This is a genomic window from Marinomonas sp. CT5 (genome assembly GCF_018336975.1).
Classification (GTDB): domain Bacteria; phylum Pseudomonadota; class Gammaproteobacteria; order Pseudomonadales; family Marinomonadaceae; genus Marinomonas.
In genome coordinates this window covers 833,174-890,844 of sequence record NZ_CP025572.1, presented here as the reverse complement: position 1 = coordinate 890,844, position 57,671 = coordinate 833,174, and the positions used below count along the sequence as shown (strand labels likewise).

Below are 57,671 nucleotides of genomic sequence, written 5' to 3'. Positions count from 1 at the left end.
GCAGCACTAGCTAAAGCAATTTCAACGGCTTCGAAAATAACTTGTTTCGGAACATCTTTCTCGTTGGAAACGGCTTCCACTACCAAAAGAATTTCTTTGCTCATCCTTTTAGCCTCTCTTCAAGGTTAATTTTTAAAATTGTGGAACAACATTCGCCTTATCAATCAAATCGATAGGCAATAAGTATTCTTCTTGATCTACGCGAATAACAACATCTTCGCTTTCGATCCCCATTAGTTGCCCTTTAAACTTACGGCGACCATCAAAAGGCACACGTAAACGCAAAGAAACAATAGAACCGATATAAGCCTGATATTGAGCCAAACTAAATAAAGGCCGATCTAAACCTGGTGACGATACCTCTAGGTTGTATTCACCTGTGATTGGGTCTTCAACATCTAGAATAGAACTAACTTGACGGCTAACTCGGGCGCAATCTTCTACATCAATCCCTTTTTCATCATCCGTTTCAATATAAATGCGAAGTACAGAGTCCTTACCTAAAGATAAGTACTCCATACCCCAAAACTCAAACCCTAAACCTTCAACGACTGGTCGAATAAGTTCTTCTAAAATCGTATATTTTGCTGACAATCGTTTTCTCCGAAAACCAATTTTGTAAAACGCAGAAACAAAAAACGGGCTCTAGGCCCATTTCCATTTATAAACGTAACAGTACAGATAACAAAAAACCCCATATAGGGGTTCTCAGCACTCTACTCAAATCTTACTGAGAGAGTATCCTTCCAAAGAAGGCCGTCTATCCTGACATTAAACACTAAGAACAAACTGGTGCGAATACCTAAACTAGGAAAACCATAAGACCAACCTCTTCAGAAGAGACAAAATCTCGACAAACCAGATTACTCTGCATCAATATGTCGACATCATACACAAAACACGACATCAATTCAATATTGGTGCGGATGGGGGGACTCGAACCCCCACGAGCGATGCTCACCACCCCCTCAAGGTGGCGCGTCTACCAATTCCGCCACATCCGCAAATTCACTTCAAAAAACACACAGAACTTAAATAGCTTAATATTACTCAGTTACTGGTAGGTCAGATGATGTTTTTTTCTTTTCACCCAACTCAGGCAAATTCACTGTCTCTTCAACTTGAGGAGCAGAAGGAACAAAATCAACTGCGCCGGAAACACTTTTCGCTTTTTCACTCGCAAAAAAAGCCAAACCAAAGCTAGTTAGAAAAAACACCAAAGCAAATACAGCCGTCATTTTCCCAAAGAAACTACCACCACCTTGGCTACCAAATACGGTTTGAGATGCACCACCACCAAATGAAGCACCTGCATCTGCACCTTTACCTTGCTGCAGTAAAACGAGTGCAATAATTAGTACCGCTGCGAGTACATGCAAAACTAAAATTAGTGCTTCCATTAATTAACCTGCTGTCTTTACTATCGCTATAAATTCTTTAGCATCAAGAGATGCACCACCAACAAGAGCACCATCTACATCAGGCATTTTAAACAAAGCCGAGCTAGTTGATGCCTTCACACTTCCGCCATACAAGATCTGAACTTTTTCAGAAACTGATTCTGATGACTTAGCCAAAAAAGCCCTAATTGATTGATGCACTTCTTGAGCCTGATCAGCACTAGCCGATAAACCAGTACCAATTGCCCAAACCGGTTCATAAGCAATCGTCATTTTTGCAAATGATTCAACACCAACAACATCAATCACAGCCTGGATTTGACGTTCACAAACCTCAAGCGTTTTACCTGATTCGCGCTCTTCCAAGGTTTCACCTATACAAAGCATAGGAATCAAACCAAAACCCAATACCGTTTTTACCTTAGAAGCAACTACTTCATCCGTTTCGCCATAAAGAGAGCGCCTCTCTGAATGACCCAACAAGATATATTTAACCCCAAAGTCAGCCAACATAGAGACAGAAACTTCCCCTGTGAAGGCACCCTTTTCCTCTTGACTGGCATTCTGAGCAGCCATAACAAGATTACTACCATCTATCAGGTCATGGACCTGAGACAAATAAGGAAAAGAGGGAGCAATAACCACTTCCGAGTTAGAACCGTCCATATCAAGCAAGCCACTAATTAATGTCTGGATTGACTCCTTGGAGCCATTCATTTTCCAGTTACCAGCCACTATCTTTTGACGAATCATATTCTAACCCCTAAATTCGAGGCGCCCATTCTATGGAATGGACGCATTGGTTTCAAGTTTTTTATTTTCAGAGAGCAATAAATTATTATCAACTATTCATTTTTGCTGCCACTACCGAGTTAACCTCATCAACTAAATAATCAACAAGTTCATCAACCGTAGCATCATCACGCCCCTCTACCATCACTCGAATCAGAGGTTCAGTACCGGAAGCACGCAACAACACTCGCCCCAAACCATTCAAACGCTCATTAGCGATAGCTATAGCTTTCTGCAGCGCCGGCTCTTCATTTGGAACAAAGCGCTCTGCAACTCGAATATTCTTTAGTTTTTGTGGAAACTTAACCAAACCAACCAAAAGCTCATCAAGCGCCTGACCTTCTTCTACCATAGCCCTTAGCACCTGAAGAGCGGCAATGATACCATCACCAGTTGTTGTAATAGACCTACAAACAATATGCCCTGATGGCTCACCACCTAACACCCAACCATGCTGCATAAGTTTTTCGTTAACATACCTATCACCAACAGCAGCACGACTAAAGCCTATTCCGGTTTCTGAAAAGGCTAACTCCAACCCAAAATTACTCATCAAAGTCCCAACAACCCCGCCACTAAAACGGCCTGTTCGCATCAAATGATTAGCAATAATATAGAGAACATCATCACCGTCACGCACAACACCATGGCGATCAACCAAAATCAATCGATCCCCATCACCATCTAGCGCAATCCCTAAATCAGCCTGCTCAGCCAAAACATTCTTACACAGTAACTCAGGCTTAGTTGCCCCACTAAACTCATTGATATTCAAGCCATCAGGATTTACGCCAATCGGGATAACATCAGCCCCCAACTCACTAAAGACTCGTGGCGCAACGTGATAAGTAGCACCATCAGCACAATCAACAACTATTTTTAAACCACTTAACTGCAACCCAATAGGGAAAGTCCCTTTACAATATTCAATATAACGACCAGCAGCATCATCAATACGTTTTGCTCGACCAATCAAACTAGACTCCACCACTTCCATTGGCTGCTCTAGATAATATTCAATTCGCTCCTCTATTTCGTCTGAAACCTTACCACCTTCAGAGGAGAAAAATTTAATACCATTATCCGTATAAGGGTTATGAGATGCACTAATAACAATGCCCGCACTTGCTCGAAATGTTCGAGTAAGGTAAGCAATCGCAGGCGTTGGCATTGGACCAACCAAACGAACATCCGCACCAGCGGCAACAATGCCAGCTTCAAGGGCAGATTCAAACATATAACCAGAGATACGAGTATCTTTACCAATCAATATTTTTTTATCATTTTCTTTAAAAACTTGACCTGCAGCCCACCCCAATTTCAACATAAACTCAGGAGTAATGGGCGCGGTTCCTACCTTCCCACGAATCCCATCTGTACCAAAATATTTACGCATTAGCCCTCTCTCTCAATACGGGACATCAAAGCCAACATCTCAACATGAGGCTTAACATCATGAACTCTAAAAATACGAGCACCTTTTAAGTAAGCGGAAGCGTTTGCCCCCATCGTACCGTACAGCCGCTCCTCGACTGGCAAACCTAAAGCTTCTCCAATCATGGTCTTTCTCGAAAGCCCAATAAGAACCTCAAAACCCAAACTTTTAAATACTTCGGTATGATTTAGTAAAGATAAGTTATGAGACAGTGTCTTACCAAATCCAATACCTGGATCTAAAATCAATCGCGAACGAGAAATCCCAACAGATTCACACAATTCAACCCTAGAACTCAAATAACTCACCACGTCATCAACGACAGAAACATACTCTGCCTGACTCTGCATGGTCTGCGGCCCCCCTTTCATATGCATCAAGCAAATAGGCAAGCCTGTTTCAGCTGCAGCCTGCAAGGCACCATCACGCTCAAGCGCTCTTACATCATTGATTAGTCCAGCCCCTAAAGCAGCTGAGCCACGAATAACCTCAGGAGTACTTGTATCGACAGAAACAACAATATCAAAGCGTTTTTTTATTGCCTCAACAATAGGGAGGACACGATCCAGTTCCTGCTGAGTAGAAACAGGGGAAGCACCAGGTCGAGTTGATTCACCACCAACATCAATGATACTCCCCCCTTCTTGAATCATTTTTTCAGATTGACGTAACGCAGCGTCCAAAGAATTGAAAGCACCACCATCAGAAAAAGAGTCTGGCGTGACATTTAGAATCCCCATAACATGAGGAAGGGACAAGTCTAATGACTTGTCCCCAAAAAGCATTAATGACATGAAAAAACCATTTTCATTTTTAAAAAGTGATTTTCAAACTACTCTCCGGAAGGCTTGGGAGAAGCCTGTCCTGATGAGGAATCAGTATCTCCTGACTCAGATGAAAGGTCATGAGCATCATCACCTATCACAACATCCCCCTTCATCTCTTCCACATCACCTTCTTTAGGAGAGTTTGCACTTGGATCAGACCACCCTTCTGGTGCAGACGGTTTCTTTCCTTCCATAATCTCTTTAATTTGCTTAGCATCAATCGTTTCATATTGCATCAAAGCTTCTGCCATAACATCCAACTTAGAGCGGTTATCATGAAGAATCTGAGTCGCTTTTTCATAGCAACGATTAATAATATCCTGAACCTCAGCATCAATGGTTTTACCTGTCTCAGGAGAAAAATAGTTTGCCTTACTACCTGTAGGACCAGAAATATAGCTCCCACTATTATCATCTTCCTCGTAGGCAAATGGCCCTAATTTCTCCGACAACCCCCATTTCGTCACCATATTACGAGCAATACTGGTAGCTCGCTCTATGTCGTTAGAAGCACCTGTAGAAACCCCTTCAAAACCATGAATCATTTCTTCAGCAATACGACCGCCATACAAACTACAAACTTGACTTTCAAGCCCACGCTTACTAACGCTGTACTTATCTTCTTCAGGTAAATACATAGTCACACCAAGTGCACGACCTCGAGGAATAATAGAGACTTTATATACTGGATCATGCTCAGGCATTAAATAACCAATAATGGTATGACCCGCTTCATGGTAAGCCGTATTAAGCTTTTCCTTATCACTCATCACCATGGTTTTGCGTTCAGCCCCCATGAGAATTTTGTCTTTAGCTAGCTCAAGCTGTTCCATATTAACCAATCGACGATTAGAACGAGCTGCAAACAGAGCGGCCTCGTTAACTAGGTTCGCCAAATCAGCACCTGAGAAACCTGGTGTACCACGAGCAATGTTTTTTGGTTCCACATCATCATCGCAAGGCACTTTACGCAAATGCACTTTAAGAATCTGCTCACGACCACGAATATCTGGCAAACCAACTTGTACTTGACGGTCAAAACGACCAGGTCGAAGTAACGCAGGATCCAATACATCGGGACGGTTGGTTGCAGCAATAACGATAATACCTTCGTTACCTTCAAAGCCATCCATTTCCACTAGCAATTGGTTCAACGTCTGCTCACGTTCATCATTACCGCCGCCCATACCGGAACCACGATTACGACCAACCGCATCAATCTCATCGATAAAGATGATGCATGGTGCGTGCTTCTTCGCTTGTTCAAACATATCACGAACACGGGAAGCACCAACACCGACAAACATTTCAACAAAGTCTGAACCGGAAATGGTAAAGAATGGGACTTTTGCTTCGCCAGCAATGGCTTTAGCCAATAGGGTTTTACCTGTACCTGGAGGCCCGCACATCAAGATGCCGCGCGGAATTTTACCGCCAAGGCGTTGAAATTTGCTTGGCTCTCTCAAGAAGTCTACAAGCTCTTCTGTGTCTTCTTTCGCTTCATCACAACCAGCCACATCAGCAAAAGTTGTTTTAATTTGATCTTCTGGAAGCAGACGTGCCTTGGATTTACCAAAAGACATTGGACCACCTTTACCGCCACCGCCACCTTGCATCTGGCGCATAAAAAACATAAAGATGGCAAGAATCAGGAGAATAGGAAAGCTAGCAACAAGAAGTTGAGTCCAAATGCTTTGCTGTTCTGGCATACGCCCTTCAACAACAACATTATTTCGTAGCAAGTCATCCATAATTTTTGGATCAGCTGCAGCGGGACGAACAGTATCAAAAGTATCACCACTGGTTCGGCTACCACTAATGGTATATCCATCAACAACCACTTTAGCTATACGGCCATCTTGAACTTCTTTCACAAACTCAGAGTATGAGATGCGATTTGTATCAGGAGTCGTATTAAAATTATTAAACACAGTTAGTAGTACAGCAGCGATAACCAACCACAACAGTATATTTTTCAGCATATCGTTCAAGAGCACACCTCTTAACGGTTATTTAAAATGTTACTGGCAATCATACCAGAACATACCCCATTAACCTTTATATTGTCTTCCTAATAAGTAAACTTCGCGACTTCTTGCTCGCGATGCGTCTGGCTTACGCGTTACAACCGACCCAAATTGTGACCGCATGGTTTTAAGATATTCATCAAATCCCTCTCCCTGGAACACTTTTACCAGAAAGTTTCCACCCGGACGCAACACTTGAGTCGCCATATCCAAAGCAAGTTCAACAAGATACATAGCCTGCGGCTGATCAGAAGAACTATTCCCACTCATATTGGGGGCCATATCCGAAATTACAAGATCCGCTTTTTCATCTCCAACTTCTGTTAGAATTGCCTCATATACCTCTTGCTCAGTAAAATCTCCCTGAACAAAACTTACACCAGGCAGCGGCGCCATTTCCAATATATCAGAAGCCACAACAGTTCCCTTATCACCAACCAACTTTGCCGCCACTTGCGACCAACCACCGGGAGCAGCCCCTAAGTCTACAACACGTATTGCTGGTCTAAAAAGCTTATCCTTATCATTAATCTCTATCAGCTTATAGCTTGCCCTAGAGCGATAACCATCTTGCTGGGACTTTTTGACATAAGGATCGTCAAAATGTTCCTTCATCCAATTATTACTACTTTTTGATCTTGCCACGTTTTCATCATACCTAAATCAATCAATATTCCGCTATAATATCGCTTAACCTCTTAAGCCTCCAATAAAGAGGGTCAACTAATATGAGAAATTTTTACTATGAGTCTTACAAACGCCCAAAAAAAGCAATATCGCCTAATCGGCCACTCCCTTAATCCTGTGGTTATGATTGCGGGCAACGGTCTAACTGAACCAGTTTTAACCGAAATCGATCGCGCTCTTGAAGATCACGAACTGATAAAAATACGCATAAGCGTTGCTGACCGTGAAGTTCGTACCGCTTTAATTGAAGAAATCAGCAAAATAATGAAATGCGAAACCGTTCAAATCATTGGCAAAGTAGCACTTTTTTATCGAGCTGCATTAGAAGCCAACCCAAAGCTTTCCAATCTACTACGTTAAAAGCAAACAACAGAGATAGTCTATTTTTTGAACAAAAACTAGACTATCTCTAAACTCTTCACAATAATGGCCGATACCTTTGCACTAACAAAGGAGTCGTATCATGCTATTTATCGAGGCACTTAGCAGAGCCAGCACTCAGCCGAACGAGAGAAAGTTAATCTCTAGGGGCAAGTATCGCCCTAATATTAATAGCAAAGACTCGGTCGACTTAAGTTCTGCAGCTCATCAAGTAAAGGAAATACACTTAAATAGTCAATCCAAGACACCTCTTACCGCTTCTACAAGTGTTTTTGCCAATTTGATAGAGCATGCGCTAAGCCATATTTTAAACAGCAGCCTACATGTACATTCACCAGAAGAACTAAATCTAGATATAAAAGACTGGACCTTACCCTTACAAGTACCGCCTGTGGGAAACCAACAAAACAAGAGATTAGATGGTTATTTGGAACCAGAAATTCCTAGGCGACCACCAGCTAAACAACTAATATTCCACATACCAGTTAAACCATCTTATGGCATCCCTATAGATATGACTCTTTTAATATCGCCAAACAACGGTTCGCCTGAGGTCCCCAGCTTATTCCATACATTTCCAAAAGAAAGCTGGCTCCCCGTTTTACGCACACCTTATCCGCCAGATTTTCTCGAACAACAAATCACCCATCACCATATCTTGTTAGATCAAGACGGTGAGCCGGATCAGCTTTCGCCACTTTATGCTCATATCAACCAGAGCAGAATAATGAGTGAAGAAAGCGCCCTCCCCAGTCAAACCTTCGGTTTAAGGGTTTGGAGGACAAAAAACAACAACCTGACTCCCGTAATACTAGGAGACAACCGAATTGGACTACTGTTTGTTGGTCATTACAAACCTATCGAAGGCAACTCCATCAGCGAAGAAGAAAAGGCACGCCAAGCAAGCAACCTATACACTAAGGCATAACGCAAAAAACCTCTTGCACCCTGAAGCACAAGAGGTTTTACGTCATTTTTTACTAAACTAAATACTGAAACTCGCACCGCAACCACAAGTAGATGTGGCATTAGGGTTTTGCACAACAAAGCGCGAGCCTTCTAGGTTTTCTTTGTAATCCACTTCCGCCCCAACTAAGTATTGAAAACTTAATGGATCAACAACCAAAGTCACCCCGTTTCGCTTTACTTCGGTATCATCCTCTTGATGTTCTTCATCAAATGTAAAGCCGTACTGAAAGCCAGAACAACCGCCCCCTGTTACATACACACGCAACATGAGTCGATCATTCTCTTCTTCTTCGATTAAAGATTGCAGCTTCGCAGCCGCTGCGTCTGTAAATTCAATAGGATCAATCGATTCAACCATGCTCATTCCAATACCACTAAAGCCATTTCAATAGATGAATTATCCGCTTATCCGAGTAATTTAGTCAAGTATTGATCAATGTTCTCGCGTCGATCGGAAGCGAACATCAGGCCACTTCTCTTCTGCCATCATCAAGTTCACTCGCGTTGGCGCTAAATATGTTAAATGACCACCGCCATCAATCGCCAAGTTATCACGACACTTATTCTTGAACTCTTCAAATTTTTTCGGATCATCACACTCCACCCAACGAGCGGTGTTCACATTCACTGGCTCGTATATACATTCCACTTTGTATTCGTCTTTTAGACGGTACGCAACCACTTCATATTGCAACTGCCCCACGGCACCGACAATCAGTTCATTGTTACGCTGCGGCATAAACAATTGAGTTGAACCCTCTTCAGAAAGCTGCTGCAACCCCTTTTGTAGAGCCTTCATCTTCATAGGATCTTTTAAACGAACACGACGGAACAACTCAGGAGCAAAGTGAGGAATACCAGTGAATTTTAAATCTTCACCTTCTGTAAAAGTGTCGCCAATCTGAATGGTTCCATGATTATGCAAACCAATAATGTCACCCGAAAACGCCTCTTCTAGGCCTTCACGATCACCCGCTGTAAACGACACGGCATCCGTTACTTTAATGTCCTTACCAATACGACAATGGCGCATTTTCATGCCACGACTATAAGTACCAGAACACACCCGCATAAAAGCGATACGGTCACGGTGTTTAGGGTCCATATTGGCTTGTATTTTGAAAATAAAGCCCGAGAACTTTTCTTCTTTCGCTTCCACTGTCCGACTGTTGGTTTCACGATCAATAGGTGCAGGCGCCCACTGAACAAAACCGTCTAACATTTCACGAACACCAAAGTTAGATAAAGCAGTACCAAAAAATACAGGAGTCAGCTCACCTGCTAGATACGCCTCTTGATCAAACTCATGGCTTGCACCGCGCACCAGTTCAATTTCTTCTAAATAGTCATCCCAATCATCACCAAGCAACTCTTTCGCTTCATCAGAGTGCAAACCTTGGATTTGGATATCATCCATCAAAGTATGGCCACGACCTCGAACAAACACATGAATAGTGTCGGTATATAAGTTATAAACACCTTTGAAAAAGTCACTCATACCAATTGGCCAAGTAATCGGCGCGGCGGCAATCTTAAGAACGTCTTCCACTTCATCCAATAGCTCAATAGGATCACGAATATCTCGGTCCATTTTATTGATAAAGGTTAGGATAGGAGTGTCTCGCAAGCGACAAACGTCCATCAATTTGATGGTACGATCCTCTACCCCTTTTGCTCCGTCAATAATCATCAATACAGAGTCAACAGCCGTCAGTGTTCGATAGGTATCTTCAGAGAAGTCTTCGTGTCCAGGTGTATCTAGCAAATTGACGATACGATCTTTATAGGGAAACTGCATGACAGAAGACGTAATAGAAATACCACGCTGTTGCTCCATCGCCATCCAGTCAGATGTTGCATGCTTATCACCTTTACGCCCCTTTACAGAACCTGCAGTTTGTATCAACTGACCAAGCAGCAAAAGTTTTTCAGTGATGGTTGTTTTACCGGCATCTGGGTGGGATATGATCGCGAAAGTTCGTCTTTCACTTACTTGATTTATAAAATTCTGATCTGCCATTTAAAGTGTTCTTTTAAGTTATACGCGGATTCTAAAACACTCGACAAAAAAGCCTGCGTTCAACCCCGTTATGTTAATCGTGATTTCGTTGCCGACTATTTTCGCTGATCTGAACTTTATAAACAATCAATGCCTAAGGAATTAATCACTATTTAAACTCTCAACAGGTTTAACAGGCTCTTTCAACAGAATGCCAAAAAAACAATCATTTTTGCAAATGATTTGCATTAACATTACCAATAGCAATAAAATACACCTCCATTTGATGTTTTCGTACAAACACTCAAGATGGTTTTAATCACTTTCAAGCTTTGATTCGAAAAAATGGTAGAACCTTAAGAATGATAGAGTCTAAAGAACTGCAGTTTAGTATCGGTGACCACACCTTATTAACAAATTTTTCCATGGCCTTTGAACCAGGAAAAATCTACGCTCTGGTGGGTCATAATGGTTCAGGAAAATCTACGCTCTTAAAACTACTTGCCCAACAACAGAAGCCAACAACGGGCAATATTTTCCTAAATAGCCAACCTATTTCCTCTTGGCCTCAAAAAAAGTTTGCTCAGCAAGTGGCATATCTCCCTCAACAAACTCCTGATACAGACAGTCTTTCAGGAAGGGATCTTGTCAGCTTTGGTCGCTACCCTTGGCATGGGCTCTTAGGTCGATTAAATAAACAAGATCAGCAATACATCGACGAAGCGATGTCACTAACCGATACTCACCACTACGCCAATCGACTGGTCGACACATTATCTGGAGGCGAACGCCAACGCTTATGGTTGGCCATGTTATTAGCTCAACGAACGCAATACCTTCTCCTTGATGAACCTCTCTCAGCTCTTGATATTGCGCATCAAGTGGACATGCTTAATCTCATCAAAAAACTCAGTAAGAAACTCAATTTAGGCGTCATTATTGTCATCCACGATATTAATATGGCAGCTCGTTTTTGCGATCACATTGTGGCACTACACAGTGGAGAAATGATTGCTGCTGGCTCTGTAGAAAGCATTTTCAATCAGAATCAATTGCAGCAGATTTATGGCATCAAAATGCACGTATCTAAACACCCAGCGGGTTACCCCGTCGCCATACCTTATTAATCAGAAATCAAATGGTCGTTATGAAAGCTTATCTTTCTTATTTATTGATACTTTTTGCCTGTTCTACCAGTGATATTGCAATGGCTGAACAAGAGCAAGCCCTTCCACTAAAAGTGGCAACCATTGACTGGACGCAAACTGAAACTTTATTAGCGCTTGGACTTCCCCCAGTTGCAGCGGCACAAGTAGCCGATTATAACTCCTGGGTTAAAGCCCCCGTAATTCCATCGAATACAGTTGATCTTGGTCTACGTACACAGCCAAATTTGGAGCGCTTATCGGAACTAAAACCAGATCGTATTTTTATATCCCCAATGTTCCAATCCCTTGAGCCTCAACTATCACGTATCGCAGCCGTCACAAACCTTGCACTCTATAAAAAAAATGATATTTCATGGCAAGCCTTAAAAGACTACACACGCTCAATTGCAGCACAGACTGAAACAGAGAACGCGGCTGAACGATTAATCAAACAATCAGAAATAAAATTGGCTCAACTGGCACAAGAAGTCCCAACAAGCACACCAGAACTAATCATGATCCAATTTATGGATGCTCGCCACGTGCGGGTATTCGGTGAAAACAGCATGTATCAAGTAGCAGCGAATGAAATTGGCTTAGACAGCGCTTGGCATAACAAAACCAATGTTTGGGGTTTTTCTTTAGTTGGCATAGACAAATTGAATGGTATCAAAGGCCAAATAGTGATTATCGACCCTCTCCCCGCTGGAGTAGAACAACATCTTAAAAATGACCAATACTGGCAATATCTCATCAAACAAACAGGCTACCCCGTTTTAAATATCGCACCAGTATGGAGTTTTGGCGCAATACCATCAGCGGTAAGATTTGCCACTTTACTGACAAATAAACTCACTAAGGAGACAGAATAATGCGCTTACTCCCCGTGAGTCTTATCAGTCTATTGGCTGCATTCGTTTTACTTCTAATAGGTTGGCAGCTATCAAGCAGTGGAAACCTTACCCAAAATATCTTCAGCCTATTTGAGACAAATTGGCAATCGAATACTTCAGTCACTCTTTCTCTAACTTGGTGGCCACGTCTATTTACCACACTCCTATGTGGAGCAGCATTAGCGGTAGCAGGTCTATTGATGCAACAGGTCCTTCGCAACCCTATTGCCTCCCCCTCGACTCTAGGCATTGCCAGCGGCGCCAGCTTTAGCCTAATGCTAGCGACCATTTATACTCCATGGCTTATTGAGCTGTCTCACAGTTTGGTCGCTCTAGCAGGCGGTTTGATTACTATGGGCTTGGTCTTTGCGCTGTCTTGGCGAAGGGCTTTATCTCCAACCATTGTCGTCATTTCAGGCTTAGTCATTAATTTATACTTCAGCGCCTTTAGCACTGTTTTGTTGATGCTAAATCAAGAGAAATTATCTGGTTTGATGATTTGGGGAGCTGGATCTTTGGTGCAAACAGGCTGGGATAATGTTCATTATTTGCTCCCAAGAATTCTTATTGCAGTCATTATTGCTTTTATTTTTCTCAAGCCATTAAGACTTTTAGAGCTAACCGAATCGGGAGCAAAAAGCCTAGGAGTTTCATTAGCTAAACTGCGCTTTGTTTGTCTTGGTCTAGCAGTGCTACTTACTTCATGGGTTGTCGCCAGTGTTGGAATAATTGGCTTTATTGGTCTTGCCGCGCCTGCCATCACTCGTTTAGCAGGCATCCGTCGATTAGCCCCACGACTCATCTCCTCGATGATCATTGGCGCACTTTTACTGACCTTAGCAGATTTACTAGTGCAACAATTACCTGGTGTTATGGCGATGGCCATTCAAACCGGTGCAGCCACCGCGGCACTTGGCGCTCCTTTGATGTTATGGCTTCTTCCAAAATTACCAATACGAAGCCAAACACAAGTCGAAACAGTCTTAACTAGACATACAAACCAAATAAAAAGGCTAAACAAATCTGCCATCCTATGGACATGCGGTGTACTCATGATTGGCCTGTTTATTTTTTCTAGCGTCTCTATACAAAATAATGGTTGGCAATGGCTACTATTAAACGGTGACTGGTCAATGTTGGAATGGCGACTTCCAAGACTGACAACGGCATTACTAGCTGGAGCTATGCTCGCCGTTGCTGGAACAATTATTCAACGCCTCAGTGGAAATCCTATGGCGAGCCCAGAAGTCATTGGCATAAGCTCTGGCACAGCAATTGGTTTAATTGTGACGCTTTATGCAGGCTTAGCCAGCAGCACTATGGGTCTTTATGTTGGAGGCTTATTGGGTGCTTTAACGACCATGGGATTAATTATTCTATTAAACAGAAAATCTGGTTTTCAACCTGAACGCGTACTCTTAACTGGTGTTGCTATCACTGCCTTAATGAACGCAATACAGAGTCTAATTTTAGCTGGCGGAGATCCTCGCAGTTATGAATTTCTTGCGTGGCTTGCAGGTTCAACATATTACGTGACTGCCAGTACATTATTTCCACTTGTAATCATTACAGCGGCACTGACCAGTATCACATTTGGATTATCCAAATGGCTAGACATTCTTCCTTTAGGGCAAGCGACCGCCAGCTCTCTAGGTTTACGGACTGCTGCATCACGATTAACACTGTTGCTCTTGGCTGCCTGTTTAACCGTCTCAGCAACTCTTGTTGTTGGCCCATTAAGTTTTGTTGGATTAATGGCCCCTCATTTAGCCCGCCTCTTCGGCTTTAGTCGCGCCAAAGAACATCTTATTGCTGCAGCATTAGTAGGAAGTTTTCTGATGCTCTTATCCGATTGGCTTGGCCGACAATGGCTATATCCACAGGAAATCCCCGCTGGCATGGTCGCCTCAATCATCGGTGGGTTGTATTTAATGTGGGGATTACGCCGACTCTAGACCATTACTCTAGAAAAACGAGATATAAAACACACATCAAATGAGAATGGTAATACAAATCAAAAATCTTAACTAAAGAGATGTTATGAATTTACTTCGACAATTAGCCAACAAACAACTTAAGGCATTATCTTTTGTCGTATTGCTTAGCTTTACTAGTGCTCTGCTTACTCTAGGCGTTATAGCGTTTATCCAATACAGGTTATTAGACACCAATAACTTAACACCAAAAGTAATGTGGCAATTTTTATTGCTCTTAGTGATATTACTTATCATAACAACATGGGCTCAAATCGCACTGCATAAACTAGGGCATCAATTTGTCTACTTAAAGCGCTGCCAACTCATTAAACAGTTAATTAACACCGACATTGAACAAGTCGATAATATTGGTAGCGCCCGCCTTCTAGCTTCATTAAGCACTGACATCCGCAATGTCACAGTTGGATTTGTCCATCTTCCCCAGCTGATTTACGGCATAGTTCTGTCCACCGCAGCGATGATCTATCTTGCTTTACTGTCAATTCCACTATTTGTTATCAGCTTAATAACACTGTCACTTACCGCCATAATGGGCGTTAGCCTGGTTGGTAAAATTACTTTTCATATCAAAAAAGTACGGGAATATGACGACAGACTCTATAAGGATTATCAAGCTATTATTGATGGTCGAAAAGAGCTCTCTCTTAACCCAAATAAAGCAAAACGCTACTTTGAAGAAGAATTTTCACCCAATGCACAACATTATCGAAACCAAATAACTCAAGCAGATACTTTTAACGGCTTTGCCGCAAATATGGCAAACACATTAATTCTGGCACTAGTTGGTCTGAACTATTACGCTGCCTTAGGATTTAACTGGGCAAGTATCGAAGTTGCCTCTGCTTTTGCTCTCGTCATTTTATTTATGCGCGCCCCTTTAATGACGGCAATTGCCGCTCTACCCACCTTAGTTACCGCAAGTGTTTCTAGCAAAAAACTCGAGTCTTTAGCACTCACCAATAACAATGAGCTAATCTCACAGAGACATCTGTTGCCGCCATTAAAAACACTCGACCTACAACAGGTTACTTATCAATATCAAACTGACTCATCAGAAAAAGCATTTCAAGTTGGCCCTATCAATTTTTCCGTCAAACAGGGAGAAACCATTTTTATTATTGGTGGTAATGGCAGCGGAAAATCTACTTTCGCTCGTTTACTGACTGGCCTCTATCGTCCTCACGCGGGACAAATACTGCTTAACGGTGAACGTATTAAATCAGAACAATGGCCAATATATCGGCAGCAGTTTGCTGCTGTCTTCAGTGATTATTACTTATTCCCACAAATCACCGATGGCTATGGTGAAAACATCGACGACAAGATAATCAATGAGTGGCTAGATCACCTAGAAATGTCCCATAAAGTTTCACATAACAAAGGACACTTATCAGACACTCGTTACTCCCAAGGCCAACGTAAACGACTCGCATTACTGATGGCGGTTATGGAACAACGTGGTTGCGTCCTACTCGATGAATGGGCGGCGGATCAAGACCCAAGATTCAGGAAAGTATTCTACCGCGAGCTATTACCACGACTTAAAGAACGTGGCGTTACCGTCATAGCAATCACCCATGATGACAAATACTTCGATGCTGCAGATCGAATTTACAAAATGGACATGGGTACCCTCATCGAACTCGAGATACCCGAACCACACAAAAATCACGCAATTTATTAGAAATCCCCTTCAACTTAAAAAAGGAAAGGTCATGAAACCACGATTTACACTTACCCCTTTATCATTGGCTGTTGCTTTAGCTTTATCAGCAAATATTGCTTATGCCGAGGAAATAAAAACACTCGTAATAGAAGGCAATACAGAACAAAGCTCTACATCAAATAATTTTAATTATGTGAGTAAGGTTGCTCAAACGGCAACAAAAACAGATGAACAAATCACTAAAATCCCTCGTGCCGTCTCTGTTGTTACTAGAGAGCATATGGATGATCGCGCACCTATTAGCATTTCCGACGCACTGCAATACACACCCAGTATCCAAACCAACTTTTACGGTGAAGACAATAAACAAGACTGGTTTGTGATTCGCGGATTTAAACAAGCAAATAACGGTTTATACCAAGACGGGACTCGCCTTTACTCCTCTGGTTTTTATAGCTGGCAAGTCGATCCCTTCATGCTGGAACGTATCGAAGTATTACGCGGACCGGCTTCCACACTGAATGGTCAAACCCCACCTGGTGGCGTGGTTAATGTGATCAGTAAACGCGCTCAACTTGAAGAAGATTTTGGCTCAGTGACAGGCACGATAGGCTCTTATGATCGTAAAGAAATTAACCTCGACGTTAATAAAGCCATTAATGACAAATTGGCTTTTCGAATGGTGGCGATCACCCGTGAAAACGGCACCAAGGTCGATAGCGTAGAAGCGAACCGCACACTACTTGCCCCTTCTTTAACTTGGAAAATAAGCGATGCTACCAAATTAACTGTATTAGCCAGTTACCAAAAAGACGACTCTGACCCTTACCTACAATTTTTACCGATGGAAGGCACACTCACTTCTAACCCTAATGGTAAAATTGGTTATGACACCGCCTTAGGAAATGCTGATTGGGAAACCTTCGAGCGAGAGCAGACATCTGTTGGCTACGAGTTGGAACATGCTTTCAATGACAGCTTAAGCTTCCAGCAGTCAGCGCGTTTTAGCCATATGGATATCAACTTGCGTCAAATGTACTTTGGCCAATATTCGGCCGATGTTCCTACTTACGGTTCTCTTCTTGACCCAACAAACAGTAGAAGCGATATTGTCAGATCAGCCTCCACCGCTGATGGTGATTCCGACGCATTCAATATTGATAACCGCTTTATTTATACATTTAACTCAGGCAAGACAAAACACACCTTGCTAGCAGGTATTGATTATCAAAGTATCGACATTAACAATAAAGACTATGCGTCTGATCCTGTTGTTGCTGATGGAAATAAGATAGTTAGCGGGCTTAACATTGCCGATCCTAGATTCAATATTTATAACCCAAGCTACAGCAGCAATATTGTTTTGCTAAACTCTAGAACATTTGCGACCCTGACAGATGCCGATCTACAAACCACAAAAACGAAGAATCGACAGCTTGGTTTCTATCTTCAAGATAAAGCCAATATCACAGATAAATTCACTGTAATTGCTGGCGCACGCTACGATGATACCAGTAACGAAACCAACAACACTTCAACCAATAAAAAAACAGACATAGACCTTCACCAGTGGACAGGGAACTTAGGCGCTTCATATCAGCTCAATAACGGCTTGGTGCCTTATGCTAATTACGCTCAGTCTTTCACCCCTATTCTTGCTTTAGATGCTAATAACAATCCAGCGAAACCAGAGAAAGCAGACAATTACGAAGTGGGTGTTAAATTCAAACCAAATAGTTTTGACGGTCAGTTTGGTATAGCGGCTTACCAGGTCACCAAAGAAAATCTAACCAGCGGATCCAGTGGTACAACCGACTTCCGTCAGCTAGGAGAAGTGCGCAACCGAGGCATTGAATTTGAAGCGGTTGCCAATCTAAATAGAGCCATCACGGTCGTTGGCACCTTGAGTTATGTTGACTCTGAAGTCATCAAAGACACAAATAGTGCTAACGTAGGAAAAACACCCGCTCAAATCGCGAGTAAGCTAGCTTCTGTCTGGGGTAACTACCGCTTCATTGACGGCATACTAGACGGTTTAAAAGTCGGCGCTGGTGTGCGTTATATCGGTGAAACCTACGCAGACAATACAGAAACCAACAAAGTACCGTCTTATGCGCTTGTTGATGCCATGGCAAGCTACCAAATTGATAACTATAAGTTCCAATTGGTCGCAAAAAACTTATTCGATAAAGAATACATAGCGACTTGTGATGCTACGCTTCTTAATAAAACTTGCTACTACGGAGACAGTCGTAACATCATGGCCAGCGTGACGTACGACTGGTAATCGTACCAATACTCTTTTAGCTTAAAAGAGCATTTCAAATCTAAGAGCCTCGTATTACATGATACGAGGCTCTTTTTTATCGATTCACTCAAGGCGTAAATTAGAGGGCTCAGGCACTCCAGAAGTCCAATTAGCAAGCTGAATATTCGACACTGATAAATCGGTAGACCACGCAAGTGTAATAACCCCCCAGTCAAAAGAAAAACTTTTCAGGGAGTATTGTTTGCCTTGCCAACGCAATAAATAACATTGATCACTCAATAAGCTTGGTAAACAGTTAATACTACTTAAGTCATTGATCAATCCACTTCCACAGGCTTTTAACAACGCTTCCTTTGCAGTCCATATCGTGAAAAATCCCTTATTTCGATTCTCACACAAATTAAGATGCTGCCTTTCATCAGGATGGCAAACTATCTCAATCATTGATTCAAGGTCAGCCATATCGCGAAAACATTCCATATCAACACCAATAGCATTTTTATCACTTGAATCGACAAGAGCAATCACAACAGAACTGATACTATGACTGAGATTAAAAGCAATATTTTCATTTATAAAAGGCTTACCAGATAGAGTGTGTTCAAAGCGCCATTTGGGCGCTTTTTTCAGAGGATAATAGTAACTTAGCATCTCTCGTTTAAATGCGTGAGCAAATGTATATTGCTCACGCAAATGCTCAAGGCGAAAAGCAGCAGCACGCTTTTTTTCAATATCATTAAGTGAATTAACAAGAGGAAAAATGTGCTCACTAAATGCAATGGTTAATCTCAATTTATGTCCAAGGTTGTAAGCCATCCTTTTGATTCCATTCAAAAGTATAATCCACAAAGGACTTACGTTTAGCGCGAGAAATTCGCTTTGGTGTCCCCAAAGATATAACGCCAAGTATCTGGTCGTCTTCACTCATTTGCAGCATTTGACGAAGAGCATCATCTGCTTCTTGAGTATGCCAGATACCACCAAAACCCATTGCATGAGCAGCCAATAATATATGCTCACAAGCCGCAGCCCCAGCCAACTGCTGATCCAAAACCGAAACACTCGTATCTTTATTTATCACGGAATACACACAAATCATCATAGGCGTATTGGTGATTTCTTGAATGAATCGATTAAAATAACTTTCATCTTCGACTTGCCCTTCGTACATTGTTCGAAGAACCGCCTCAAGATCTTTCATACCTTGATCTCGAATCACCACAAAACGCCAAGGCTTTAAATTACCATGATCAGGAACGGTCATCGCAGCCTGTAGGATCTGCGTTAACTCTCTGTGATTTGGCGCAGGCAATAAAAGACTACCTCGTGAATAAGAACGACGTGTCATCAGTAAATCAATAGCATCCATTTTGAATTTTTTTCCTTTTTAGAAAAACGCATCAAAGTTATGCGAGTTAAGAATCAAATTACAATAATAACACGCCAAAAATGAGATTGATTCCTATATAAAAGTGACTTTTAAACAAAAAAAGACCACGACACCTTAAGTCAGTGTCGTGGTCTTTTTTAAGATCAACAAAAAATTAGTTTTGGTTGATGAAGTAGTTAATCACGTAAGCTGGAAGTTCTGCTGCTGGAACAACAACTTGCTCCATAGTGTCACGATCGCGAACGGTTACTGGTGCACCTTCTTGCTCGATAGAATCAAAATCTACTGTTACGCAAATTGGCGTGCCCACTTCATCATGACGGCGGTAGCCTTTACCTACGTTACCTGTGTTTTCATAAAGAATACGACCAAGACCCAATTTCTGAAGCTTGTTCTTCAATTCTTTAGCAAGCGCAACGATTTCTGGCTTGTTCTTTTTCAGAGGCATGATAGCCACTTTAATTGGCGCTAGATGAGGCTTGAACTTCAAGACAGTACGAGTAGAACCATTTGGTAGTTCTTCTTCTGTATAAGCTTCTGTCATAACAGCCAATAAACCACGATCTAGACCCGCAGAAGGTTCAATACAGAAAGGGACTTCCCATTTGTTTGCTTCAAGGTCACGAATCGCCAACTTAGCGGTTGAGTGCTCATTCTGTTTCACTTTTGCAGAAAGGCCAAACTCTTCTTGGGCTTTGGTGTGAGAACCTAAATCGTAGTCTGTACGGTTAGCAACACCTTCTAACTCTTCAAAACCATGTGGAAACTTGTACAAGATATCCACAGTAGATTTTGAATAGTGAGCCAAGTCGTCGCCCGTTACATATTCAAATTCAATATTTTCTTCCGCTAAACCTTGGTCCAACCACCATTGCTTACGAGCACCAACCCAGAATTCATGCCATTTTTCATCTTCACCTGGCTTACAGAAGAATTCCAATTCCATTTGTTCAAATTCACGTACACGGAAAATGAAGTTACGTGGCGTGATTTCGTTTCGGAAAGATTTACCAATCTGTGCGATACCAAATGGCAAAGTACGAGAAGTAGAATCCACCACATTTTTGAAGTTAGTAAAAATACCTTGAGCGGTTTCAGGACGAAGGTAAGTATAAGACTCTTCGTTCACCATTGGGCCAACGTTGGTTTTAAACATTAGGTTAAAATCACGAGGCTCCGTCACATTAGTAGAACCACAGTTGTCGCAGACTTTAATGTCTTTCATGTGATCGGCACGCATACGAGATTTACACTCGTGGCAATCTACCATTGGGTCAGTAAAAGTATCTTCGTGACCAGAGTATTTGTAGACATGTTTGTTCTGGATAATAGCCGCATCCAAACCTTCTACGTCGTCGCGCTCATAAACCATTGAGCGCCACCAAGCCGCTTTAAGGTTGTTTTTTAATTCAATACCTAGCGGACCATAATCGTAAGCACCTTGCATACCACCGTAGATTTCACTGCCTTGGAAAATAAATCCGCGACGTTTACATAGGGAGACGAGTTCATCCATTGTTTTAGCTGGCATTTCTAAACACACCTTAAGCAAAAATTTGTTAATGAGGCCATAAAAACCAATCAGGCATTATGTTCAAGTAATAATAGCCGCTCATTGTACTCGTTGACCCTATTTCGCTCAATGGCGATTCCACCCAAGCTGTAAATAAGTCCATCCAACTCACCCTGAGACAAATTTCAGGTAAAGCAATAAGTACTTGTACATACCAAATGTACATAACAAAAAATTTACACTTTGAAGCACAAAAATAGTGCAAAAAGAGGAAGAAAAGTGATGTTTTAAAGTCTATTTTATTAGATAATTCGTATTGTTTTCACATTTCGTGTACATAGTATTTTTTAAAGGTAAAGGCATGCGCTCTTATAAGGCAGTAGTATCTGCATTAGCGATATTAGGTATTTTTCCATTTCTATTTGCTACCTATCTAAATTTAGCCAATGACACTTTCCTTGGTAAGTCAGGTGTCACGCTATTTGCTGCCTATGGTGCGGTTATCCTTAGCTTTCTTGGTGGGACCATCTGGGGAAGATTAATAGAATTACCTGAAAGTCGTAATGGCGCTAAACTGCTTATCTGCTCTTTCGTAATGGTATTTCTTGCTTGGTTTTCCTTGCTGCTAAAAACACCAGAACTATCCGTTGTTCTTTTGCTACTTAGCCTAATAAGCATCTTCTGGATTGATGCGCGTTGGTTAAAGCAAGCTAACAATCAAAAACCTTTCTACACATCACTAAACTTTGGCTTAACATCTGCTACGTCCATTATGCACTTGCTTGTGCTTTACCCTCATTATTGAGTTGCAGAGCACTTCAGACTGATCTATTTCACCTATTCATACGTATCATTACTCAACACTCACTTAATAGAGTAATGATACATGCTTACCGTATTTTATGATGGCCACTGCCCACTTTGTGCGGCGGAAATGCAGACACTTTACCAGCTCGACAAACAAAACCAGCTGCAACTTGAAGACATTCATGCAGAGGATTTTGCTAAGCGTTATCCACACATTGACCCTATTGAAGCGGATCGCTTACTGCATGGACAACTGGACGATGGCACCATAATTAAAGGCTTGGATGTCACTTGTCTCGCTTGGAAATTGGTTGGCAAACACAAATGGATGCAAGTTCTACGCTGGCCAGTCATTCGTGTGTTTGCAGATTTAGGCTATAGTTTTTTCGCACGATACCGTCACCCGATATCCGCCTTCATAACAGGAAAACCACGCTGCGAATCTTGCTTAAAAGATCGTTGTGATCTGTAACCCAACTGATTAATGCTTATTCGTGGAGTCTTAACATGCCCTCTTTCTATGCGTTGGTCATTGGCGCAAGCAGCGCTATTGCCCAAGCCGCTATTCAACAATTCGAAGCTGACCAAAATTGCCTTGGCGTCTTTGCCGTTACCCGAAGCACTTTAAGCACGGCAAACACCACAAAGACTCAATGGCTAACCTCGGATTACACAGAAGAAAGTATTCAGCAGATTATTAATGACTTGATGCCCTACGCAGGTAAGATCAACAAGGTATTGATTTGTAATGGCATCTTGCACAATGAAAGCATGATGCCCGAAAGAAAGTTAGAAGAGATGAAAGCCTCTCAAATGGAGGCTATTTTCCATAGCAACACCATAGTCCCCATGCTTTGGTTAAGTAGGCTCATACCAATATTACAGGGTAAAGAGGCCACTCAAGTGGCGTTATTCAGCGCTCGAATTGGCAGTATTTCAGACAATAAAACAGGCGGTTGGTACAGTTATCGAGCCTCTAAAGCAGCACTTAATATGCTGGTGCAAACCAGTTCAATTGAATACGCCAGAAGAGCAAAGAACGTCAAACTCATCGCCTTTCACCCTGGAACAACTGACACGCCGCTTTCTAAACCGTTCCAGCGTTCTGTTCCAAAAGACAAACTATTCAGTGCCGAGTTTGTAGCTACACAGCTGTTGTCCATCATGACAAACATCACCATGGACAATAAAGCCGCGTACCTTGATTGGAACAACCAAACAATCGAGTGGTAAGGCTTCAAATGGCGCTAAGGAAGCGCTAAATAATAAGTTAGATCATGTCCAAGCTCAAAAACAATCGCTTACGTTCGGGGCTGGCCGAAGGCGAACGATGCACTACCCCGCGACCCAATGATGTTGGCCATTCGTCTCCCTTCATCAAAGCCACATCTCCTGCATTTAATTGATTAATAATGCCTCTTTCCTTTAAGCCACTATTATAATCAGACACTTTTCCGCCCAATCCCAACTTATCCCTTGTTACATGAGCCTCATGTAACCATTCGCTGCCACTTCCAGCATAGGTCGATATTAATCGGCAGGGAATTTTGTCAACATGAAAACGTGGACACATAGCACTGGATAAAACATTAAGGCGCAGCCCCACTTCTTTTAGATCAAATAAACAAGCAAACATGTCGACCAGTAGCATAACATCCTCCACGAACGCATCTTTATGCTCAGCATCGGGCAGAAGCTTAGTGAGTGAAGTCTTAAGCTGCTCTAAGTTACCTTGAGATGTGAAAGCAAAATTCGGTGACGAAGTCATAACGGACTCAGCATATTGGGTTAATAAATCGAGCTTTCTTTGCCAAATCACCATGCTAATACTGTCTTGGTAGATATCAGCAAACACATCTTGATAAGCTGATTTGACCACAGCCATTAGTTGTGGCTTATCTTCTGAACTATCTTGGCCAACTTTTTCTGCATCAATAAAATTGAAACGTACACTATTTAAATCAACCGATTGAGGCATTTTTTGTACACTAAGATCCAACTTCAAACCAATACCCTCTTAAAATACATGCGCAGGAACCACATCAAAACAAACATGTTACGTTATAACATTTTATAAATAAAGTACTGAGCGAAAGTCTAGGAATGAATACATAACAGGCATTACTTCTTACAAGAAAAAATAAAGAGAATGCGTTGGACAAGAATGTTCTCTTGGTCAATAGATAAATACATTTGCAAGAAGATAAGAGAAGTGATGAATAGAGACGAGTTCGAGATAGCCATAACTGACTATCCCGATGAGGCAGAATCTTGGGGGTGTTGGATGAAATCCCCAAGTCTATTGTAGGATTTGAGAGGGATTATTTTAGCAAGGGATCATCTTTTGGCAGTAACTTTTGAATCCACAATGCTAGCTTGTGTTTCATACTTGGCAAATCTTCTTTGTCTGCTGGCAAAGCAACCACTAGCTTATCCAACACCAGCAAACGATATATCGCTTCCGTTTTTTCATTAGCCGACATGGTCGGAGAAAATCCTGCATAGCCGCGTTTTAGTGCGTAGTTCTCGCCCACTTGAATGGCTTTTTTGCTTAACGCCGCTTCGTTCTTTATTTTTTTCATAATTTTCCCCTATAGATTGGGCTGCTCTAAACATCGGCTAGCGAATACATCTATTCAGACAATTGTCGACACTCACGGCCAAAGTCATTTTTTAAATCATGTTCTCGACTGTATCAGTTTTTAACACTCAACCCAGCGTTTCCCTGCAATTAAATTAAAAAATCACTTAATAAACACAATGTTAGTGATTCAAAAGACTATCAGAGCGCTTTCAAATACGACTAAAGGATGAGATAAAAAAATAGAAAATTGTCGACAATATGACTTGATATCACCAAAAAATACGACTATAACTAGCAATATTGTCAACAATTTAGCCGCCTGACCTTTTATGAACAATCTAATTTCAATCAAATCTGCCACGCTATCTGAAGACATTGCTCAGCAGCTAAGCAACGCCATAGTGCAAGGCGATATCCCACAAGGCAGCAAAATTTCTGAGCCTGAACTGGCCAAACAATACGGCGTGTCTCGTGGCCCATTAAGAGAAGCCATAGTAAAGCTAGAAGGACTTGGTCTGGTCACACGCACGGCAAACGTGGGTGCTCGCGTTATTGAGCTAAACATTCAAGACATGCTCGATACCTTCACCATGCGCGAAGCACTAGAAGGCATGGCGGCGCGCTTAGTGGCAAGTACCATGTCATCAGATGAAGTAAGCAAACTCTACACCTTACTCGACAAGCACCAAGCCCATCTGGATGCCAACCAAGACGAACATTATGTACAGCAAGGCGGCAATGATGACTTCCACTTGCGCATTATCCACGCCAGCGGCAACAGCAAACTTATTCGCTTATTAACAGAAGAATTGTACGCAGTGATCCGCATGTATCGACGTCATACCGCCGATCAACGCAGTGACCCACGTCAAGCCTTGCGGGAGCATAGAGCCATTCTCGATGCCATTGCCAATCACGAAGGAGATCTCGCCGAACTCCTTATGCGCCGCCATATCAGCCGCGCGAGCCGGTTACTCAAGCAAGCGATGGAACATTCAGCCCTCGCTTCTCATAGTTAATGAAATGAACCGCTTCTAAAGAGAGGAAAACAATGACAATACTTTCAGCAGGCGCCCGTTTTAGACAAGCCGTTACTAGCCACTCACCCTTGCAGGTTGTCGGAGCCGTAAACGCTTATTGCGCTATGATGGCGGAACAAACGGGACATCACGCCATTTACTTGTCTGGCGGCGGCGTTGCCAACGCTTCCTATGGCTTGCCCGATCTTGGCATGACAGATTTACACGATGTTTTAGAGGATGTGCGGCGTATTACTTCCGCTTCGAATTTACCATTATTAGTGGATATCGATACGGGCTTTGGTGGCGCTTTTAATATTTCCCGCACTATTCAACAAATGGAAAAAGCGGGCGCGGCAGCGGTGCATATTGAAGACCAAGTACAACAAAAGCGCTGCGGACACCGCCCAAACAAAGCCATTGTCAGCCAAGAGGAAATGGTCGATCGCATCAAAGCTTGTGTCGACGCTCGTGTCGATGACAACTTTGTCATCATGGCACGAACCGACGCTTTGGCCGTGGAAGGGATGGAATCCGCCATAGAACGAGCCATCGCTTGTGTTGAAGCGGGTGCCGATATGATTTTCCCAGAGGCCATGATCACCCTAGAGCAATACCAAGAATTTGTCGACGCGGTGAAGGTTCCCGTATTGGCCAACATCACTGAATTTGGCGCCACACCACTCTTTAGCAAAGAGGAATTAGCCAGCGTCGGGGTGGGTTTGGTGTTGTATCCGCTAAGCGCTTTTCGCGCCATGAACAAAGCCGCTTTGAACGTCTATCAACACCTATTAAACGATGGCCACCAGCGCAATGTGATCGACACAATGCAAACCCGTAACGAGCTTTACGAGTTTCTCAACTACCATGAATACGAAGACAAACTAGACGTGCTCTTTTCTAAGAAATAAGAGCCTAAAATAAGAATCCCAAAATCAGAACACAAAAACAGCAAAGCACTTCTCTAAACAATAACAAAATGGAGTAGGAAAATGGCTAAAGTACTTTCTGGCGCTGGTCTACGCGGCCAAAGCGCAGGTGAAACCGCACTCTGTACCGTTGGCAAAGCAGCCTCCGGATTAACCTATCGTGGTTACGATATAGATGTCTTGGCAGACAAAGCCAGCTTTGAAGAAGTGGCTTACCTGTTACTGTACGGCAAATTACCCAACCGTACAGAATTGCATGATTACGAACAAAGATTAATGAGTTTACGTAGTCTGCCAGAAGAATTAAAAGCCGTTTTAGAACTGATTCCTGCTAGCGCTCACCCCATGGATGTCATGCGCACTGGCTGCTCATTTTTAGGCAACCTTGAACCAGAGCTGCCTTTTGAAAAGCAACCTTCCCTTGCCCTTCACAGCGCAGACCGTTTGCTTGCCACACTTCCGGCTATGGTGGTGTATTGGTATCGTTTCACCCACGATGGCGTGCGTGTTAATACACACAATGCCAACGTACCGTCGTTGGCTGGTCATTTCCTAACCATGCTGCACGACAAAGAACCCAGTGCGCTGCATACCCAAGTAATGAATGCGTCTTTGATTCTTTATGCCGAGCATGAATTCAACGCCTCTACCTTCACCGCTCGCGTCTGCGCTTCTACCTTGTCCGATATGTTTTCCTGTATCACTGGTGGTATTGGCAGCTTACGAGGTCCGCTTCATGGCGGTGCCAACGAAGCGGCGATGGACATGATTGAACCATGGAAAACCCCTGACGAAGCCGAAGCGGCTTTGATGCAAAAACTTGCCAATAAAGAAAAAGTTATGGGCTTTGGGCATGCCATTTACAGTGAACGAGACCCGCGTAACGACATCATCAAAAAATGGTCGAGAAAACTCAGCGAAGATGTAGGCGACGATCATTTGTATGCCGTATCAGAGCGCTGTGAAGAAGTCATGTGGCGCGAGAAAAAACTCTTTTGTAACGCGGACTTTTTCCACGCCAGCGCCTATCGATTTATGGGCATTCCCACCAAGTTATTTACGCCGATTTTTGTCTGTTCCCGCGTCACAGGCTGGGCGGCTCACGTTATGGAACAGCGCGCCAACAATCGCATTATTCGCCCCAGCGCAGATTACATCGGACCAGACCATTCTGAGTGGGTCGATATCGACGACCGCCATTAACCCAGAATCCGCCAACTTTCACGATTAAGGAAAAGAAATGAGTGCCAACGTAGATTTAAACAACCGCCCCGATTACGACCAAGTTATCCAAGACATCGCGGATTATGTGTTGAACTTTAAAGTAGAAAGCCAAGAAGCCTTAGATACGGCTCGTAACTGTTTAATGGACACCTTGGGGTGTGGTTTGCTCGCCCTGCGTTTTCCAGAATGTACCAAACACCTTGGCCCAATAGTACAAGGGACAGTGGTGCCAAATGGTGCTCGTGTTCCAGGGACTTCCCTTTCTCTTGATCCTGTCAAAGCCGCTTGGGACATCGGCTGTATTATTCGCTGGCTGGATTACAACGACACTTGGTTGGCGGCTGAATGGGGACACCCTTCTGATAACCTAGGTGGCATTTTGGCGGTCGCAGATCATTTATCTCAAGTTCGACTGTCAAACGGCGACAGTCCAATGACCATGCGAGAAGTCTTAGAAGCCATGGTCATGGCCCATGAAATCCAAGGCGTTATTGCCTTAGAAAACTCCTTTAACCGGGTGGGGCTGTGCCATGTGTTATTGGTACGCGTTGCCTCGGTTGCCGTGGTGACGAAGATGATGGGCGGCGACAGAGAACAAATCATGGCGGCCATCTCACAAGCTTGGGTCGATGGCTCCGCTCTACGTACTTATCGTCATGCCCCCAATGCTGGCTCTCGTAAGTCTTGGGCGGCGGGGGATGCAACCTCCCGCGCGGTTCGTTTGGCAGATATGTCCATGCGTGGTGAAATGGGAATCCCTGGCGTGCTGACAGCTGATCAGTGGGGTTTTTATGATGTGTCTTTCTCAAAGACCAATAAAGACCAAGCCATCAAACCTGACGATCAATGCCAATTTTCCTTCTCGCAAGGTTATGGCACTTATGTCATGGAAAATGTGCTCTTTAAGATCTCATTCCCAGCAGAATTCCATGCTCAAACCGCCGCAGAAGCCGCGGTGACATTGCACCCATTGGTGAAAGATCGTTTAGCTGAGATAGACAAGATAGTGATTCGTACCCACGAATCAGCCATTCGCATTATTTCCAAGTCTGGTCCATTGGCGAATGCCGCCGACCGCGACCATTGTTTGCAATACATGGCCGCTGTGCCTTTGGCGTTTGGTAACTTGGTCGCTGAACATTATGAAGATGACTTCCATGCCGCCAACCCCATCATTGATGAGTTGCGGGATAAGATGGAAATTGTCGAGGATAAACGCTTTACCGCCGAGTATTTAGAAGCTGATAAGCGCTCTATCGCCAACGCACTGCAAGTCTTTTTCAAGGATGGCACGAGCACAGAAGAAGTGGTGGTGGAATATCCTGTCGGACACCGTCGTCGTCGCGAAGAAGGTATTCCTTTGTTGGAGCAGAAGTTTAAAAATAACTTGGCAACCCGTTTCCCGAACCGTCAGTGCCAACAAATTTTCACTCTTTGTAAAGATCAAAAAAACCTAGAAAATACCCCGGTGAATCGCTTTATGGATTTATTTGTTATCGCGTAAAACCAGACTTTTCTTGCAAATAAGCGCCATTCTCTCGGCGCTTATTTTTCTTTATAAATACGATTTATAACCTGACTTCTTGATTTTAACTTGACAAAACTTAACCAATATTTTCATATTGTCACACGAATAATACTATCCCTTCCCCTTGGTTAGCATTTTTGAAATACGCCATCTCATTAAGGAAAATGACGATTGGTCACATTTCCAGCTTAAATTTTTCTCTACTCTCATTGCGTTATTGTAAGGAATGTACGTCCTATGTTGACCAAATTCAAAAAACTTCCTTTGCCACTACAACTTGGCTTAGGCTCATTTTTTTCGATTTTATCTATTTTCATTTTATTAATTGTAATAATAAGCGAACTATTTAATATCAAAATCAATGACATCATTACTCACCACCAACAAAAAGAAACGGATATCGTTACATCTCAGTTGGTAGAAAGGCATGATGTTTTAACAAAAACACTCATTCGACAAAGCAGTGTTTTTGATAATCAACTACAAGAGTCTATCGTAGACACAAGCGACACCGTTGACTTAAATGGTGTGGAGTTACCCTCGGTAAAACTTAATTATGAGGCGATTAACGGCAACAGCGAATACATGGTCAACTTTGCATCTGTTATCGAACTGAATGCCAGCCTGTTATATCAGCAAAATAATCAAGTCTATCGAACGGCCACTTCAAACGAAGCGCTTCCCTTCATTGTTGACAAGAATAACCCAGCCCTGCCGAGTTTGATGGACTTGAAAAACAATACGGACTTTATCGGCAAGGTCGCTATTGGCAACGAAGATTATTTTGCACTCTATAAAAAAGTCTCCAACAGAGACAACTTGTACATGGAGTTGCTGATTCCTTATAGCAATATCATTGCGCCATTAAGAGAATCATTAGGGAAAATGACGTTCGGCAAAGAAGGCTATCTTTACGTTACCGACACAGGTAAAAACAAAGGTAAGTTTATTATTCACCCAACACTGAATGGCAAAAATCTGTTCGATTTATCAGGTACAGCAGGCGCAACATTAGAAGAAATGTACCAAAAGCCGAAGGGATCACTTTATTACACCTTAAAAGTTGAGGGTAAAGACGATAAAACCCGTGAAGCAAAAGTTATCTTCCAAGAGGTGCCCGGCTGGAACTGGGTACTTACGCTCAAATCCTATTCAGATGAATACCAAGAAGAAATCAACAGCATCATTATCATTGTGGCGATAATTTGTGCTATTTCCACGCTTCTACTGACCGGCATTTTATGGGTATTTATTCGTAGAGCACTAGGACCGCTGAAACAAATTTCGACAGGCTTGAGTCAACTGGGTGCAGGAGATCTAACGGTTCAATTTAGCAACTTAAACAGACAAGACAGCAAAAATGAAATGGATTTATTGCAAGCGGATACGGTGCGTATGCGCGACAATTTAATTCAGCTAATCAATAATATCTTCACATCCAGCCAGCAATTATTGAAGTCTGCTGAATCTATTTCAAAATCGAACGCCGACCTACGCCACAGTGCTAACGATAGCCAAGACACCAGCATTCAAGTGAGTTCTGCTATTGCACAGATTTCTACCTCGATTGAAGAAATGGCGCAAAGTGCTAACGATGTCTCTAAAGAATCCGTTTCTGTGCGCCAAGCCACACAAGAAGGGAATGACGCGGTAAAACAAGTGGAACATACGATTAGCAATCTATCGTCCACCTTTGCCGATGCTTCTACTACCATTGAAACCGTAGAAAGCAGTTCGAAAAACATTGGTGAAGTGATCAATGTAATCAACAGCATTGCCGAACAAACTAACCTACTTGCACTAAATGCCGCCATTGAAGCCGCCCGCGCTGGCGAACAAGGACGAGGCTTTGCTGTGGTCGCAGATGAAGTGCGTGTATTGGCTCAACGAACTCAACAATCAACAGAAGAGATACAGAAAGTCGTCACTGACTTACAAAGCAATAGCCGAATAGCCGTGACAAAAATGTCGGAAGGTCGTGACCAAGTTGAAAACAGTGTCCAACAGGCTATTACAGCAGGGACATTATTAGACAAAATCTATCAGTCTATCCAAACCGTTGAAATGAGCATCAACGGTGTCGCCACTATGACCGAGGAGCAAAGCGTGGCGGCGTCTCAAATTCGTCAGAATACCGAGACACTTAAAGACGCCGCAACCGATACTTTACACCAAGCTGATATCTCGCAAGAACACAGCGATCAAATTCGCTCGCTAGCAAACAGCTTACAAACGGATTTATCAGCATTTAAACTGAAATAATAAACTGAATGGCAAGTGGCTCTTTTGACCTTTATTCTATCAAAAGACTCACTTGCCATTTAGACGTTACTTTTTTAAAGAAGCCTCTCTAAATAGCAAAGTCGCTATTCATAAAACACCAAGCCAACGTAAAGAAATTGTAAACTCCAAGCCTTACCTGTATCTTCTCTCTCGCCCCTATATAAATACTGCAAGGATTCTTTAATTTATGATTTCTGTTTTAAAAAAAGCATCATTACCAAAACAGCTTAGTCTTAGCACCTTTGTGAGTATCCTCATTATATTCACCTTGGTGGTTTTTATTATTGATAGATTATTTAGCTATGAAATCAATGACATTGTTAGCCACCACCAAGGAAAAGAAGCAGAACTTGTGGCTAAGCAACTGGAAAGCAAGTATCAACTTCTTATCAAGACAACGGATGGTTTTAGCGCAATCTTAGGCAACCAACTTAAATCAGTCACAATAGATACTCAAAACGCCACTCTAGTAAATAATCAACGCCTCCCTACTCTTACGTTGAATAATCAAGTAATCAATGGCCGTTCCGCACTCCTATCGGACTTTGCAAATGAAGCACAACTTGAAGCGAGCCTATTAGTAAAAACGGCACAGGGGTTAGTGAGGGTAAGCACTACATTAAAAAATCAGAGTGGCCAAATAGCGCTAGGCAGTGCTGTTGATTTCCCCGCGGCACTGAAAGCTCAACAAACCAGTACGACACAAATAGGTCAACCACGTTTTTGGAGCAAAAAATACATTGCCCATTATGAAACCGTTCCTAACCGCCCGAACCTAGTCATTGAGCTGCTTATTCCGTATTCCGCTATTATTGAGTCATCGGCAAAATCGATTAATGCCATGCAATTTGGAAAAACTGGCTACATTTATGTGACAGATACTGGAAGCAACGAAGCGAACATACTTATCCACCCAACATTGACTGGAAAAAACCTCTACACAGAATTCCCGACATTAAAAGATACCTTTAAAAAAATGTATCAAAACGACAGTGGTATCGTATCTTATTCACTGAAAATCGCAGGAAAAGACGACGCAGCCCGCTCTTCAAAAGCGATCTATCAGCATGTCAAAGGTTGGGACTGGGTCGTTACATTGAAGTCCTACAACGATGAGTACCAAGAAGAAATTAGTGGTGTGATTTCGGCGATCATCGGCGTCTGCGTCATCGCAGCATTGGTTTTGAGCTTCGTTTTATGGGCGGCTATCCGCTATTCATTAGCGCCATTGAAAGAAATGTCTTCCGCACTAAATCAATTAGGCAAGGGTAACCTTTCTTTCCGCTTCGAAACTAAAAAAGATCCAAACAGTAAAAATGAAATAGACCAATTACAAAACGACGCCATTCGAATGCGTGATAACTTAATCGCGCTTGTGAATAACATTTTACGCTCAAGCCAAGAGTTACTCACGTCAACACAAAGTATTTCAAACGCCAACCAAAACTTACGTCAAAGTGCGACTGAGAGCCAAGATTCAAGCGCTCAAGTGGGGTCTGCAATCACTCAAATTGCCGCTTCCATCCAAGAAGTCGCTCAAAGCTCTAATCAAGTTTCAGAAGAGTCAATTAACACAAGAAAACTCGCTGAAGATGGCAATAACGCAGTACAAACTGTAGAAAATACCGTAAGCGCTCTTTCTTCCGCATTTAGCCAAGCAGCGAACACCATTCAGGAAGTGGAAGAAAGTTCAAAAAATATCGGCGAAGTGGTCACCGTGATCAGCAACATTGCCGAACAAACCAATTTACTCGCCCTAAATGCAGCCATTGAAGCCGCCCGAGCGGGTGAGCAAGGTCGTGGGTTTGCTGTTGTTGCGGATGAGGTTCGAGTGCTTGCACAACGCACACAACAATCGACTGAAGAAATTCGCAATGTCGTAGAACGACTGCAAAACAACAGCCGCTCAGCAGTGAATGACATGGAAGAAGGACGCAACCAGGTCGATAACAGTGTAGAACAAGCGAAATTTGCGAATGATCTTTTGACACAAATTCATCAGTCAATGCAAAACGTTGAAATGGGCATCAATAGCGTTGCCGCCGCAACAGAAGAGCAGAGTGTCGCATCGACACAAATTAATCAAAACGCAGAAGAGCTTCAGCAGTCGGCTATTGCGACTCTGGATCTTGCGAATACATCGCAAGAGCACAGCGAGCATATTCGCGAATTGGCCGCTCAGCTACAAAAAGACTTGGCAATATTTACTCTAGACAAGGAGTCTACAGAAAAATAAACCATTTTGAATAATCCTTGATTGGCGCTTCCTTGTGGCCACAGTATGATAGAGGCATTTGCACGACAACACGTGTCATGCCGATGTCTCTGAATAGTGTGACCACAAGGAAATTTGATTTATATGTCTGACCATCACCGCCACTGTTTGCTTTTAAAAGGCTCACCCACCGAAGTATTGTCAGACTTCCTTCGCTTAACAGCTCATTTCACTACACCACTTATTGTGGCCCATGATGTTAGCCAATATGACGAGTTACTTGTTCCATCCTTAAAAACGACCACTTTTAAAACCCGCTCCTTCAAACAAACTCGACAAGAACTTGGCAGCAACCACGATGCTATTTTGGTTGATTTGACAAATGGCGTATCGGCCAGTGCATTGGCTATTTTGGCAGGCACAGTGCGTGGTGGTGGACTTTTTGCAATTGCTTTACCTGAAGACGACTGGTTATCCGTAACCGATCATGACTTATCGCGGTATTTACCTTGGCCTTATGAACCCGAGCAAGTGACCTCTCACTTTAAACGCTACTTGCTTAACTTATTAAGGGACAAACACTCCCCTTTTCAAACCATTCCATCCGCACAAATGAACCCATTACCGGCGTTACCGCCGATAGACCCTAATGCCCCGCTGACCCAAGAACAAATCGATGCCCAACGCGACCTATTTGAGCAAAAGGCGAAATCCTATGTGCTGATTGCCCCAAGGGGGCGAGGCAAATCAACACTCTTAGGAGACAGCTTGGCGAAGCTCCTTAAAGCAGGAAAACGAGTGGCGATCACCGTTCCCAACCAAGATGCGATCGTCAGTTTAAAATCTCGCTTCGAACACATTGCTCATCAAACACCTTGTTGCCAAAATACATTGGATCTGCCTTTTTGGGCACCAGATGCCCTGATAGACAGCTCCGAGCATTGGGACTTTCTCTTTGTTGATGAAGCATCGATGATTCCATTGCCTTTACTCATGGCCTTAAACGACAAAGCCGACCATTGTCTTTTTAGCACCACAGACTATGGCTATGAAGGTGCCGGAAAAGGCTTTGGCATTCGCTTTTGCCATTACTTAGCATCGCAAAAAGCCACACAATCCTTAGCTCTGCAGACACTGACTTTAAGCAAACCGATTCGATGGGGGGAAAGTGACCCACTTGAAAGTTGGATCAATGATTGTTTCTTTTTAGCCACTCCAGAACACTCCCTAAAGCCATCTGTTAACACAGCTCCTTCAGCAGAATTTCATCAACTTCATGGTGCGGACTGGCTGGAAAACACCCACTTACTTGCCGATACTTTTCAACTACTAGTTAGCGCTCATTATCAAACCTCACCCGATAACTTGCGGTGGGTACTGGACGACCCCTCCGTGTCGACCTACCTACAATTATCAGAAGGCCAAGTGCAAAGCGTGGCGATCATCACCGAAGAAGGCAACCTGCCAACCCCTCTCAGCCAGGAAGTCATGCAGGGAAAACGTCGCCCAAGAGGCCATTTAGTACCACAGTCTCTACTTGCTCATGAAGGCATTGAAGACGCAGGAATGTATCTTTATTGGCGGATTAGCCGCATTGCAACCGAGCCAAGCCAGCAAAATAAAGGTCATGCAAGTCAATTACTTAAACAGATAGAAAACCTTGCTACTGATCACTGCGACTTTCTGTGTGCGAGCTTCGCAGCCACTCCCGATGTCGTATCATTTTGGCTAAAGAATGGTTACCTGCCCGTTAGACTCGGAACGAGTAAAGACCAAGCCAGTGGCAGTTACTCTATCATGATGGTAAAACCTATAAATAAGCACTCAACAGAACTGGCGATTAACTGGCGAACACGTTTTATTGAACACTTTGTGATTAACCTACTGCTGCAATACGCTGATTTACCAACAGAATTAGTCATGCTTATTTTGGGGCTAAAACAGCACCAACAGAATGAGCTTCCGGCACTCGCTCAGCTTTCAAATCAAGAGCAGCAAGACCTCAATGTATTTGTAGAACACCACCGCCAATTTGATAGCATTCGTCCCATTTTTCTCAAGGCGACATTAAGACTTGCCCTAACAGGTCAACTCACCTCTAAAGATCCAACTCATCAACTGCTCATAGAAGCGGCTTTAGGCCGTAATACTGAGCAAACTCGACAAAAAGCGCACTTGTCAGGCAAAAAAGCCATGCACCAAACCTTCAAAAAACTGTTAGCAAAAACCTTCAACTCCAAATAGGCGGACATCCACCCATAGAGCAATATTCTATGTGTGCAATTCCCCCTATTTATTTATTTTTCATTACATCAAAAACTCTCAGAAAAATAATTTTCCATTAAAAATCATAAGGTTAAAAACATTTAAAAAACTTGGCACGCATTGTGTAAAGAGTATGAACAAGCACACCTGTTTTGCTTTGTCTGTCTCTGCAGCAAGATCCAGAGAAATATCAGGCCAAAATCAGGTAAACAATAATAAATTAGTTTTGGAGTCTTATAAAAATGAAAAAAATCAGCCTTGCTCTTACCTCTTTAGCTCTTACTCTTTCTGCTGGTACTGCAATTGCAAACTGTGACCCAGGTGAGCGTGTCGTTAAATTCAGTCACGTAACTGGTGGTACGACTCACCCTAAAGTCGTTGCTGCAAATAACTTCGCAGAACGCGTTAATAAAGAAATGAACGGCAAACTATGTATTGAGGTTTACCCTAACTCCACACTATTCGGCGACTCAAAAGAACTTGAAGCCCTATTATTAGGCGACGTCCAACTACTTGCCCCATCACTTTCTAAGTTTGGTTCTTACACCGACAAATACGGTGTATTTGACTTACCATTCATCTTCAAAGACATGGATCATGCTATCCGTTTCACAAAAACACCTGAAGGCAAAAAGCTTTTAACAGTAATGGATGATTATGCAGGCTTTGTTGGTTTAGGTTACTGGATGTCTGGTATGAAATATTTCTCTGCCAACAAACCACTGATCGTACCTAGCGATGCAAAAGGTTTGAAATTCCGTGTACAAACGTCTGACGTAGCAAAACAAATGATTGCGGCTATGGGCGCATCTCCACAAGCAATGGCGTTCTCTGAAGTATATGGCGCATTGCAAACAGGCGTAGTAGATGGTCAAGAAAACACTTGGTCCAACATCTACACCAAAAAATTCTACGAAGTGCAAGACAGCACAACAGAAACCAACCACCAATTATTGGCTTACCTATTCATGACATCGTCTGAATTCTTAAAGAGCCTTTCTCCAGAAGACCGCGCTCAGTTCGTTCAAATTGCGGATGAAGTAACACAAGCCGCAAACTTGAACGTAAAAGCAGCGGAAGCCGCTAACCGTCAAAATATCCTAAATGCCGGTGGCAAAATCAATGTGCTAACACCAGAGCAACGCCAAGAATGGGTAGATACTATGAAGCCTGTTTGGAAGCAGTTTGAAAGCTACATTGGTAAAGATTTGATTAACGCTGCCTCTGGCGCTTAATCAGCTTTTACCCCGCAGTGAGCTGGCCTTAATGGGTCAGCTCTTGTGGTTTTCCTGTGCTTTCTTGATTCGCAATCTTTCTATCAGTGATTGAAGCTTGAACCTACAAGATACAACACCACACTGCGCTCTAATTTGTACTGGTCCACTTAGTTAAGGAGACCCCCATGGCACATTGGCCGCATCTTTATTTACTTATTTTTATAATTGTTCTCTGGCTATTAGAAAAGCGCTTCCCAAAAGTCATGGAACGTGCAGAAGAAAACCTGCTGATCATCGTAATTTCTTCTATTATGGTGGTTTCTTTTGGACAGGTTATTGCTCGTTATGGGTTTAACACTGGTTGGGACGCAGCTCTTGAGTTCAATACTGTCGCCTTTTCATGGCTAATTCTTTTGGGCATGAGTTATGGCATCAAAACGGGTCTTCACCTAGGTGTCGACATTGTCTTGAATGCCGTGCCAAAGCGCATAACTAAAGCGTTGTCTTTATTTGGTGCTGCGGCGGCTATGATGTATGGACTTATCCTACTCGACTCTACATGGCTTGCCATGCTAGGCGTTGATGTGAGTGGTGGGGCCATCGAATATTGGTTAAAAATGTTCAAAATTGGTATAGGTTCAGAAGAACTCCGTTACCCTGAATTTGTACAAGAAATGTTTGGTTTACGCCCACGCGTTCACCGCTGGATTGTTCTGGTTATCCTGCCAATCAGCTTAGCTCTACTTTCTTATCGTTCTTTACAAGCATTTATCGATATTGCCCGTGGCAAACGTGACATGCTGATCAGCGGCCATGAGGCTCAAGATCTTGTTAAAGAAAACCAAAACGTCTTGAAAGACTAAAGCAGGAGCATCATTATGGAATCCATAATTCTATTTTCATTGGTACTGATCCTGCTATTTGTTGGCTTACCGGTCGGTATCTCGTTGGGCTTATCGTCCATCTTATTTATTACGTTCTTTTCCCATGACTCTTTGTCATCGGTGGCTATTTCATTGTTTGGAGCAGGTCAGCACTATACCTTGTTGGCCATCCCGTTTTTCATCATCGCCTCGTCGTACATGTCGACTGGCGGCGTAGCGAAACGCTTAATTAATTTTGCGATAGCCAGTGTTGGTCATTTCCGTGGTGGCTTGGCAATGGCATCCGTTTTGGCTTGTATGATGTTTGCGGCTTTATCTGGATCTTCTCCAGCGACGGTTGTGGCCATAGGTACAATTGCCATAGCGGGTATGACGCAAGTTGGTTACTCAAAAGAATTTGCGGCGGGCATTATCGCCAACGCGGGTACACTAGGAATTTTGATCCCACCTTCCATCGTAATGGTAGTATACGCAGCCTCTGTTGACGTATCTGTTGGCCGTATGTTCTTGGCAGGTGTTATTCCAGGTTTAATGGCAGGCGGTATGTTGATGTTGGCAATCTATGTGGTTGCGCGTATCAAAAAATTACCCGCTGAAGAATGGAAAGGCTTTGGTAACCTAATTCGTGGTGGTAAAGAAGCGGGCTGGGGCTTGTTCTTAGTCGTCATCATCATGGGTGGTATTTATGGTGGTGTGTTCACACCAACAGAAGCCGCTGTGGTTGCTGCCGTTTATTCTATGTTTATTGCCTTATTCGTTTACCGAGATATGGGGCCTCTAAAAGGCCAAACGTGGACCAATGACGACGATGCACCACATGCCCGTGTTGGTTTTAACGGTACAGTGTATGGCGTGTCTTTCTTCCTTGTATGGGAAATCATGTCCTTCTTTGTCTTTGCTAACAGCCATACTGTAACGGGTGGAGATCGTGCAATTTGGGGTCTGGTGATGTCCATTGCCCTCGCGATTTTCTATGTCTACAAACGCTCTAGCAAACTGGAAGAGTCTATCGGATCTTGTTTGGCTGCCGGTATGCCAATCTGGGGACGTAACTTATCTATGATGCTGCGTGGCTTCTTCCCTTCTTTGTTCGGTGAAGAATCTCGCAAAGTGATGCTAGAAGGTACGAAAACCACCATCATGCTGATGTTTATCATCGCTAATGCTCTGTTGTTCGCCCATACCTTGTCCGCTGAGCGTATTCCACAAATGATTACTGAGTGGATGTTAGGAGTTGGCTTCAACTGGTTCACATTCCTAATCGCCGTTAACATTTTGCTGTTAATCGGTGGTCAGTTCATGGAACCATCTGGCCTTTTGGTTATCGTCGCACCCGTTGTCTTCCCTATTGCCATGGAACTGGGCGTTGACCCAATTCACCTAGGCATCATCATGGTAGTTAACATGGAAATCGGAATGATCACACCACCAATTGGTTTGAACCTGTTCGTGACCTCTGGCATCACTGGCATGAGCTTAGCTCGTGTCGTCAAAGCTGCGATGCCATTCGTTGCCGTCCTGATGGTTTTCCTTATCATGGTGACTTACATCCCTGCTCTTTCTACAGCCCTTCCATACAGTATTATGGGACCTGAGATCGTTCAGTAATATTCGATCATTGCTTAACAATGCTCTATCAAACGCCCCTCGGGGCGTTTTTTATTTCACTGTATAAACTGAAAACATTTTTCACTTTCTTTGCGCCAAAATCACACCATTGTTTAATTTTTAGCTTCACTCAACGTCATATTTTTGTTTTGATGAAATAAGGCAATTCATTCATCAACAAGGATTTTAATGATGCTACCCACACGATGGTTAAAAACATTCAGTCTTATTCCTTTACTTGCTATGAGTCCTTTTACTTTGGCAACCGAACAAGCTGCCGACTCAATTGCACCTGAAGCGGCCAGTGGTATCGAGAAAAAGAAACTCGCTCACGCAAATCAATTCATGGTCGCCACTGCAAACCCAGAGGCCACCAAGGTGGGTTATGAAGTACTAAAATCGGGCGGTTCAGCGATCGATGCATTAGTCGCCGTGCAAATGGTGCTTGGCTTAGTTGAACCTCAATCTTCAGGTTTAGGCGGTGGCGCCTTCGCCGTATACTACGATGCGACAACTCATAAGCTCACTACTTTTGATGGAAGGGAAACTGCCCCTCAGGAAGTCACACCCGAGTTATTCCAAGATGAAAATGGTAAACCGCTAGCTTTCTATGATGCCGTCGTGGGAGGTCGTTCTGTCGGTACACCAGGTACAGTGAAGCTGATGGGAGAACTGCATAAGCGCTACGGCACCATGCTATGGAAAGATTTGCTGGCTCCCGCAACGAAACTTGCTCAAGAAGGTTTTATCGTCTCGCCTCGCCTCGCAAATGCGGTTAAAGGCAGTGCGGAAAGATTATCCCGTTTCCCATCAACAAAAGGCTATTTCTTTAACCTAGATGGCACACCGATTGAAGCGGGTAGCCAATTAAAAAACACCCAATACTATGAAACTTTGCGTTTCCTCGCCACCTACGGTGCTGACGAGTTTTATACAGGACAAATAGCAACAAATATTGTCTCGACAGTACGTGGCGCATTGGACAATCCGGGCGTTTTGTCTGAGCAAGACTTTCTTAGTTATCGTGTAAAAGAACGCTCACCAGTCTGTTTACCTTATAAAGAATATGACATTTGTGGCATGGGACCACCAAGCTCTGGTGCATTGACCGTTGGTCAGATCCTTGGCATTACCAAGCATTTTGGCCTTGCCAAGTTAGGTCCAAATTCCCCTGAAGCCTGGCAAATCATTGGCGATGCATCCCGTCTGGCTTTTGCAGACCGCGGCCGCTACATGGCTGATACCGACTTTGTTCCTATGCCACAAGGCCTATTAGACGAATCTTATTTAGCCGATCGAGCTAAATTGATTACAAAAGGCAAAGCGCTCAATAAAGTAGAAGCAGGGGAGCCTGAATGGCGTCATCCAATCAAACAAGCGGATGATATGGCCATTGAACTGCCTTCCACCAGCCATATTTCCATCGTCGATAAAGAAGGTAATGCGGTGTCTGTGACCACCACGATAGAAAATGGCTTTGGTTCGAATATGATGAGCAATGGCTTCTTATTGAATAACGAACTAACAGACTTTTCTTTCAAATCTCACCAGAACGGCTTTCCTATTGCTAACCGTGTCGAGCCAGGCAAGCGCCCTCGCTCTTCCATGTCACCAACCATCGTCATGAAAGACAACAAGCCATATTTGGTCGTCGGATCACCTGGTGGCTCTCGTATTATTGGCTATGTGGCTAAAACACTGATCGCCCATCTTGAGTGGGGAATGGATATTCAACAAGCGATTGATTACCCAAATATGATCAACCGCTTCGGTACTTTCGATCTTGAAAAAGGCACAGAAGCAGCAACCTACGAAAAAAGCCTTAAAGACATGGGATATAAAGTCTCTGTTCGAGATTTGAATTCCGGTGTACAAGGGATTGTGATTCAACCAAATGGCTTGGTCGGAGGAGCGGATCCAAGACGTGAAGGCTTAGTCCTAGGGGATTAAAGCAAACCGCATGATACGTTTAGTCAAATAGACTAAACGTATCATGAACCTTTACACAACATGAAAAACTGGTTGTCACCATTCGCTACTGTTTATAAATATCTTTATCAAGATCGTATTTACGCATTTTGTCATAAAGCGTTTTACGCGGCAGTCCCAAGGCATCCATAGTATCTTTGATCGAGCCTTTTTGGCGCATTAACTCTTGCTCTAATAACGTTTTTTCAAAGCGTTCTAACTGTTCAGGCAAGGTCATTACACCAGGATTATTTTCGTTGTTAATAATAATCTGATCAAACTCAAACGACCCTGCTTCCCCCATCAAAACATAACGCTCAGCAAGATTACGCAATTCACGAACATTACCCGGCCAATCATAACTCAATAAACTGTGCATACGCGCCGCAGAAAGAGGCTCCGCATCACGCTTATATTGCGCCGTTGCCACTAAGCAGAAATGCTGCCAAAGCAACGAAATATCATCCTTTCGATCACGTAATGGCGGAATATCCACACGTACCACATTAAGTCGATAATACAAATCCTCGCGAAATGTTCCACTCTCGCTGAGTTGTTTTAAATCCACCTTGGTGGCCGCCAAAATTCGCAAATCCAAATCAATCGCGGTATTGGAGCCCAACCGCTCTAAGCGCCGTTCTTCCAGAACACGCAACAAACGAATTTGCATCGACATGGGCATGCTTTCGATTTCATCAAGAAACAAAGTCCCGCCATTGGCGTGTTCAAGTTTACCAATGCGTTGCGTCTTAGCATCTGTAAAAGCGCCTTTTTCATGACCAAATAGTTCAGATTCCATAATAGAATCTGGCACAGCTCCACAGTTAATGGCCACAAAGGCATGACCTCGGCGAGAACTGTGCTCATGAATATAACGCGCAACGAGTTCTTTCCCGGTTCCCGTTTCCCCTTGAATCAGAATATCCGCACCGGTATCAGCCACATGAAGCAACGCCTGACGCAAACGGTGAATTCCCGATGTATTGCCGATAATTCTAGGGCCAGGCGCGTTTTGTGCTGCTAGTTCAAGACGCAGGTTGCGGTTTTCTAGGGTTAGCTGACGTTTTTCAGACGCACGACGCACCACATCCAAAAAGTCTTCATTAGAAAATGGCTTTTCAATAAAATCGTAAGCGCCATCACGAATAGCACTCACCGCCATGCTGATATCACCGTGACCCGTTATCAGAATAAAAGGAATTTCTGCATCGATTTTTTTAACATCTTCAAACAGCTCTAAGCCACTTTTGCCCGGCAAGTTAATATCGCTCACAATCACACCTGACCAGTCTAGCGACAGCTTTTCAGTCACACCTTGCGCCGAGGCAAACTCGGTAACGACAAAACCTTCAAGCTGTAATGTCTGAGAAATTGCCATACGAACCGCTTGCTCGTCGTCAATTAATATTACTTGCTTGCTGTCTGGCATTAGATTTCCTCTTTGGGAGCGTCAGAAATAGAGTGAGATAGTGGATGATTATAACGAGGTAGCCTAACACAAAATTCAGCGCCACCAGAATCCCGATTTTGTGCGCTAATTTGACCGCCCATGGCTTCAACAATACGCTGGCTAATCGACAAACCTAGCCCCAATCCGACACCAGAAGATTTAGAAGTGAAAAAAGGTTCAAAAAGATGTCGAATTGCATCATCACTTAAGCCACTTCCTGAGTCTTGAATACAAATAACGACCTGGTTTTTCTCTACCTTTTGCTCGATACAAACACGTCGTGGGTTTTCTGGCACTTCTAAAATCGCATCCGCCGCGTTGGCTAATAAATTGACCAGTACTTGTTCCAAAAAAACCATATCACCATTCACGAACAAGCCTTGATCTTCTGGCACCACCAACTCTATACCCACTTCCTTATAACGTGGGCTCATAATTCTTAACGCCCCCATGATGGCCGTCTGCACCGCAATAGGTCCTTGCTGTACATCACCTTTGCGAGCAAAGACCTTAAAGCGCGCGATAATATCGCCCATATGGTGACCTAGCTGACTGATATGCTGCAAGTTCGCATGAGCTTGTTCATACTGCCCGCGATCTAGGAACTTCAATCCATTGCCTGCAAACGCACGAATCGCCGTCAAAGGCTGATTCAGTTCATGATTTAGTCCCGCACTTAATTGGCCTAAAACCGCGAGTTTGGCCGTTTGAATTAGCTCTCGTTGCGTACCTTTATGTTCTTCTATTTCTTGACGAAGGCGAGTGTTCGCACCTTGCAATTCATAGGTCCGTTCTTTTACACGCTCTTCAAGCTCAATACGAGCCTGAGTAATCTCTTGTTCATAGCGCTTACGCTCAGTCATATCATGAAAAGTCACCAAATAACTTAAGCGATTTGGCAGCTGCATCTTACAAAGCGTCATTTCTACCGGCACCGTTTGATCGGAGTAACACAAGCGCCCTTCACGGGTTAGAACTTTAATCCCCAAATCATTGGTTGCTTCTAAAAAGTCATCATGGCCAGACTTGCCTGATGCACCATCTTCATCAGGCAGAAATAACACATTAAGCGGCTGCCCAACTAAAGGGGATAACGGCTGTCCAAGCAATTTTTCAACAGCGGGATTAAAAGACTCTATTTTGTGGCACTCATCCAAAGTCACCAAACCAGCTTGGGTATTTTGAATCACTTCGCGGATATAAGCCTGATTGTGACGGGTCATCTCATTGGCATCAAAACGTTCGCGCAACATGCGCCGGCGTAACATTGCCAACCCCAATAACAAAGCCGTAATCATCACCCCACCCGCAAAAATGGTACGCCATAACGAAATTTCTTCATTAATGGTTTTTAATGGTGCGAGAATGGAAATTTGGAAGCCTAATAAGCGAATTGGACGGCTCATTTTTAAAAATGACAGCCGTTCTAATTCTTCTCTACCGTCTATAACGGTATTTTCTAACACATCCACTATTTGTGATTTTTCATCGAAGGGCTTTTGATAAACAATGGCGAGCTTTTCAATGGATTTACCAAAATAGCGTTGAGAATCGGCAATACGCTGTAACTCAGTATGAGACAATTCACCCAGCACTCGATACAACCATGACTGACGAGAACTACTAAAAACGATGCCATCCGGATCCAGTAACAAAAACTCATAATGCTGATTAGCAAAGCGTTTTTCAAATTGAGTGAGATCCACTTTGACGACAGCAACACCAATAATAGAGTCACCTTCGTAAACAGGATAAGAAAAGTAATAACCACGGCGATTTGACGTGGTGCCTAAGGCATAATAACGCCCCGGTTTTCCTTGGATCGCTTCCTTAAAATAAGGTCGAAAGGCAAAATTTCGGCCCACAAAGCTCGCCTTTTCACGATAATTAGACGCCGCTATCGTTAATCCGTCTGTATCTAAAATATAGCTGTCTGACGCTTCCGTGATGCGGTTGATCTGTTCAAGTTCACGGTTAAGCTGATTAATATCGGACTCAAAGCCGTCACGCAAGGCTTTTCTTACCCTATCATTCGATGCTAATAAAGTAGGCATATGCTGATACTTAGCAATTGCACTTTCTAACACACTAGCAAGCTGATTCAACTGTTCAAAGGAATCAATACGCAGTGCTTTAATCTGTTGATTTCGTAGGGCTTCTCCACCTTTCCAAATTAACAGCACAGCCACAAAGAAGACGCCAACATACAACCAAACTATCTGCTTAGAAGAAAAAAGCCATTTTATGCTAAAACCATACTTTTCTTTCAATGCACTCACCTAAATGACCTTGTTATTATTATCGTCGTTCTCTTTTCATCATTTTTATATTGACGAAAAAAGAATAAAAGACCTGCTAAAAAAACAGAAAAATTACGCCCGAGAGTGAGCAAACGGTAATACCTCTGCGATATGTGACTTATGACACATTAACATTAGCAAGCGATCCACGCCTAACGCCACACCCGCACAATCCGGCAAGCCATGCTCCAAAGCGGCAATAAGTCGCTCATCAAACTGACGATCAAGCAAGCGCATATCCTTACGAGTCTGCTTATCTTCTGAAAAACGTCTTGCTTGTTCATTGGCATCGGTCAATTCATGATAGCCATTGGCCAACTCCATCCCCTGCCAATACAATTCGAAGCGCGCCGCCACTTGATGACCTTTTTCGTCAAGATGCGTCTTGGCAAGCGCCGCCTGAGAAGCCGGATAACTGTGTATAAAACAAGGAACATATTGACCAATAGCCGGTTCCACCACACTGGAAAAAAGCAGCTCGAGCAAGGTGTCACGATCCTCTTCCTGAAGGCCGTACTCTGTGTATTCATGAGCACATTCTTGCAACTGAAATAACGTCGCAGTAAAGGGATCCAATCCCGTATGACGTAAAAACGCCAATTGATAACTAAGGCGCTCGCACGTTAAAGAAACATCGTTTAAGAGCACCTTGAGTAAATCCTGAATCTCATCCATTAATTGCCAATGATCGAACCCCACTCTGTACCATTCAAGCATAGTAAATTCGATACTATGGCGACGGCCAACCTCCTCAGCACGAAACACCTTACCTAACTGATAAATAGACCCTGAGCCAGCACAAAGCAAACGCTTCATTGCAAATTCTGGGGAGGTTTGAAGGTAATAAGTCAGGTCTTCACCTTGTGAACGTGTCTTACTGGTTAAAACTTCAATATGTGGATCAGTGATACTACCAAGAGACAAGCATTGCGTGTCTACTTCCATCACTTCGCGTTCATCGAAAAAAGCTCGAATGGCTTTTAGTAGCTGCGCACGCTTTTGCAAAATAGAAAGATTCGCACTGGGTTGCCACAAAGAAGCCTCATACATAGAAAAACACTCTGAAAAATAAAGCTCATGATAACAAATATAGTGTTAAAAATGAGCTTATTTGATTTTCAGTAATCTATTTACCATCTTTGAGACAATTCTATATTGCTTAGCTAGACATAAAATAAATCGGCCTTTGTCATAACTGTTGGCCTCATAAAAGGCTTGTTCCTCACGCAACTGGACAGTCGGTGAGGCTTGAGGAAATGGAACATGCCCAATACCATTATAATGAGTCTTTCTTAGCTTGTTATCACGGTTATCATCCACCTGCTCTCCTCCCTCATAAAACTAAAGCTGAATGGCTATTGACTGCTTAATAGATTACGAGATATTTTCTTTTCAACAATAAAACAAAATAAAAAGAGCTTTTCATGAATGAAAAGAAAATAGATTGGAATGACCTGAAACTCTTCCTTGCTGTTGCACGAGAAGGCGGCCTTTCCGCGGCAGCACAATCGACTCAACGAAGCCCAGCAACATTGGGTAGAAGAATGTATGAGTTAGAGCGAAACATGGAACGTGAACTCTTTATTAGACATGACCGTGGTTATGAATTAACGACGGATGGCAAGACATTATTAAAAGAACTGACTCAAGTTGAAAGTCAAATCTATCGGCAAACCACCTCACCCAATAAAAGCTCCCGCCCCTTAGTTAAAATTTCTGCGGGCACTTGGACGACGCTTTCATTAATAAAAAACCTCGATCTGCTTGTAGGTTCACCAGCAGATATATTGCTACGCTTTATTTCAGCAGAAAAAGTTCTCGACATATCGCATCGTGAAATCGTTATAGGTATCCGCAATCAACGACCAAAAGAAGACTCTCTAGTATGCCGAAAGCTGGCACGAGTTGAGTTCGCGCCTTATGCAACAAAAAGCGCGCCAGACTCTTATATAAAAGTACTGGCTGATACCCCATCAGCGCGTTGGCTTCAGAATAATATCGCTAGCGATGATATTGCTTACGAAGTAAACAATCCAAGAAATAGCCTTGATTTGGCTCTTGAAAACAAGGGAATTGCGCTGCTTCCAACTTTTATTGGCGACAACCAAACAGCATTACAGCGCGTTGGAAATATCGTTGAGGAATTAGGCCACGACCAATGGCTGGTGACCCATCACGAAGACCGCTATTTGCCAGAGGTTCGCAAGTTAATCCAAAACATCGGCACAATATTAAAGCAATCATAAAACACCTAGGGAGCCAACTTACTCAGCAAAATTTTAAGACCTGCCACGCCAAACATCAGTGCGAAGACAGCATCAAAGCCGCGTTGCATTTTGAAATAACCTTGGCGAATTCTTGGATTTGAAAACAACACTGCGTAACCAAAATTTATGCAAGCACTCTGAATCGTTAATAAGATAATGACAGACAATAAGCCTTGTGTGGACACTGAACTCGGCATTCCCATGGCAAATAACGATCCTAAAAATAGAATCGCTTTAGGATTGGTTAAATGTATCGCCAAACCACGAAAGTAAGCGGAACGCAAAGTCATGTGTCTGCTCTCTAACGCAGACAGCATTTTATGTGTATTCGATTGATTCGCCATTACTGAACGACAAGATTTATAAGCCAAAAATAATAAATATACTGCACCAACATACCGTAAGCTTTCGAATAACCAGACATTTGCATACAACACAGCCCCTAAACCAAAGGCCGTCGAACAAGACCAAAAAACAGAGCCTGTGAGTATGCCTGATGCTAACGCCAAACCTTGCACTCGCCCCTGATTCATTGACGTCGATGCAATCGCCAAGGTCGCAGGCCCAGGACTTGCCATCGCGACAAAAGCGCCCATTAATATCAAGGTATAGTGGATTTCTTGCATCGCTAAATCTCTCTCAATCTTTTAAAGAAACTCAATTTTGGCATTGCCATTTGCCCGACAAATAACCCCAGTAAAATCAACCCGGCCGCGATAATTTGACTCATTACCAGAGGTTCATCGTAAAACCAATAGCCACCTAAAATACCAAACACAGGCACCAATAATGTCATAGGTGCGACCGTCGAAACAGAGTATTTCATGATCATCTTATTCCAAAACCAGTAACCCAAGAGCGTCGTTGGGTAAGCTTGAAATAAAACCGAAAATAGCGTCCATTGAGTAAATTGACTCGGCAATTCACTAATCACTTGCATGCCTTCGGAAATAACCGCCAAAAACAATAGAGGCAAAGGGGCAAAAAGCATTCCCCAAATATTAAAAGCAAATATAGCTTTGGTGTTCGCACGTTTGACGATCAAACCATTAACACTCCAACATACCGATGCCATTAATACTAAGACTAACCCCTTCCCAGTAACAGAACCGCCATCCGCGTACATAATCAAGGCAAGACCAAGTAAAGCCAATCCAGCACCAAGCAATTTATTACGAGTAATGGTTTCGTTTAGACACAGCCAGCCTACCAATAAGCTGCTAACGACACTCATATCCAACAATAAAGATGCCATGCCCGCCGAGACACCCGCGCCAATCGATAAGGTGGTTAACCCCCAAACACCGACACCAAAAGACAAGCCGTAAGCAATCAAATAACGCCACGGCACATCTGGTTTTTTAATAAAAAAGATCAAAGGAAACACCGCAAAACTAAATCGTAACGCAGTGAGCACTAAAGGATGGACGCTATTCACGCCAAGCTTGATCACACTGAAATTCAATCCCCACAACGCCATCAAGGCAAACAGCAAGCCAAAGTCTCGTAATTTCATCATTCGTTCCTAAATTTTCTAATAGTTGGTGAGCACCACAACATTCCAATAAACGCCGTGTTTCGATGAGGTAGGAACTAGTTTCGTAAAAAACATAGCGTTTATTGAAATAGTCCTATCTCAGCACCGCAATAAACTCTTATGTTGAGTCAGTGTGGTGATTCCTGAGGTAGGCGTTAGTTTCGAGAGGAAGCACCACACTGACTCAACACTGCCGCTAGTATCACTAGAAAACAAAAAAGAACACAGATTCAATTTTCAATAAAAATAAGAGTACAATTCAGGAGAAAGAAATATTTTTGGAGAGACTATGGCGCTTTATAAAACTTTGGCTCAACATTTTATCGACGACATACAAGCGCAGAGATTACCTGTGGGAAGTCGTTTACCTGCATTAAGAGCCATGGCAAAGCAGCATCAAGTCAGCATGACAACTGCCACAAAAACCTATGACTATCTTCAACAAACCGGTTGGATTTATGCGCAACCTCAGTCAGGGTATTTTGTTGCCAACCAAATAGAAACAACCAGCTTTCCAAGTCTAGACATCAAAAGCATTGAACAAAGAGACCCCAAACGCTTTGCCCCTTTAAATGGCTACAATCCAGCTTCATCACTTTTTAGCCCGCTTGGCACTTCGATGATTTCGCCAAGTTTACAGCCGAGCGTCGCTCTTCAGCGCAACATCAAACGCGTGACACGCAGAGCGGGAAATCATCTTTTTCAATACCCTGAAACACAAGGTGATCAAGGTCTTAGAAAAGCCCTTGCGGAACATTTACGCCACTATAACCTAGCCTTTTCGGCAGCCGACTTTGTGATTACCAATGGGTGTATTGATGCGGTAAGACTGGCCGTCGAAAGCGTTACCAAAGAAGGTGATACCATTGCCATAAGCTCTCCTTGTTTTAGTGGCTTGCTCGATTTGCTCAGCGCCCTTTCCCGCAAAGTGATTGAGATCCCTATTCACGATAATGGCTTGGATTTAGACCACTTAGAAACCTTATTACAACAAGGCTTGATCAAAGCTTCTCTGTTCAGTACATCAAATATGAATCCCACCGGCATGACGCTGCCTATTGAACAAAAACAAGCGCTAGCCAAACTCGCCGCGCAATACCAAACGCCCATGATAGAAGACGACGTCTATTTCGAATTAGGTCACCAGAAGCAACAATCTCTGCCAGCAAAATATTGGGATAAAGAAGGCTTTGTGATTTGGTGCGGTTCTTTTTCTAAAACCTTGGCGGCGGGATTGCGGCTTGGCTGGTGTCTTCCAGGACGATATTTATCGTCTTATCTTAATCAACACGCCTTAACCAGCTTTGGTGTGAATGGGCTTATACAGACTTGTTTGGCAGAATTTATTAACACGGGGGAATATCGCTCCCATGTGAATAGAATACGCACAGTGTTGAACCAACACATCCACAGTTATCAGCAATTTTTGATCGAACATTTACCCAGCAATGCCAAAATTAGCGCACCACAAGGCGGTATTGTCCTTTGGGTACAAATCCCCAGTCTTAATGCGCTACAGCTTGAAAAAGAAGCCAACAAGCAAGGTATCGACATCCGCAGCGGCGCATGTTTTAGCACCCATGATTTTTATCACGACTGCTTCCGTATCAACTGTGGCTGGCCACTCGAAAATACTGGGGATAAATACAGTACTTATCAACAATTAATCCGTTTATGTGAGTTAATCAACTCTTCCACTAAACCTTAGACAAGATAGCTTGAGGGAAATTGCACAATTACTCCTTTAATCCTAACCTTTAGATCAATAAAAAAAGCCCAAACTAGCTGTATAAACATGAAGAGGAATATTTGATATGTCTTACCGTTCCATAAAATTGATAAAACGCCCAGATTTAAAAATTACTGAAGATGTCTTTAACATTGTCACCCAAGACATTCCAACGCCAAAAGAAGGCGAAGTACTCGTTAAGCTTTCTCACATTTCATTAGATCCGGCCATGCGTGGTTGGATGAGCCCTGATGAGAACAGCTATATCCCACCAGTTAAATTAGGCGATACCATGCGTGCCAGTGGTATTGGTGAAGTTGTCGAATCTAATAATGAGAAATTCCCTGTTGGCTCACGAGTGATGGGTCTTATGGGACTCACTGAGTATGCTATTAGCGATGGCAATGGACTCAATATGATTCCAAAAGAATTACCAGCAGAAGCAATTTTGTCCGTCATTGCCCTACCCGGCATCACGGCCTACCACGGTGTATTCGAAGTTCTTAAACCTGAAGCGGGTCAAACACTTATCGTCACAGCGGCAGCGGGTTCTGTCGGCTCTTTGGTTGGGCAAATGGCGAAAAACCTTGGTCTAACTGTCATTGGTGTGGCGGGTTCTGATGATAAATGCCAATGGTTAACCAAGGAGTTGGGCTTCGATCACGCGATTAATTACAAAGACGCGGATTTTGTCGAGCAACTCACGCAAGCAACACCAAACGGTATCGATCTGTTTTTTGAAAACACTGGCGGCGTAGCTCAAGGGCCGATTTTTGAACGCATGAATCCACATGGGCGCATTGCCGTTTGTGGTCTTATTGCCGAATACCAAAAAGAAGAAGCCTCTCCTGGACCAAGCTGGATTGGCATCATTAAGCGCCGTTTAACTATCCAAGGCTTCACTATGCCAGATCATTTCCATCGTATTCCTGAATATGGTCAAGCATTGGGCGCGATGTTAAGTAAAGGTGAGCTACAGTACCGTGCTCACGTCATTGAAGGGATTGAAAGCGCAACCAGTGGCATTAACCTACTGTTTGAAGGTAAAAACACTGGCAAGTTGATCGTTAAGTTATAACGGTTAACACATAGAAAAACCTTTGCACGAAGCAAGTTGTCGTGCAAAGGCTTCTAGCTATAGGTCGAATTGTGATGGCAACATCACCACGTCTCGAATCGTTACATGGCGTGGACGCGTTAACATAAAGATTAGAGCTTCCGCCACATCGCTGGCTTCCATAAGGCTGCCTTTTGCTTTGGCTTCTGCAAGTTTGTCTGCTGGCCAATCAGATAATAAAGAGGTAATCACAGGACCAGGAGAAACCGAGCCGACGCGAATGCCATGTTGACTGACTTGTCTACGCACTGTTTGTACAAAACAATTCATTGCCCATTTTGACGAGGCATAAACCGGTTCCCAAGGTGTCGGAAAATGACCCGCTAAGGAACTGGTTATTAAAATATCCCCTACGCCACGTTCTATCATATGCGGCAAAACATCTCGTACGTTCTTGATCACCACATTAATATTCAAATTCAGCATTCGATCTATCGCGTCATTATCGGCATCGACTAAATCACCACCAACATACAACCCCGCATTGGCGTGAAAAATATCGATGACTTCGGTCTTATCTAAAATCTTCGCGACCATGGTTGAGCACTCAGCAGGATTCAACAAATCCACAGACAAGGTCATTACGGCATCGCCATGCTTGTCTTGTAAAGCTTGTAAGGCCACATCATCACGATCGACAATAACAACCTGAGCGCCTTGTGCAATCATACCTTCCACACTCGCAAGTCCTATTCCTGACGCGCCACCGGTAACAACGGCCACTTTTCCTATTAATGCTTTTGACATGCTCAACCCTACTTATTGTTATTTAGATAACAACACGCTACCACTCTCAAAAACAAACTCTGCTACTTTTTTGCGGATAAATGATCCAAATTGGCTTTCTAGATCGTCCTTATAAAATGAAAGGCAAAATATTGAGAAGCTGCGGATGAAAAGCAGAAACAACAGTATGTCCAATAACCATGAATACTATTGCCTACACAGTTAACTAAAACCACCATTAAGGTAAAGCGAAATGAAATCATCTTTAATTCAAACACTAACGAATACAACTTCTGGCATTGCGAGCACTATTTTGCGTATTCCAGTAGGCCTGATCTTAATGGCACACGGTGCACAAAAACTGTTTGGCGCATTTGGTGGTTATGGATTAGAAGGAACGGGTCAATGGATGGCATCCATTGGTTTAGAACCGGGCTATTTAATGGCGCTTTTAGCTGGTAGCGCAGAATTCTTTGGCGGTTTGGCACTTGTAATCGGTTTGCTTGTTCGTCCTGCGTCAGCCGTCATTGCTTTTACTATGCTAATGGCTATTTTCTCTGTACACATATCAAATGGTTTGTTTATGGCAAACAATGGTTATGAATATGCCCTAACACTGTTAGTAATTGCTGTCTCTTTAGTATTCAGCGGTGCCGGCTCATTCTCTATAGATAAAGCCATGTCTAACCAATAAATTATTTGCTTAGCTGAACGTAACCTAAAGCCCTCGACCTGCATGCAAAGACCGAGGGCTTTTATCATCGAATACCATTAAGAACAGAAAATTATTGCAATAACAAGATGTTATCTAGCTGGTGAAAGAATGATCAAAATACAAAATGAAAACAATCTAAAATATAAATAGTTTGTTGTGTAAACAATACTTCTATTTAATAGTTTACTAATGTATCTTCTAATCAAATCGCCCCTAAAATAATAATTAGAGTGCCAAAATGCGATTTACACTTATGGAAATACCGTCATCATCTTGTTATTGACTGTAGACTTCTCCTAGGTGAAGAAACTACTGGCACCTACCACCTGTGTAAATACACGGAGGCCACCATGATTGAAAGTTTTTTAAATCAACTTTTGCCAAAGGTTTACAGTTGTGCCCAGCATCCGCAACGATGGACCAGTATTCTTGATGAGCTACGTGAAATATTAGAAGTTGAAAGCGTTGCCGTGCAAATATATGAATTATCAGATGATGGCGATGTCTCTGAAGTCTTCTTAATGCGCGACTCCCAATCAATCATCAATGCCGAACTTCATGATAAATGGGTCAATAATTGCGACAACCCACGTCTTAGTTATGACTTTACTGATAGTCTAAGCATTGTTCGTGACGAAGAACTCTTTTCCAATAGCTGTTCAAGATACCAAAGCTTTCAGAAAAGACTTGCTATGGCCGGTTTAGGTTTGGCCATCTCATTAGAACTTAGAATATCACCAAATCGCTGTTTCAACTTAATTGCCCATCGCAAACATGGTGACTCTCGACGATTTGATATAAAAATCGAACAACTCCTACAATCACTGGCCCCGCATATACAACAAACTATTCTGTTACATGATCAATTTCAGGCATTGTTAGCCAGTAACACTGTCATTCAGCAAACAACAGACAAACTGACCATTGGTATGATGCTAATTAATCAATATGGTAAAGTCAGTTGGCACAATAACAGTGCGGTTAGCATTATTGAGGAAGTCGACTATCTAGATCTAATTGATAAAGAATTACGTTTTCATCACAAAGTAGATCGAGATAACTTTTTCCAATTACTACAACAAACGCTTTCTTCAACTGAGTGCTCTTCTTACCCACTTTCCATCATTGGTGAATATCAATCTTGCCCTATACAACTTTTAATCACCCCGATTACATCCACCCAGTCGATTCATTTAATGCAATCAAAACAGCCACTCACTTTTGCTCTGTTTCTGTCTAATAATCAAAATGAAATGGCACTTTCAGATCCCAATATCGGACGTTTATTTGGGCTGACTCCAGCAGAAGTGAAATTGGCTAGCGCATTAGCCAATGGTTTTACCCTAACAGAGTACGCCAGTGATAAAGGCATCTCTGTTGGCACAGCACGCATACAATTAAAAAGTATTTTCTCTAAAATGGGCGTTACACGTCAGCCTGAGTTGGTTAAAGCGCTTTGGTCATCGATTCTTCCTCATGTAAATCAATTAGAAAATGATCGTCTATTGCACGAAATCAGGCCCTTATAAGCTTTTTTTTATCCTATTTGGGATATGACAAGTCTAGATAAAGTCCTCATTATTTGTTTTGTAGGAAAACAATTTCCAATCTAAACGTTAATAAAATAAGAGAGACGAACATGCTAAAAAAAATAAAAACCGTGCAATGTTTTATCAATGCCAGCTTACTGTCTTCTATTGCTATCTTACCCATGGCCGCTCAAGCGGTTTCGGAAGTCGATCCATTAGTAGCGGCTGTAGGGCCTAAATCGGAAGTGCCAATTGCTATACAAAATCTACGCTGGGCCATGCTTGATGGCGACGTGAACACACTGACATTTCGTTCAATGGACACATTGTTTACCACTCGCCAAGTCGGCCATTCAGGCAACGTCACCCCATTTATTCACAATGATCAGCCACTAGACTTTACCTATCAGTATGAAGGTAAGAGCTATACGCCAGAGCAGTTTTTAGACAGAACATACACCAATGCGATGATCATCATTAAAGATGACAAAATCGTTTATGAAAATTATCGCAATAACTCTAATCAAGACACGCACTTCATGGGTTGGTCGATGACCAAATCTATGGTTTCCATCTTAGTGGGTGTTGCGCTTCAAGAAGGTCGAATTAAGTCCCTTGATGACGACATCACCACTTATTTACCGGAATTATCTGAAGGTGCCTATAAGGGCGTGACCATTCGCCAAATTCTTGCCATGAAATCCGGTGTCGACTATGAAGAGCGTTATGACTTTGCCAACCCTGGTGTCGCCGCTAAAAACCATATTTTAGCCTTGGTGAAAAACGTTGCACGCTTTGTTGAACCAGCAAAAACCATCAAGCGAAGCCATGAACCAGGCACTTTTTGGGCTTATAAGACCATTGATACTGCGGTTTTAGGGCTTTTATTAGAACGTGTTAGTGGCGGTAGCAATGTCGCTTCTTACATGGCACAACATCTATGGGAACCAATAGGCGCTGAATCAAACGGCTTCTTCATCATGGATGGTCAACCTGGTGTTGGCCGAGAATTCACTGGTGCAGGCTTCAACGCAACAGCACGTGACTATGCACGTGTCGGTCAGATGATGCTGCATAACGGCAAGATTAATGGCAAACAAATCGTTTCCCCAGAATGGGTAAAACTGTCTACAACACCTGTTGATAAAGAAGATCCGAAAATGGGTGGGTACGGTTATCAGTGGTGGACGATGCCAAATACTAACGCTTATTCAGCAATCGGTTTGCAAGGTCAGTTCATTTACGTGAACCAAGATGAAAATACTGTCATTGTTAAAATGAGCTATTTCCCTCAAGACCAAATGGACGCTGCTGAAGCAGAGACACTACAATTCTTTGATTCAGCCGCTAAATGGAAACCAGCTAACTAAACTGCATTTTTGATAAGCCTCCCTTTCTAAGAAGTTATGATTCAGTAAACTTCGTAACTTCTTAGTTTTTTAACGCCTTTCCCCTAAGAACCTCTAAAGCCTAATATACAGACGTAGCATGTCTTGATGTTGGATACCTTGTTCAAAAATAGGTTTTGAGTAATGATCCAAAAAGTAATCTTTGACAACAGAATCAACTCGAAAACCTGCGCGTTGATAATAGGTCAATTGATAACCAAAACAACCGGTTCCTAACTCAACTCGCTTAACCTTATGCTTTTTAAGTTCCGATAAGACAAAGTCTAGTAATTTAGAGCCAATTCCCTTACCTTGATGTGAAGGCCAAACAGACATATTTAAAATCTCCACACACTCCTCTGTAAAATACTTAACCACAGAAGCCCCCAACAATCTCTTCTCCCTCAATGGCCGCAAAACAAATTGAGCCCTGCAAAGAAGCACGTACATTTTCCTCGCAAGGATCGGCCTCTAGTAAAAGTGATATTGGTATCAGGTCAGAATGGATTTCAATAAACTTCATCGTTTCCTCCATTTTCATGTCATTATGACTGAATAAGAGTATCGGCGAGCTTAAAGACATTTACTCAGATATGAACCCTTAGTTAAAAAAGAAACACTATCAGCAACCCTTTAAGACAGGACCAAAAAAAGCCCCGATAGTTTCCCATCGAGGCTTTCATGTTCATTGTGTCCCGTCCTGAAATAGGTTTACACCTAGGAGACCTATTATGGGGACATCAAGTAATACCAAGCGCAAGCGTACTCAACGTGACTACACAATGGGCTTTAAATTACAGATAGTGATGGCCGTCGAAAAAGGCGACATGACTTATAAGCAAGCTCAAAAAATCTATGGAATCCAAGGGCGATCAACGGTGCTGACTTGGCTTCGAAAACACGGCAAAATGGATTGGTCTACCAAAGTGAGGCTACCCATGTCTAAATCCCCGAAAGCCAAAGAGACACCTGCTCAAACAATCAAAAGA

The 57,671-nt window shown here is 42.9% G+C and carries 52 protein-coding genes and 1 tRNA gene (1 of these 53 cut by a window edge); 28 read left to right on the top strand and 25 right to left on the bottom strand.

Annotated elements, in window-relative coordinates; genetic code table 11:
* The 9 genes from nusA to rlmE all read right to left on the bottom strand — a co-directional run.
* Positions 1-104, bottom strand: partial view of a transcription termination factor NusA gene (gene nusA / locus C0J08_RS04255; RefSeq protein WP_212654878.1) — the beginning only. 1,387 nt of this gene lie to the left of the window's left edge; the window shows 104 of its 1,491 coding nt (coding positions 1-104); the start codon lies at positions 102-104; its stop codon lies beyond the left edge, outside the window.
* Positions 105-132: 28 nt separating this feature from the next.
* Positions 133-594: a ribosome maturation factor RimP gene (rimP, locus tag C0J08_RS04250; RefSeq protein ID WP_212654877.1), complete on the bottom strand. Its 462-nt coding sequence runs from the start codon at positions 592-594 to the stop codon at positions 133-135.
* Between the two features lie 324 nt (positions 595-918).
* A tRNA-Leu gene (locus C0J08_RS04245) sits at positions 919-1,004 on the bottom strand.
* A gap of 42 nt (positions 1,005-1,046) precedes the next feature.
* Positions 1,047-1,400, bottom strand: a complete 354-nt coding sequence (secG, locus tag C0J08_RS04240) for a preprotein translocase subunit SecG (protein WP_212654876.1) — start codon at positions 1,398-1,400, stop codon at positions 1,047-1,049.
* Between the two features lie 3 nt (positions 1,401-1,403).
* The gene (gene tpiA, locus C0J08_RS04235) at positions 1,404-2,153 is read right to left on the bottom strand and encodes a triose-phosphate isomerase (protein WP_212654875.1); all 750 of its coding nucleotides are present in this window, start codon (positions 2,151-2,153) and stop codon (positions 1,404-1,406) included.
* An 88-nt stretch (positions 2,154-2,241) separates the two neighbouring features.
* Positions 2,242-3,588 carry a phosphoglucosamine mutase gene (gene glmM, locus C0J08_RS04230; RefSeq protein WP_212654874.1) on the bottom strand — a complete coding sequence of 449 codons (1,347 nt, stop codon included), beginning with the start codon at positions 3,586-3,588 and terminating at the stop codon, positions 2,242-2,244.
* Positions 3,588-4,421, bottom strand: coding sequence for a dihydropteroate synthase (gene folP / locus C0J08_RS04225; RefSeq protein ID WP_212654873.1), 834 nt, complete (start codon positions 4,419-4,421; stop codon positions 3,588-3,590). Before folP ends, glmM begins: the two co-directional genes overlap by 1 nt.
* A gap of 38 nt (positions 4,422-4,459) precedes the next feature.
* Positions 4,460-6,436, bottom strand: a complete 1,977-nt coding sequence (gene ftsH / locus C0J08_RS04220; protein ID WP_249344503.1) for an ATP-dependent zinc metalloprotease FtsH — start codon at positions 6,434-6,436, stop codon at positions 4,460-4,462.
* A 69-nt stretch (positions 6,437-6,505) separates the two neighbouring features.
* The gene (gene rlmE / locus C0J08_RS04215; RefSeq protein WP_212654871.1) at positions 6,506-7,126 is read right to left on the bottom strand and encodes a 23S rRNA (uridine(2552)-2'-O)-methyltransferase RlmE; all 621 of its coding nucleotides are present in this window, start codon (positions 7,124-7,126) and stop codon (positions 6,506-6,508) included.
* Positions 7,127-7,225: 99 nt separating this feature from the next.
* Between rlmE and C0J08_RS04210 the strand changes: the two genes are divergently transcribed.
* Positions 7,226-7,528 (top strand): YhbY family RNA-binding protein, encoded by a 303-nt coding sequence (locus C0J08_RS04210; protein ID WP_212654870.1) that lies wholly within the window; start codon positions 7,226-7,228, stop codon positions 7,526-7,528.
* Between the two features lie 103 nt (positions 7,529-7,631).
* Positions 7,632-8,477, top strand: coding sequence for a hypothetical protein (locus C0J08_RS04205; protein ID WP_212654869.1), 846 nt, complete (start codon positions 7,632-7,634; stop codon positions 8,475-8,477).
* A gap of 57 nt (positions 8,478-8,534) precedes the next feature.
* Here C0J08_RS04205 and erpA read toward each other — a convergent pair whose 3' ends face one another.
* Positions 8,535-8,882: an iron-sulfur cluster insertion protein ErpA gene (gene erpA, locus C0J08_RS04200; protein ID WP_212654868.1), complete on the bottom strand. Its 348-nt coding sequence runs from the start codon at positions 8,880-8,882 to the stop codon at positions 8,535-8,537.
* A 69-nt stretch (positions 8,883-8,951) separates the two neighbouring features.
* On the bottom strand, positions 8,952-10,538 hold the full coding sequence (locus tag C0J08_RS04195) for a peptide chain release factor 3 (RefSeq protein WP_212654867.1): 1,587 nt from the start codon (positions 10,536-10,538) through the stop codon (positions 8,952-8,954).
* A gap of 341 nt (positions 10,539-10,879) precedes the next feature.
* Between C0J08_RS04195 and C0J08_RS04190 the strand changes: the two genes are divergently transcribed.
* The 5 genes from C0J08_RS04190 to C0J08_RS04170 all read left to right on the top strand — a co-directional run bounded on the left by C0J08_RS04190 (position 10,880) and on the right by C0J08_RS04170 (position 18,508).
* Complete coding sequence (locus tag C0J08_RS04190) at positions 10,880-11,644, top strand: ABC transporter ATP-binding protein (RefSeq protein WP_212654866.1); 765 nt, start codon at positions 10,880-10,882, stop codon at positions 11,642-11,644.
* A gap of 11 nt (positions 11,645-11,655) precedes the next feature.
* Positions 11,656-12,537 carry an ABC transporter substrate-binding protein gene (locus tag C0J08_RS04185; protein ID WP_212654865.1) on the top strand — a complete coding sequence of 294 codons (882 nt, stop codon included), beginning with the start codon at positions 11,656-11,658 and terminating at the stop codon, positions 12,535-12,537.
* Positions 12,537-14,513: a Fe(3+)-hydroxamate ABC transporter permease FhuB gene (gene fhuB / locus C0J08_RS04180; RefSeq protein WP_212654864.1), complete on the top strand. Its 1,977-nt coding sequence runs from the start codon at positions 12,537-12,539 to the stop codon at positions 14,511-14,513. The genes C0J08_RS04185 and fhuB overlap by 1 nt, the downstream gene beginning before the upstream one ends.
* Positions 14,514-14,598: 85 nt before the next feature.
* Positions 14,599-16,239, top strand: coding sequence for a multidrug ABC transporter permease/ATP-binding protein (locus C0J08_RS04175; RefSeq protein ID WP_212654863.1), 1,641 nt, complete (start codon positions 14,599-14,601; stop codon positions 16,237-16,239).
* 31 nt (positions 16,240-16,270) lie between these two features.
* Positions 16,271-18,508: a TonB-dependent siderophore receptor gene (locus C0J08_RS04170; protein ID WP_212654862.1), complete on the top strand. Its 2,238-nt coding sequence runs from the start codon at positions 16,271-16,273 to the stop codon at positions 18,506-18,508.
* Positions 18,509-18,592: 84 nt separating this feature from the next.
* Here the strand turns inward: C0J08_RS04170 and C0J08_RS04165 are convergent, their stop codons facing one another.
* From C0J08_RS04165 to C0J08_RS04155, 3 genes are all read right to left on the bottom strand, one after another.
* On the bottom strand, positions 18,593-19,324 hold the full coding sequence (locus C0J08_RS04165; protein WP_212654861.1) for a 4'-phosphopantetheinyl transferase family protein: 732 nt from the start codon (positions 19,322-19,324) through the stop codon (positions 18,593-18,595).
* Complete coding sequence (locus C0J08_RS04160) at positions 19,284-19,859, bottom strand: nitroreductase family protein (protein WP_212654860.1); 576 nt, start codon at positions 19,857-19,859, stop codon at positions 19,284-19,286. Before C0J08_RS04160 ends, C0J08_RS04165 begins: the two co-directional genes overlap by 41 nt.
* Positions 19,860-20,034: 175 nt before the next feature.
* The gene (locus C0J08_RS04155; protein ID WP_212654859.1) at positions 20,035-21,411 is read right to left on the bottom strand and encodes a glycine--tRNA ligase; all 1,377 of its coding nucleotides are present in this window, start codon (positions 21,409-21,411) and stop codon (positions 20,035-20,037) included.
* Between the two features lie 343 nt (positions 21,412-21,754).
* On the opposite strand from C0J08_RS04155, the gene C0J08_RS04150 reads away from it, so the two are divergent.
* The 3 genes from C0J08_RS04150 (at position 21,755) to C0J08_RS04140 (ending at position 23,433) form a co-directional block, all read left to right on the top strand.
* The gene (locus tag C0J08_RS04150; RefSeq protein WP_212654858.1) at positions 21,755-22,198 is read left to right on the top strand and encodes a DUF3429 domain-containing protein; all 444 of its coding nucleotides are present in this window, start codon (positions 21,755-21,757) and stop codon (positions 22,196-22,198) included.
* Between the two features lie 81 nt (positions 22,199-22,279).
* Positions 22,280-22,672 carry a thiol-disulfide oxidoreductase DCC family protein gene (locus tag C0J08_RS04145; RefSeq protein WP_212654857.1) on the top strand — a complete coding sequence of 131 codons (393 nt, stop codon included), beginning with the start codon at positions 22,280-22,282 and terminating at the stop codon, positions 22,670-22,672.
* Between the two features lie 35 nt (positions 22,673-22,707).
* Positions 22,708-23,433: an SDR family NAD(P)-dependent oxidoreductase gene (locus tag C0J08_RS04140; protein ID WP_212654856.1), complete on the top strand. Its 726-nt coding sequence runs from the start codon at positions 22,708-22,710 to the stop codon at positions 23,431-23,433.
* A gap of 37 nt (positions 23,434-23,470) precedes the next feature.
* Here C0J08_RS04140 and C0J08_RS04135 read toward each other — a convergent pair whose 3' ends face one another.
* Together C0J08_RS04135 and C0J08_RS04130 are read right to left on the bottom strand one after the other, a co-directional pair.
* Complete coding sequence (locus C0J08_RS04135) at positions 23,471-24,205, bottom strand: DUF1826 domain-containing protein (protein WP_249344501.1); 735 nt, start codon at positions 24,203-24,205, stop codon at positions 23,471-23,473.
* A gap of 316 nt (positions 24,206-24,521) precedes the next feature.
* Positions 24,522-24,782: a DUF5062 family protein gene (locus C0J08_RS04130; protein ID WP_212654855.1), complete on the bottom strand. Its 261-nt coding sequence runs from the start codon at positions 24,780-24,782 to the stop codon at positions 24,522-24,524.
* Between the two features lie 331 nt (positions 24,783-25,113).
* Here C0J08_RS04130 and C0J08_RS04125 point away from each other — a divergent pair, with 331 nt between their 5' ends.
* From C0J08_RS04125 to ggt, 11 genes are all read left to right on the top strand, one after another.
* Positions 25,114-25,803 carry a GntR family transcriptional regulator gene (locus C0J08_RS04125; protein WP_212654854.1) on the top strand — a complete coding sequence of 230 codons (690 nt, stop codon included), beginning with the start codon at positions 25,114-25,116 and terminating at the stop codon, positions 25,801-25,803.
* Positions 25,804-25,835: 32 nt separating this feature from the next.
* Complete coding sequence (prpB, locus tag C0J08_RS04120; RefSeq protein ID WP_212654853.1) at positions 25,836-26,714, top strand: methylisocitrate lyase; 879 nt, start codon at positions 25,836-25,838, stop codon at positions 26,712-26,714.
* Positions 26,715-26,795: 81 nt separating this feature from the next.
* On the top strand, positions 26,796-27,935 hold the full coding sequence (gene prpC, locus C0J08_RS04115; protein WP_212654852.1) for a bifunctional 2-methylcitrate synthase/citrate synthase: 1,140 nt from the start codon (positions 26,796-26,798) through the stop codon (positions 27,933-27,935).
* Between the two features lie 37 nt (positions 27,936-27,972).
* Positions 27,973-29,460: a 2-methylcitrate dehydratase gene (prpD, locus tag C0J08_RS04110; protein ID WP_212654851.1), complete on the top strand. Its 1,488-nt coding sequence runs from the start codon at positions 27,973-27,975 to the stop codon at positions 29,458-29,460.
* A 261-nt stretch (positions 29,461-29,721) separates the two neighbouring features.
* Positions 29,722-31,746: a methyl-accepting chemotaxis protein gene (locus tag C0J08_RS04105; protein ID WP_212654850.1), complete on the top strand. Its 2,025-nt coding sequence runs from the start codon at positions 29,722-29,724 to the stop codon at positions 31,744-31,746.
* Between the two features lie 208 nt (positions 31,747-31,954).
* A complete protein-coding gene (locus C0J08_RS04100) occupies positions 31,955-34,003 on the top strand; it encodes a methyl-accepting chemotaxis protein (protein ID WP_212654849.1) in 2,049 nt (682 codons plus the stop codon).
* A 123-nt stretch (positions 34,004-34,126) separates the two neighbouring features.
* Entirely contained in the window at positions 34,127-36,226 is a 2,100-nt protein-coding gene (locus tag C0J08_RS04095; protein WP_212654848.1) for a tRNA(Met) cytidine acetyltransferase TmcA, read from the top strand.
* A gap of 263 nt (positions 36,227-36,489) precedes the next feature.
* Entirely contained in the window at positions 36,490-37,482 is a 993-nt protein-coding gene (locus C0J08_RS04090) for a TRAP transporter substrate-binding protein (RefSeq protein WP_212654847.1), read from the top strand.
* A gap of 167 nt (positions 37,483-37,649) precedes the next feature.
* Positions 37,650-38,327 (top strand): TRAP transporter small permease, encoded by a 678-nt coding sequence (locus C0J08_RS04085; protein ID WP_212654846.1) that lies wholly within the window; start codon positions 37,650-37,652, stop codon positions 38,325-38,327.
* A 15-nt stretch (positions 38,328-38,342) separates the two neighbouring features.
* Positions 38,343-39,956 carry a TRAP transporter large permease gene (locus C0J08_RS04080; RefSeq protein ID WP_212654845.1) on the top strand — a complete coding sequence of 538 codons (1,614 nt, stop codon included), beginning with the start codon at positions 38,343-38,345 and terminating at the stop codon, positions 39,954-39,956.
* Positions 39,957-40,148: 192 nt separating this feature from the next.
* The gene (ggt, locus tag C0J08_RS04075) at positions 40,149-41,906 is read left to right on the top strand and encodes a gamma-glutamyltransferase (protein ID WP_249344500.1); all 1,758 of its coding nucleotides are present in this window, start codon (positions 40,149-40,151) and stop codon (positions 41,904-41,906) included.
* An 85-nt stretch (positions 41,907-41,991) separates the two neighbouring features.
* Here ggt and C0J08_RS04070 read toward each other — a convergent pair whose 3' ends face one another.
* From C0J08_RS04070 to C0J08_RS04055, 4 genes are all read right to left on the bottom strand, one after another.
* Positions 41,992-43,353 carry a sigma-54-dependent transcriptional regulator gene (locus tag C0J08_RS04070; protein ID WP_212654843.1) on the bottom strand — a complete coding sequence of 454 codons (1,362 nt, stop codon included), beginning with the start codon at positions 43,351-43,353 and terminating at the stop codon, positions 41,992-41,994.
* Positions 43,353-45,653, bottom strand: coding sequence for an ATP-binding protein (locus C0J08_RS04065; RefSeq protein WP_212654842.1), 2,301 nt, complete (start codon positions 45,651-45,653; stop codon positions 43,353-43,355). The genes C0J08_RS04070 and C0J08_RS04065 overlap by 1 nt, the downstream gene beginning before the upstream one ends.
* A 93-nt stretch (positions 45,654-45,746) precedes the next feature.
* On the bottom strand, positions 45,747-46,724 hold the full coding sequence (epmA, locus tag C0J08_RS04060; RefSeq protein WP_212654841.1) for an EF-P lysine aminoacylase EpmA: 978 nt from the start codon (positions 46,722-46,724) through the stop codon (positions 45,747-45,749).
* Between the two features lie 57 nt (positions 46,725-46,781).
* Positions 46,782-46,994, bottom strand: a complete 213-nt coding sequence (locus C0J08_RS04055; RefSeq protein ID WP_212654840.1) for a hypothetical protein — start codon at positions 46,992-46,994, stop codon at positions 46,782-46,784.
* Positions 46,995-47,098: 104 nt separating this feature from the next.
* Between C0J08_RS04055 and C0J08_RS04050 the strand changes: the two genes are divergently transcribed.
* Positions 47,099-47,920, top strand: coding sequence for a LysR family transcriptional regulator (locus C0J08_RS04050; protein ID WP_212654839.1), 822 nt, complete (start codon positions 47,099-47,101; stop codon positions 47,918-47,920).
* A gap of 5 nt (positions 47,921-47,925) precedes the next feature.
* On the opposite strand, the gene C0J08_RS04045 is transcribed toward C0J08_RS04050, so the two are convergent.
* Positions 47,926-48,567: a LysE family translocator gene (locus tag C0J08_RS04045; protein ID WP_212654838.1), complete on the bottom strand. Its 642-nt coding sequence runs from the start codon at positions 48,565-48,567 to the stop codon at positions 47,926-47,928.
* A gap of 2 nt (positions 48,568-48,569) precedes the next feature.
* The gene (locus tag C0J08_RS04040) at positions 48,570-49,457 is read right to left on the bottom strand and encodes an EamA family transporter (protein ID WP_212654837.1); all 888 of its coding nucleotides are present in this window, start codon (positions 49,455-49,457) and stop codon (positions 48,570-48,572) included.
* Between the two features lie 310 nt (positions 49,458-49,767).
* Between C0J08_RS04040 and C0J08_RS04035 the strand changes: the two genes are divergently transcribed.
* Together C0J08_RS04035 and C0J08_RS04030 are read left to right on the top strand one after the other, a co-directional pair.
* The gene (locus C0J08_RS04035) at positions 49,768-51,186 is read left to right on the top strand and encodes an aminotransferase-like domain-containing protein (protein WP_212654836.1); all 1,419 of its coding nucleotides are present in this window, start codon (positions 49,768-49,770) and stop codon (positions 51,184-51,186) included.
* A gap of 106 nt (positions 51,187-51,292) precedes the next feature.
* Positions 51,293-52,285, top strand: coding sequence for an NADP-dependent oxidoreductase (locus tag C0J08_RS04030; RefSeq protein ID WP_212654835.1), 993 nt, complete (start codon positions 51,293-51,295; stop codon positions 52,283-52,285).
* Positions 52,286-52,342: 57 nt separating this feature from the next.
* On the opposite strand, the gene C0J08_RS04025 is transcribed toward C0J08_RS04030, so the two are convergent.
* Positions 52,343-53,071: an SDR family oxidoreductase gene (locus C0J08_RS04025; RefSeq protein WP_212654834.1), complete on the bottom strand. Its 729-nt coding sequence runs from the start codon at positions 53,069-53,071 to the stop codon at positions 52,343-52,345.
* A 232-nt stretch (positions 53,072-53,303) separates the two neighbouring features.
* On the opposite strand from C0J08_RS04025, the gene C0J08_RS04020 reads away from it, so the two are divergent.
* The 3 genes from C0J08_RS04020 to C0J08_RS04010 all read left to right on the top strand — a co-directional run bounded on the left by C0J08_RS04020 (position 53,304) and on the right by C0J08_RS04010 (position 56,664).
* A complete protein-coding gene (locus tag C0J08_RS04020) occupies positions 53,304-53,744 on the top strand; it encodes a DoxX family protein (RefSeq protein ID WP_212654833.1) in 441 nt (146 codons plus the stop codon).
* Positions 53,745-54,115: 371 nt separating this feature from the next.
* Complete coding sequence (locus C0J08_RS04015; protein WP_212654832.1) at positions 54,116-55,294, top strand: helix-turn-helix transcriptional regulator; 1,179 nt, start codon at positions 54,116-54,118, stop codon at positions 55,292-55,294.
* Positions 55,295-55,404: 110 nt separating this feature from the next.
* A complete protein-coding gene (locus tag C0J08_RS04010; RefSeq protein WP_249344498.1) occupies positions 55,405-56,664 on the top strand; it encodes a serine hydrolase domain-containing protein in 1,260 nt (419 codons plus the stop codon).
* 93 nt (positions 56,665-56,757) lie between these two features.
* Here C0J08_RS04010 and C0J08_RS22625 read toward each other — a convergent pair whose 3' ends face one another.
* Positions 56,758-57,033 carry a GNAT family N-acetyltransferase gene (locus tag C0J08_RS22625; protein WP_249344496.1) on the bottom strand — a complete coding sequence of 92 codons (276 nt, stop codon included), beginning with the start codon at positions 57,031-57,033 and terminating at the stop codon, positions 56,758-56,760.
* A gap of 19 nt (positions 57,034-57,052) precedes the next feature.
* Entirely contained in the window at positions 57,053-57,205 is a 153-nt protein-coding gene (locus C0J08_RS22620) for a hypothetical protein (RefSeq protein WP_249344494.1), read from the bottom strand.
* A gap of 208 nt (positions 57,206-57,413) precedes the next feature.
* Here C0J08_RS22620 and C0J08_RS04000 point away from each other — a divergent pair.
* Positions 57,414-57,671, top strand: a 258-nt coding sequence (locus C0J08_RS04000; RefSeq protein ID WP_212652675.1) for a helix-turn-helix domain-containing protein, incomplete at its 3' end; no start/stop codon positions are given.

What these genes read in the sequence shown, in the direction of transcription:
- secG (WP_212654876.1), bottom strand. Translation starts at nt 1,400, where the DNA reads ATGGAAGCACTAATTTTAGTTTTGCATGTACTCGCAGCGGTACTAATT.
- tpiA (WP_212654875.1), bottom strand. Translation starts at nt 2,153, where the DNA reads ATGATTCGTCAAAAGATAGTGGCTGGTAACTGGAAAATGAATGGCTCC.
- glmM (WP_212654874.1), bottom strand. Translation starts at nt 3,588, where the DNA reads ATGCGTAAATATTTTGGTACAGATGGGATTCGTGGGAAGGTAGGAACC.
- folP (WP_212654873.1), bottom strand. Translation starts at nt 4,421, where the DNA reads ATGTCATTAATGCTTTTTGGGGACAAGTCATTAGACTTGTCCCTTCCT.
- ftsH (WP_249344503.1), bottom strand. Translation starts at nt 6,436, where the DNA reads ATGCTGAAAAATATACTGTTGTGGTTGGTTATCGCTGCTGTACTACTA.
- C0J08_RS04210 (WP_212654870.1), top strand. Translation starts at nt 7,226, where the DNA reads ATGAGTCTTACAAACGCCCAAAAAAAGCAATATCGCCTAATCGGCCAC.
- C0J08_RS04205 (WP_212654869.1), top strand. Translation starts at nt 7,632, where the DNA reads ATGCTATTTATCGAGGCACTTAGCAGAGCCAGCACTCAGCCGAACGAG.
- erpA (WP_212654868.1), bottom strand. Translation starts at nt 8,882, where the DNA reads ATGAGCATGGTTGAATCGATTGATCCTATTGAATTTACAGACGCAGCG.
- C0J08_RS04195 (WP_212654867.1), bottom strand. Translation starts at nt 10,538, where the DNA reads ATGGCAGATCAGAATTTTATAAATCAAGTAAGTGAAAGACGAACTTTC.
- C0J08_RS04190 (WP_212654866.1), top strand. Translation starts at nt 10,880, where the DNA reads ATGATAGAGTCTAAAGAACTGCAGTTTAGTATCGGTGACCACACCTTA.
- C0J08_RS04185 (WP_212654865.1), top strand. Translation starts at nt 11,656, where the DNA reads ATGGTCGTTATGAAAGCTTATCTTTCTTATTTATTGATACTTTTTGCC.
- fhuB (WP_212654864.1), top strand. Translation starts at nt 12,537, where the DNA reads ATGCGCTTACTCCCCGTGAGTCTTATCAGTCTATTGGCTGCATTCGTT.
- C0J08_RS04175 (WP_212654863.1), top strand. Translation starts at nt 14,599, where the DNA reads ATGAATTTACTTCGACAATTAGCCAACAAACAACTTAAGGCATTATCT.
- C0J08_RS04170 (WP_212654862.1), top strand. Translation starts at nt 16,271, where the DNA reads ATGAAACCACGATTTACACTTACCCCTTTATCATTGGCTGTTGCTTTA.
- C0J08_RS04160 (WP_212654860.1), bottom strand. Translation starts at nt 19,859, where the DNA reads ATGGATGCTATTGATTTACTGATGACACGTCGTTCTTATTCACGAGGT.
- C0J08_RS04155 (WP_212654859.1), bottom strand. Translation starts at nt 21,411, where the DNA reads ATGCCAGCTAAAACAATGGATGAACTCGTCTCCCTATGTAAACGTCGC.
- C0J08_RS04150 (WP_212654858.1), top strand. Translation starts at nt 21,755, where the DNA reads ATGCGCTCTTATAAGGCAGTAGTATCTGCATTAGCGATATTAGGTATT.
- C0J08_RS04145 (WP_212654857.1), top strand. Translation starts at nt 22,280, where the DNA reads ATGCTTACCGTATTTTATGATGGCCACTGCCCACTTTGTGCGGCGGAA.
- C0J08_RS04140 (WP_212654856.1), top strand. Translation starts at nt 22,708, where the DNA reads ATGCCCTCTTTCTATGCGTTGGTCATTGGCGCAAGCAGCGCTATTGCC.
- C0J08_RS04130 (WP_212654855.1), bottom strand. Translation starts at nt 24,782, where the DNA reads ATGAAAAAAATAAAGAACGAAGCGGCGTTAAGCAAAAAAGCCATTCAA.
- C0J08_RS04125 (WP_212654854.1), top strand. Translation starts at nt 25,114, where the DNA reads ATGAACAATCTAATTTCAATCAAATCTGCCACGCTATCTGAAGACATT.
- prpB (WP_212654853.1), top strand. Translation starts at nt 25,836, where the DNA reads ATGACAATACTTTCAGCAGGCGCCCGTTTTAGACAAGCCGTTACTAGC.
- prpC (WP_212654852.1), top strand. Translation starts at nt 26,796, where the DNA reads ATGGCTAAAGTACTTTCTGGCGCTGGTCTACGCGGCCAAAGCGCAGGT.
- prpD (WP_212654851.1), top strand. Translation starts at nt 27,973, where the DNA reads ATGAGTGCCAACGTAGATTTAAACAACCGCCCCGATTACGACCAAGTT.
- C0J08_RS04105 (WP_212654850.1), top strand. Translation starts at nt 29,722, where the DNA reads ATGTTGACCAAATTCAAAAAACTTCCTTTGCCACTACAACTTGGCTTA.
- C0J08_RS04100 (WP_212654849.1), top strand. Translation starts at nt 31,955, where the DNA reads ATGATTTCTGTTTTAAAAAAAGCATCATTACCAAAACAGCTTAGTCTT.
- C0J08_RS04095 (WP_212654848.1), top strand. Translation starts at nt 34,127, where the DNA reads ATGTCTGACCATCACCGCCACTGTTTGCTTTTAAAAGGCTCACCCACC.
- C0J08_RS04090 (WP_212654847.1), top strand. Translation starts at nt 36,490, where the DNA reads ATGAAAAAAATCAGCCTTGCTCTTACCTCTTTAGCTCTTACTCTTTCT.
- C0J08_RS04085 (WP_212654846.1), top strand. Translation starts at nt 37,650, where the DNA reads ATGGCACATTGGCCGCATCTTTATTTACTTATTTTTATAATTGTTCTC.
- C0J08_RS04080 (WP_212654845.1), top strand. Translation starts at nt 38,343, where the DNA reads ATGGAATCCATAATTCTATTTTCATTGGTACTGATCCTGCTATTTGTT.
- ggt (WP_249344500.1), top strand. Translation starts at nt 40,149, where the DNA reads ATGCTACCCACACGATGGTTAAAAACATTCAGTCTTATTCCTTTACTT.
- C0J08_RS04070 (WP_212654843.1), bottom strand. Translation starts at nt 43,353, where the DNA reads ATGCCAGACAGCAAGCAAGTAATATTAATTGACGACGAGCAAGCGGTT.
- epmA (WP_212654841.1), bottom strand. Translation starts at nt 46,724, where the DNA reads ATGTATGAGGCTTCTTTGTGGCAACCCAGTGCGAATCTTTCTATTTTG.
- C0J08_RS04050 (WP_212654839.1), top strand. Translation starts at nt 47,099, where the DNA reads ATGAATGAAAAGAAAATAGATTGGAATGACCTGAAACTCTTCCTTGCT.
- C0J08_RS04045 (WP_212654838.1), bottom strand. Translation starts at nt 48,567, where the DNA reads ATGCAAGAAATCCACTATACCTTGATATTAATGGGCGCTTTTGTCGCG.
- C0J08_RS04040 (WP_212654837.1), bottom strand. Translation starts at nt 49,457, where the DNA reads ATGAAATTACGAGACTTTGGCTTGCTGTTTGCCTTGATGGCGTTGTGG.
- C0J08_RS04035 (WP_212654836.1), top strand. Translation starts at nt 49,768, where the DNA reads ATGGCGCTTTATAAAACTTTGGCTCAACATTTTATCGACGACATACAA.
- C0J08_RS04030 (WP_212654835.1), top strand. Translation starts at nt 51,293, where the DNA reads ATGTCTTACCGTTCCATAAAATTGATAAAACGCCCAGATTTAAAAATT.
- C0J08_RS04025 (WP_212654834.1), bottom strand. Translation starts at nt 53,071, where the DNA reads ATGTCAAAAGCATTAATAGGAAAAGTGGCCGTTGTTACCGGTGGCGCG.
- C0J08_RS04020 (WP_212654833.1), top strand. Translation starts at nt 53,304, where the DNA reads ATGAAATCATCTTTAATTCAAACACTAACGAATACAACTTCTGGCATT.
- C0J08_RS04015 (WP_212654832.1), top strand. Translation starts at nt 54,116, where the DNA reads ATGATTGAAAGTTTTTTAAATCAACTTTTGCCAAAGGTTTACAGTTGT.
- C0J08_RS04010 (WP_249344498.1), top strand. Translation starts at nt 55,405, where the DNA reads ATGCTAAAAAAAATAAAAACCGTGCAATGTTTTATCAATGCCAGCTTA.
- C0J08_RS22620 (WP_249344494.1), bottom strand. Translation starts at nt 57,205, where the DNA reads ATGAAGTTTATTGAAATCCATTCTGACCTGATACCAATATCACTTTTA.